Genomic DNA, 55033 nt, shown 5'->3' with positions numbered 1-55033 from the left:
GCCGGCGCCACACCGTCACCCCGGCCATGAACAGCAGGATCACGCCGATCGACGTCCGGACGATCGCGTCGTCGGCCCACACCAGGAACAGGGTGCCCGCGACCACGCCGACCGCCACCGCCGGGAACAGCCGCCACAGCGTGGGCCAGTGCGCGTGGCGCCGGTAGGTGAGGACGGCCAGGATGTCGCCGGCGATGAGGACCGGCAGCAGGATGCCGGTGGAGGCGCGGGCGGGCAGGACCGCCGCGAAGATCGCCAGGCTGACGGTGTTGGCCCCGCTCACGGCGGTCTTGGAGAAGCCGACGAGTAGGGCCGCGAAGGCGAGGGCGGCGAACTGCCAGGGGGTGAGGTGCCACAGGGTCATCGTGTCCATTGCGGACACCGATGCTATGCGCACCCCGCCCGGGGCCGTGAGGACCGTCCCGCCGGATGATCCCTAGCGCCCGGCGTACCGCGCCCGCAGCTCCCGCTTCAGCACCTTCATGCTGGGCCCCAGGGGCAGTTCGTCGGCGAACAGCACACGGCGCGGGTACTTGTACCTGCCGAGGTACTGCTTGGACCACTCGGTGATCCCGGCGGCGTCCGGCGCGGCGCCCGGGGCGGGGACGACGACGGCGCACACCTCCTCGCCGTGCAGGTCGTCCGGGAGGCCGATGACGGCGACCTGGGCGACGCCGGGGTGGCGCGCCAGCACCTCCTCGACCTCGCGCGGATAGACGTTGTAGCCGCCGCGGATGATGACGTCCTTCTTGCGGTCGACGATCCTGAGGAACCCCTCGTCGTCCTTGGTGCCGAGGTCCCCGGTACGGAACCAGCCGTCGACGAGCGCCTCGGCGGTGGCCTCGGGACGGCCGAGGTAGCCGCTGAAGACGTTGTGGCCGCGCACGACGACCTCGCCCAGCTCGCCGGGCGGCAGCAGTTCGACGGCGCTCTCGTTCTCCGCGCGGGCGATCTCCACGTCGACGCCCCACAGGGGGTGGCCGATGGTGCCGGCCCTGGCGCCGAACACGGGCTGGTTGACGGCCGCCGCCGGGGAGGTCTCCGACAGCCCGTACCCCTCGTAGATCCGCGCGCCGAACGCCTCCTCGAACCGCTCCAGCACGGCCACGGGCAGCGAGGCGCCGCCGGAGACGCACACCCGCAGGCCGGGCAGGGCCTCGGCTCCGGCAGCCGCGGCGGCGAGGGCGACGAACATGGTCGGTACCCCGTGGAAGGTGTTGACCTTCTCCTTCACCATCAGCTCGATCGCGCGGGCCGCGTCGAAACGGGGCAGCAGGACGAGGGTGGCTCCGGCGCGCCAGGTGGAGTTCAGGGAGACGGTCTGGCCGAAGGCGTGGAACAGGGGCAGCGCGCCGAGCGCGATGTCGTCGGGCCGGATGTCGTTGGCGTCGAAGGCGTTGACGGTCGCGTTCATCACCAGGTTGAAGTGGCTGAGCACGGCGCCCTTGGGGACGCCGGTGGTGCCGCTGGTGTAGAAGACGACGGCCGGGTCGTCGGCGTTCCGGGTGACGTACGAGGGCAGCGGCTCGGCGTCGGCCGCCAGCTTGTCCAGTTCGTCGCCCAGGGTGATCATCCGTACGCCCGTCTCCCGCGCGGCGGCCGCTCCGGTCTCCGCCTGCGCCGGGTGGCACAGCAGCAGCGTGGCGCCGCTGTCGCGCAGGACGTGCTCGACCTCGCCGGGCGACAGCAGCAGGTGGACCGGGACGACCACGCCGCCGGCCGCGGCGATCGCGTAGTACGCCTGCGGGAAGTCGGCGGTGTTCGGTGCCATCAGCGCGACCCGGTCGCCCGGCCCGACGCCCAGGCCGGTGAGGGCGCCGGCCTGGGCCCGGGCCCGTCGCCACACCTCGGCGAAGGTCAGCCGCAGGTCGCCCTCGACCAGGGCCTCCTTGTCGGGGCGGCGCCGGGCGTTCTCGGCGAGGATGGCGGCGACGGACAGGGTTGCCATGGGTGTTGCTCCGTTCCTTGCTGCGGCTCTGCAGAGGGGTCGGGGGGACGGCGTACGGCCGGCTAGTGCCGCTCGACGAGCACCGCGCTGCCCTGCCCCACGCCGACGCACATCGTGGCGAGCCCGCGGGCCGCTCCCGTGCGGCGCATGCGGTGGAGCAGGGTGGTGAGGAGGCGGGCGCCGGAGCAGCCGAGCGGGTGGCCCAGCGCGATGGCGCCGCCGGATGGGTTGACCAGGCCGGGATCGATGCCCAGCTGGTCGACGCAGGCCAGGGCCTGGGCGGCGAACGCCTCGTTGAACTCGGCCTCGGCGAGGTCGTCGACGCTCCAGCCGGCGCGGGCGAGGACCTTGCGGGTGGCGGGGACCGGGCCGATGCCCATGACATCCGGGTGGACGCCGGCCGATCCGCCGGCCACGTAGCGGCCGAGCGACTCCAGACCGAGGTCGTTCAGGGCCTCCTCGCTGACCAGGAGGAGGCCGGCGGCGCCGTCGTTCATCGGGGAGGCGTTGCCCGCGGTGACCGTGCCGCCGGGGCGGAAGACCGGCTTCAGGCGGCCCAGCTTCTCGGCGGAGGTGTCCTCGCGGACGCACTCGTCGGCGTCGACGACCACGCCGTCGGCGCGGGTGACGGGAAGGAGTTCGTCGTCGAAGTGGCCGTTCTTGCGGGCCTCGGCGGCGAGGCGGTGGCTGCGCAGGGCGAACGCGTCCTGGCGTTCGCGCCCGATGCCGTACCGCTCGGCGACCTCCTCGGCGGTCTCGCCCATGGCCAGCAGGCCGTGCAGGTCCTTCATCGCCGGGTTGACCAGGCGCCAGCCGAGCCGGGTGTCGGCGGTCTCGACGCGGTGCGGCAGGGCCTCGTCGGGGCGGGGCAGGACGAAGGGGGCGCGGCTCATCGACTCCGAACCGCCCGCGAGCACGATGTCGGCCTCGCCCGCGGCGATGGTGCGGGCGGCGGTGGTGACGGCCTCGAGGCCGGAGGCGCACAGCCGGTTCACGGTGGCGCCGGGCACGGTCTCGGGCAGGCCCGCGAGCATGGCGGCCATGCGGGCGACGTTGCGGTTGTCCTCGCCCGCCTGGTTGGCGGCGCCCCAGTACACGTCGTCGACGCGGGCCGGGTCGAGCGCGGGTACGTCGGCGATCAGGCCCCGGATCACGGCGGCGGCGAGGTCGTCGGGCCGCACGGTGGACAGGGCGCCGCGGAGCTTGCCGATCGGGGTGCGGCGGGCGGCCGCGAAGTGGACGGGACGCACGAGGGGACTCCTGACCGTCGACGCTCGGCGGCCGGGCGAGCGGCGCCGGGCCGGGCACTTTAATTAGCACTGCTAGTTTCGGACTATAGACCGCCGGGCGGCTCCCTGGGAAGATCCTCCGGTGACCTTCACCGACGCAGCCGGAGGAGACATGACCGAGGCCCGCGAACACGCCCTGACCGGAACCCGGGGACGGCTCGCCGCCCGCGCGTGGCCCGCCGAGCGGCCGTCGTACGTGGCGCTGCTGGTGCACGGCTACGGCGAGCACGTCGGCCGCTACGAGGAGCTGGCCGGCGTCCTGACGCGGCACGGGGCGGCCGTGTACGGCGCCGACCACACCGGGCACGGCCGGTCGGACGGCGAACGGGTGCTGATCGAGGACTTCGAGGACGTCGTCACCGACGTGCACACCGTGGCCGGGTGGGCCCGCGGCCGGCACCCGGAGCTGCCGGTGGTCATGATCGGGCACTCGATGGGCGGCCTGATCGCCTCCCGCTACGCCCAGCGCCACCCGGGCGTACTGACCGCGCTGGTGCTCTCCGGGCCCGTCATCGGCGACTGGGAGCTGCCCCGCCGGCTGCTCGCCCTGGAGGAGATCCCGGACACCCCGATCAGTCCGGCCGCGCTCTCCCGTGACCCGGCGGTCGGCGCGGCCTACGCGGCGGACCCGCTGGTGTGGCACGGCCCGATGAAGCGCCCGACGGCCCAGGCGTTCGTACGGACCCTGGAGACCGTGGCCGAGGGCGGCGACGTCGGCGGGCTCCCTCTGCTGTGGGTGCACGGCGACGACGACCGGCTGGTGCCGCTGCCCGGCAGCCGCGTCGGCGTGGAGCGGCTCGCCGGCGACGCTCTCACCGAGCGGATCTACCCGGGCGCCCGGCACGAGCTCTTCAACGAGACGAACCGGGCCGAGGTGTTCGCGGACGTCACGGGTTTCCTGGACCGCGTACTGGCCCGCTGACGGGCCGCCGGACCCGCCCTTCGGGTGGCCTCGGCGGGGCGTTTGCCCCGGCGTGCCCCGGGCACCCGCGCCCGCACGGAGTGGTCGCGCCGCGCAGCCCTCGGGACCCCGCGAGGAGGAGCGCGTCGCCCTGCTCCGTACGACCGCAGTACGCACATCCGCACGACGGAACACGACGAGAAGTGGGGCACCTCATGGCCGACGCCCTGGAACTCGACGCGCTGTGGGAGGACTTCCACCGCGTGGTGAACATGACCTCCGCGGAGCTGGCGGACTGGCTCCGGGTCCGCGACGCGGGCCAGTCGACGGAACCCCTGCCGGACGACGCGGGCCCGCCGCTCGGACAGCACGTCCTCGCGATCCTGCAGAAGCGGCGCACCGACCTGACCGGGGACGACCTCCGCGCGATGCGCGAGGTGGTGGACCTCGTGACGTCGCAGGCCGACCTGGAGAACGAACCGCGGGCCGGGGACACCCGGCTGCGGCACCGGCTGATGACGGTCGGTCACGACCCGCTGAAACCCCAGCCGTGAGCCGTGACCAGCGGCGGATCGTCAGCACACTCGTCGACGCGCACGGGCGGACGTACGCCGAGGAAGCGGGTATCCGGCTCGAGGACACCCCGCAGCCGCTGTACCGACTGCTGGTCCTCGCCCATCTGCTCAGCGCCCGTATCCGCGGCTCGGTCGCCGTGGCCACCGCCCGCGCCCTGTACGAGGCGGGGCTGCGCGACCCGCGCCGCATGGCCGGCGCCGACCGGCAGGAGCGGGTGGACGCGCTCGGCCGGGGCGGCTACCGCCGCTACGACGAGCGCACCGCCACCCAGCTCGGTGACGCGGCCCGCCTGCTGACCGAGCGGTGGGGCGCAGACCTGCGCCGGCTGCGCGATGAGGCGGACGGCCGGGTCACGGACGTACGGCGGCTGCTCCAGGAGTTCCCCGGGGTCGGTCCGACCGGCGCGGACATCTTCCTGCGCGAGGCCCAGCGCGTGTGGACCGAGGCGGCTCCCTTCCTGGACCGCAAGGCCCTCCAGGGCGCCGGGCGCCTCGGCCTGCCGGAGGACCCGGACCGGCTCCTGGACCTGGCCGACGGCGCGGAACCGGCCGTCCTGGCGGCGGCGCTGGTGCGCGCGGCGGTGGACGAGGAGGTCGTGCGGGACACCCTCGGCCGCGCGGGGTGAGCGCGGCCGGGGCCCCTCACCCGAACAACCCCGTGCGGCTGGTGGGCCCGCGGGTGCGGTGGTGCGCTGAGGACACCGTTTCCCGTCCCAGGAGGCATCCCGCGATGAGCCGTCGTCCGTCCCACCCCGTCCGTCTCGTGGCCTCCGCCCTGGCGGCGGGCGCGCTGCTGACCACAGCGGCCTGCTCGGACGACGGCGGGCAGAAGGCCGCCTCGGACACCGCCGCCCAGGCCCGGGCCGCGGAGCGGGACGCGGCGAAGAGGCAGCCCACGGGCTCCCCCACGACGGTGCCGACGGACTCCCCCGCCGGGTCGCCCACCGCCTCCCCTTCGGCCCTCACCGAGTCCGGCGCGAAGGCGGCCCTGCTCACCGAGGCCGACCTGGAGGGCGACTGGAACCAGGTCCAGGACGCGGACAAGTGGCGCGACCGGCTCCTGGTCGGCGAGGTCGACGTCTCCGACTTCCTCACCGCCAAGGCCGACGCGGCCGAGTGCCAGGAACTGCTCGACGCCCTCTACCGCGACGACCTGCTGGGCGAGCCGTCCGGCCCGTCGGCGCTCACCGGGTTCGAGCAGGGCGACTCACGCCTGCTGGAGCAGGTCGCCGGCTACGACCGCGCCGGGCTGGACGACCGTTTCGAGTGGCTCGACTCCCTGCCGCAGACGTGCGACCGGTTCACCGCGACCGACGACGCGGGTGAGGAGCGGACGGTCGAGGTGACCGAGGCCTCGGTGCCCGAGGTGGGCGACGCCCGCGAGGGCCTGCACGTGACCGTGCGGGGCACCGCCGCGGACAACCCGGCCACCCTCTCGCTGGACGTCGTCGCCATCCGCGTCGGGACCGCCGCCCTCACCGTCACCGGCGGCGGCCTGGACGGCGACGAGGCGGCCTCCGTCGAGCAGGCGGTCCGCCAGGGCACCGAGCGCCTGAAGACCGTCCTGGACGGCGGGACTCCCTCGCCGCAACCCACCGACCTGGACTGACGCGCACGCGAGGCCACCCGTCGACCGGGCCCCCGCCGCCCTGCCCCGGCCCGCGTTTCACGCGAAACCCGGACAGTGTGATCACCGGTCGGCACAATGGAGCGGCGGACGACGCCGAGCGGCGTGGCACCGGTCACAGTCCCGGAGCGCCGCCCGGGAAGCGGGAACGGCTGAAAGTATGATCAAGCGATGTCTGACATGACCGAGACCACGCCGGGCTGGCTGTCGACCGACGAACTGGAGATGGCACGCGCGCGCATGCCGATCCTGTACGTCGAGGCCGTACCCGTGCGCGTCGACGACAGCGGAGAAGTGACCAGCGTCGGCCTGCTCCTGCGCATCGGACCGGACGGGACGGTCAGCCGGACGCTGGTCTCCGGCCGGGTGCTGCACCACGAGCGGGTCCGGGACGCCCTGCTGCGGCATCTGGAGAAGGACCTCGGCCCGGTGGCGCTGCCGCGGGTGCCGTCCTCGCTGCAGCCGTTCACGGTGGCCGAGTACTTCCCCACCCACGGTGTCACGCCGTACCACGATCCCCGGCAGCACGCGGTCTCCCTCGCCTACGTCGTGCCGGTGGCCGGTGACTGCCGGCCCCGGCAGGACGCGCTGGACCTGGTCTGGTTCGACCCGCGGGAGGCCCTGTCCGAGGCGGTGCAGAGCGAGATGCCGGGCGGGCACGGGGTGCTGCTGAAGCAGGCGCTGGCCCACGTGGGCTGCGTGATCTGACCGTTCCCCGCCCTTGTTCCGCCGGCCGCCCCGGCCCCTACTCCCCCGGCCGCTCCCCGTCGCTCAGCTGCGGGTCCAGGTCGTCCCGGAGCAGGCCCCGGGACCCCGTCTGCCCGGTGCGGTAGGCGGAGCGGGCCACCAGGTGGGAGGCGACCGGTCCGGTGAGGAACTGGAAGAAGACGATGAGCGCGAGCGTGCCCATGTCGATGCCGTGGCGCAGCCGCAGCGCCACGCCGACCAGGACGAGGAGCGTCCCGAGGGTCTGCGGTTTGGTGGCGGCGTGGCTGCGGGAGAGCACGTCGGGGAAGCGGAGCATCCCGATCACGCCGAGCAGGCACTGCAGGCAGCCGAGGAACAGCAGCACCGCCCCGGCCAGGTCGGCGGCCTCGGCCCAGGCGCTCACCGGTGGTCCTCCGTGCCGTCCGCCCGCAGCGAGGGCCGGTCGCGTACGGCGATGAAGCGGGCGATGCCCACCGACCCGGTGAAGCCGAGGAAGGCGAGCACCAGCATCACCGGGAAGTAGAAGGCGTCGCCGTCGTGGGCGGACTTGACGGCGATGCCGGCGATGATGAGGGCCGCGGCCACGTCCAGGGCGACCGCGCGGTCCAGCATCGAGGGCCCGTACCAGACGCGGTACAGCAGCAGCGCCCCGGCGACGAGGATCATCACGAGCGAGGCGACCAGCATGGCCTCCTCGACGGCGTGCAGGGTGGTCACGGCGAGGGGTCCCCTTCCGGTGCGGGGCGGGCGACGTGGGCGACGTCCTCGGCGGTGCCGAAGGCGCGGGCGACGAGTTCCTCCATGCGCCACACCGACCGCTGGGCGCTCTCGATCTCGCCGGGGTCGTCGGCGTCCAGGACGTGCAGGAACAGGGTGGCCGTCGAGCGGCGCACCTCGATCACCGAACCGCCGGGGACGTTGGAGACGGCGACGGCGGTGGCCGTGAGCATCAGGTCGCTGCGCACCCGCAGCGGGACGGCGACGACCGCGGCGTGGTAGGTGCCCTTCGCGAAGATCTGCCGCGTGACCTCGACGCTGGAGGAGAACATGTCGTACAGCAGGTAGGCCGCGAGCCGCAGGATGCCCAGCGGGCGCAGCCTGAGGCCGAGGTCGACGGCCGGCAGCGGGAAGGCGAGGCACAGGCACACCGCGACGACGACGCCGTTGACGAGGTTGGCCCAGGACAGGGTGCCCCACAGCAGGACCCAGATGACGGTGAGCCAGGCGATGAGCGGCAGGTCGAGGATGCGCCTGCCGCGGCCGACGCGGAAGGACCAGCTGTAGGGGGAGCGGTCACGGAAGAGGTCGCTCACCGGCCGAGCACCGCCTCGACGTAGGGGGTACGGGCGAGGAGTTCACCGGCGGCGGCCTCGGTGAAGGTGGTGAGGGGGCCGCCGAGCACGGTGTACGTCAGGCCGAGGGCGACGGCGGCGCCGGTCGCCACCAGCATCGGCCAGGGCAGCCGCTTGGTGGTGATGATGGTCTGGCCCAGAAAGCCCGCCGGGACCACGGCACCCGCCGGTTCCGGCAGGCCGCTCCCGGCGCCGCTCCCGGCCCCCGCCCGGCCGGCCTTGTCGTCCTCGTCGTCGCCCGGCTCGTCCTCGGCGGACTCCAGCACCCTGCCCTCGCCGTCGTACCCGGGTGGCGCGTCGCGCCAGAACGCGAGGTTCCAGACCTTCGCCATGACGTACAGGGTGAGCAGGCTGGTGGCGGCGGACCCGGCGACCAGCGCCCACGCCCAGCCGCCGCCGTTGTCGACGCCCGCCCGCATCAGGCCCAGCTTGCCGATGAACCCGGACAGCGGGGGGATGCCGGCGAGGTTCATGGCGGGCACGAAGAACAGCACGGCGAGCAGCGGCGCGGTCTCCGCCAGGCCCCCGAGGCGGGTGAGTTCCGTGGTGCCGCCGCGCCGCTCGATGAGGCCGGCGACGAGGAAGAGGGTGGTCTGCACGGTGATGTGGTGGGCCACGTACACGATCGCCCCGCTGATCGAGCCGCGTCCGGCGAGCGCGATGCCGAAGACCATGTAGCCGATGTGGCTGATGAGGGTGAAGGACAGCACGCGTTTCAGGTCGGTCTGGGCGACCGCGCCGAGGATGCCGATCACCATGGAGGCGAGCGCGGCGAGCATCAGCAGGTCGCCGAGGCGGTGGCCGGGGAAGAGCAGGGTCTGGGTGCGCAGCATCGAGTAGACGCCGACCTTGGTGAGCAGTCCGGCGAAGACGGCGGTGACCGGTGCGGGCGCGGTCGGGTAGGAGTCGGGCAGCCAGGCGGCGAGCGGGAACACCGCGGCCTTGATGGCGAAGACCGTCAGCAGCATGGCCTCCAGCAGGGTGCGCGCGCCGACCGGGACCTCCTGGAGCCGTCCCGCGAGCTGGGCGAAGTTCACGGTCCCGGCGACCGAGTAGGTCATGGCGATGGCGACGAGGAAGAGCACGGAGGAGAACAGCGAGATGATCACGTACGTCGCTCCGGCCCGGATGCGGGTCGCGGTGCCGCCGATGGTGAGCAGGACGAAGCTCGCGACGAGCATGATCTCGAAGCCGACGTACAGGTTGACGAGGTCTCCGGCCAGGAAGGTGCAGGAGACGCCGGCCACGAGGATGAGGTAGGCGGGGTGGAAGACGCCGACCGGGGTCTGGTCGTCGCGGTCGGCCATGCCCTGGCCCAGCGAGTACAGGTGGACGAGCAGGGTGACGGCGCTGGACACGGTGAGCATCAGGCCCGCGAGCCGGTCGGCGACGAGGGTGATGCCGACCGGCGGCGCGAAGTCGCCGAGGTGCACGACGAGCGGACCGTCGCGGTCGGCGGCCACCATGAGGACCACGGAGAGCACCAGGACCGCGCCGAGCACGGCGAGGCTGATGAAGCGCTGGAACCGCTGGAGGCGGGGGCCGATGGCCAGCTTCAGGCCCGTGACGCACAGGGGCAGCAGGACGGGGAGGGGGACGAGGGCGTTCACCTGGTTCCTTCCGTGCCGGCGCCCTCTGGGTCGTCGGGCTGGTCGGGCGGCGGGTGGCAGGAGTCCTCGCCGGGACGGGAGTCGGGCTCGCGGCCGGTCTCCTCGGGGTCGTTGGAGGGCCCGGCGACGCGTGCCGGTGCCGGGCCGGGCCGGCCCGCCGCGTCGGTGGAGCCCCGCTCCCGCCCCTCGCGGTAGTCCTCGGGGTCGGCGCCGAGGATGTCGTTCCACAGGTTCCCGGAGACGTCGGTGGCGCGGGCCTGGTAGGCACGCTCCTCGCGGACCCGGCGGCGCAGCCGTTTGCGGGCGGCGCGGTAGCGGGCGTCCAGTTCGGGGTCGGTGCCGGGTTCGGCGCGTGCCTCGCGGTAGCGGTCGCGCAGTTCGCCGCGCCGGTGGAGGAACTCGGCGCGCAGGGCGACCAGCCGGTCCTCGGTGTCGTCGCTGATCTCGTCGGAGCCGGTGACCTGGTGGCTGCGGTAGGCCATGGCGAGCAGGAACGCGGTGGTGGCGAGGGTGATGACGATCGCGGTGAGGGCGATGGCCTGCGGCAGCGGATCGGTGACGCGGTTGCGGATGACGTACGGGTAGAGCAGCGGCGCGGCGCCCGCGCTGCCGGTGGAGGCGAGGACGAGCAGGTTGACGCCGTTGCCGAGGACGACCGCGCCGAGCAGGATCCGGGTCAGGGACCGGGTCAGCAGCAGGCTGGTGCCGACGGCGCTGAGGACGGCGGCGGCCACCAGGAGGGCGAGGCTCACGGTCATGCGGTGCCCGCCTCCGGTCCCCGGGCGCGCCGGCCGGCGGCCCGTTCGATCTGGCGGTCGATGCGGGCGCCGAGGGCCCGCACGATGTCGAGGACCACGCCGAGGACGAGGAGGTAGACGCCGCAGTCGAAGAGGACGGCGGTGGACAGGTGGGCGTCGCCCCACACGGGCAGGTGGCCGTGCCAGGTCCAGCCGTGCAGCACGGTGCCCTCGGCGAGGCCGCCCAGCGCGACCCCGGTGGACAGGAACAGGCCGAGGCCGGTGAACAGGCCCGGTTTGAAGGGCACGGCGTCGGCGAGTTCGTGCCGTCCGCCCGCGAGATAGCGGGCGATGAAGGCGACGCCGGCGGTCAGACCGGCGACGAAGCCGCCGCCCGGCAGGTTCTCCGCGCACATCAGCAGGTAGACGGAGAGGACGAGGATGGGGTGGAAGATGAGGCGCGCGACCACTTCGAGTACGAGGGAGCGCCGTTCGGGGGCGAGGGTGGAACTGGCGGCGAGCCAGGTGCGTTCCGGCGCGCCCTCGTCGCCGCTGGGCAGGCCCGCCGACTCGTACGAGCCGGCCCGCCAGGCGGTGCGCAGGCCGGCGTGCGGGTGGTCCCCGGGCAGCGGCAGTACGGGCTGTTCGGCGTCGTCGGTGCGGCGGTGCAGGTAGATGAGGCTGGTCACGCCGATCGCGGCGGCGGCGAGCACCGCGGACTCCCCCATGGTGTCCCAGGCCCGCAGGTCGACGAGGATGGTGGCGACGACGTCCTTGAGCCCGTGGTGGGCGGTCTCCTCGACCATGGCCGCTCCGGCGCTCTCGGCCCGTCGGTGCCCGGCCATGATCCAGACGACGACGGCGACGGCGGCTCCCCCGGCGAGCGCCACCGGCATCCGCAGGACGCGCCGCGAGCGGCTGTAGCTCTCCTCGAAGTGCACCGGCATCCGGCGCAGCACGAGCACGAAGACGATCATCGAGACCGTCTCCACGCAGAACTGGGTCAGCGCGAGGTCGGGCGCGCCCTGGGCGACGAAGAGCAGCGCGGTGCCGTACCCGGTGAGGCCGGCCAGCACGACGGCCTTCATCCGGCGCCGCACCCCCAGGCACAGCAGGGCGGCGGCGCAGGTCAGCAGCGCCACACCGCCCTGGGCCGGGTGGTCCCACAGCCGCGGCGCGGGCACCGAGGTCCAGGGTTCGTCGGCGACCAGGACGGCGATCTGCCCGGCGAGGACCACGCTCATGGTCGTCACCAGGTACACCGACAGCGAGCCGCGCTGCACGAACCCGGTGCACTGCAGGGCGGTCCGCTCCAGGGCGAGCAGCGACCGCCCGAAGATCCGGTCGGCGGAGCGCCAGGCGAGGGCCTGCCCCACCCGCTGTACGGGGCTCGCGGCGAGGAACAGCAGGACGCCGCCCGCCCAGGCCGCGCAGGACAGGCCGAGGGCGAGGCCGGCGCCGTGCCACAGCGCGAGGTGGTACGGGTGGGCGGGTGCGGGGAACTGCCCGGCGTAGGTGCCGAGGAGCCCTTGCAGCCAGGCCGTGCCGGGTCCGAGGACGAGGCAGGCCAGGGCCAGTACGGCGGGCGGTGCGAGGAAGGCCGGGCGGACGGCGTGCGCGTCGGTGTCCGGGAGGCCGGGTTTGCGGGCGAAGGCGCCCCACAGGTAGCGCAGGGTGTAGGCGGTGGTCAGGGCCGAGCCGACGACGGTCGCGGCGAGCGCCCAGCGGTCGGCGGTGGTCCCGTCCAGGAGGGACTGGAAGGCGGCCTCCTTGGCGGCGAAGCCGAGCAGCGGCGGTACGGCGGCCATGGACAGGCCGGCGGTCACGGCGACCGCGCACACGGCGGGCAGCCGCCGTCCGAGTCCGGAGAGTCCGCGCAGGTCACGGGTGCCGGTGGCGTGGTCGATGATCCCCGTGACGAGGAAGAGCGGGGCCTTGAACAGGGCGTGGCCGAGGATCATGGCGGTGGCGGCGAGGCCGGTGTCGTGGCGGCCCGCGCCGGTGAGGACGGTGAGGAAGCCGAGCTGGCTGACGGTGCCGTGGGCGAGGACGAGTTTCAGGTCGTTCAGGCGCAGCGCCCGCCAGCCGCCCAGCAGCATCGTCGCGGAGCCCAGGACCAGCAGGAGCGGTCGCCAGGGTGTGACCTCCGCGAAGGCAGGGGCGAGCCGGGCGATGAGGTAGACACCGGCCTTGACCATCGCGGCGGCGTGCAGGTAGGCGCTGACCGGGGTGGGGGCGGCCATGGCGTTGGGCAGCCACAGGCTGAAGGGCCAGATCGCGGACTTGGACAGGGCGCCGACGAGGATCAGCGTGATCGCCGTGGACAGGGCCGCCGACGCGGGCGGCGGGTCGGCGAGGATCGCGGAGATCCGGTAGGTGCCCGCCTGGTGACCGAGAATCAGGAAGCCGACGAGCATGGTCAGTCCGCCGAGCGTGGTGACCGTGAGGGCTTGCAGGGCGCTGCGCCGGTTGCGCTTGTGGTCGCTGGTCTGGCCGATCAGCAGGTAGGAGAAGACCGTGGTCAGCTCCCAGAAGATGTAGAGCAGGACCAGGTCGTCGGCGAGGACCAGGCCGAGCATCGCGCCGGCGAAGGCGAGGAGACTGCCGGCGAACCGGCCCAGTTGCCGGGAGCGGTCGTCGAAGTACGAGGCGCAGTAGACGAGGACGAGGGTGCCGACGCCCGCGGCGAGCAGCACCATGAGTTCGGCGAGGGCGTCCAGCCGCAGCGCCCAGTCCACGTGGTAGGCCGGCAGCCAGGCCCACACCGTGGTGTCCGCGCCGCCCTCGGCCGTGGTGGTCCACCGGGTGGCCGCCCAGACGGCCGCCGCCGCGGGGGGCAGGGCCAGCACGAGGAAGGCGCGGGTTCCGCACCACTTCACCAGCGGCCCGGCGCACAGCGCGAGCGCGAAGTGGCAGAGGATGAGTGCGGACACCTGACAGTGATATATCGGGCATCTCGCCTGATCGCCCAGGCACGCCGCAGGAAAGACAATCGAGGGGCGGTTTCGGATCTCTCCGAAACCGCCCCTCGATCAGCGACTGTCTCCAGTCGGGACGACAGGATTTGAACCTGCGACCCCTTGACCCCCAGTCAAGTGCGCTACCAAGCTGCGCCACGTCCCGTTGCCCGTCTGACCTGGGGGTTTCCCCGGCCGTACGCGCAGGAAAACCATACCGCACTCGGGCCGGTGGTCGCGCACCGCTTTCCGGCCCGGTCCGCGCCGCGCGGCCCGGAGGGATTTCAGCCGCCGGCGGGCAGTCCCAGCCGGGGGTGGGCCTCCAGCAGGCGGGGCGGGGCCGCCTGGCGCCAGGAGTCGGCGAGGATGTCGCGCAGCTCGTCCTCGCCCTCCAGGGCGGCGAGGCGGGCCCGGACCCAGGCGAACTGCGCCTCGTGGCCGGCGATCCAGAACTTCTCCGGCTCGGCCAGCACGAGTTCGTCGCGCTCCTCCTTGGGGCAGCGCACCGCGAGGGAGGTCTCGTCCTCCGGCAGCGTGGCGAACATCTTGCCCGCGACCCGGAAGGTGGGCATGTTCCAGGCGGTCTTCTCCGTCGTGTCCGGCAGGGACAGGGCGATACGGCGTACGTTTTCTGCGTCCGGCATGTCAGGCACCGTAGCCGCCGCCACTGACAATCACCCGGCGGCGGCCGGGGCGCCGATCCGCTTGTAGTACAGCGTCGTCGACCGCAGCCGCCCGCCCGGGTCCGCCGCGTAGTCGGGGATGGTCCCGGCCCGCGTCCATCCGGCCGAGCGGTAGAGGTGCTCGGCGGGGCTGTCCGTCTCGGTGTCCAGGTGGAGCAGGGTGACGCCGGCCGCCGCGGCCGCCTCCTCGACGGCGGCCAGGAGGCGGCGGCCCAGGCCCCGGCCCCGCGCCCGGCGGGCCACCATGAGCTTGACCAGCTCGGCGCGATGGCGGCTGTTGGGCTTGTCCGGCAGGGCGAGACTCACCGTCCCGGCCACCCGCTCCCCCTCGTACGCCACCCAGACGGCGAGCCGCCCGGCGGCCACGGCGGCCACGCGCCCCCGCCACCAGGCGGCGGCCTCGGCGTGGCCGAGCGGGGCGAGGAAGCCGACGGAGGCGCCGCCCCCGACGGTGTCGGCGAGGAGGCCGGCCAGCTCCTCCACCAGGGCGTTCAGCCGGTGTTCGTCGACGCGGCCCACGATCACGGCACCACCGCCAGCACGTAGCGGACGCCCTCGGGCCCGGCGCACCGGAACCTGGTCGGCCCCCACACCCGCATCCGCAGGCAGTCCCCGGTATCGAGGTGGTGCGCGACGTCCTGGGCCGTCACCTCCAGGGACCCTTCCAGCACCCAGAGGTGCTGTTCCAGGCCCGGCACGGGAGGCCGGTCGTAGGCGATGTCGGCGCCGGCGGCCAGCCGTCCCTCGACGAGTTCGGCGCGCAGCGCGGTGTGCGGCGGGGACACCGAGCGGCGGACGAACCCGGCGGACCGGTCCTCCCACAGCGGCTGTTCCGCGACCCGCACCAGCGGCGCCGGCTCCCCCTCGACCTCGCCGAGCAGGCGCGACATGGTCCGTCCGTAGACCGCGCAGAGGCGGTTGAGGACGGAGGCGGTGGGGCTGGTCTCGGCCCGCTCGGCCCGGGACAGCGTCGACCGGCTCACTGAGCTGCGTTCCGCCAGCTCGTCCAGGGACCAGCCGCGTTCGGCCCGCAGCTCGGCCAGCCGGGCGGCGAGGCGGATGTCCACGGGATCGGGAGCGCCTGCATCCTGTCTCATATTCGGGAGGCTATCCCGAATATGAGACAGGCGGGTTACCGGAACCTCACGCCCGCGCCGCCTCGTCGAGTGCGTCCAGGACCGGGCGGATCAGCGGGTGCTCCTCGGCCCCCCGGCGTACGGCCGCGAAGACGCGGCGGGTGGGCGCGATGCCGTCGACCGGACGGACGACGACGCCCGTGAGGTCCGTACCGTGCAGGGCGGAGCGCGGGACGAGGGCCACGCCCGCGTCGGCCGCGGCAAGAGACACGACGGCCCGGAAGTCGTCCGAGGAGTGCTCCATGCGCGGCTGGAAACCGGCGTTCTCGCAGGCCAGGACCACCACGTCGTGGCAGGGATTGCCCGGGTAGGGGCCGATCCAGGCGTCCTTGGACAGCTCCGCGAGCGGCACCTCGTCCGCGTCGGCGAGGCGGTGGCCGACCGGCACGACCGCGTCGAAGGGCTCGGCGTACAGGGGCACGTGGGTCAGACGCGGGTCGTCGGCGGGCGGCGCCCCGCGGTACTCCACGGCGACGGCCACGTCCACCTGCCGGTCCAGGACCATCGGCAGACTGGCGTCGCCCTCCGCGTCCCGCACGCGGATGCGGATGCCGGGCGCCGTGGCGGCGAGGCGGGTCAGGGCGGGCGCGACGACCAGGGCGATGCCGGTCGCGAAGGAGGCGACCGTGACCGTCCCGGCCTCGCCCGAGCTGTACGCCGCGAGTTCGGCCTCGGCGCGCTCCAGCTGGGCGAGGACGGCGTTGGTGTGGCTGAGCAGGATCTCGCCGGCCGGGGTGAGCCGTACGCCCTTGGCGCCGCGCTCGACCAGGCGGTGGCCGGTCTCCTGCTCCAGGGCGGCGAGCTGCTGGGAGACCGCCGACGGCGTGAGGTACAGCGCGGCGGCAGCCGCCGTCACGGTGCGGTGGTCCGCCACCGCTCGGAGGATGTGCAGCCGCCGCGCTTCGATCACGGGATCGATTCTCTCACCCGGACGCGCAGGTCACGCCCGCCTCAGGCGTCCAGTTCCGCCCGTGCCGCCACGAAGGCGTCCACCGCGCGGTGCACGTTCTCGGTGGAGTGGGCGGCGGACAGCTGGACGCGGATGCGGGCCTGGCCCTGCGGCACGACCGGGTAGGAGAAGCCGATCACGTAGACGCCGCGCTCCAGGAGCAGCTCCGCCATGCGGCCCGCCTGCGACGCGTCGCCGATCATCACCGGCGCGATGGCGTGGTCGCCGGGCAGGATGTCGAAGCCCTCCTCCGTCATCCGGCGGCGGAACAGGGCGGTGTTCTCGGCCAGCCGCACCCGCAGGTCGTCGGCCGACTCCAGCAGGTCGAGGACCTTGAGGGAGGCGGCGGCGATCACCGGGGCCAGGGTGTTGGAGAAGAGGTACGGCCGCGAACGCTGGCGCAGCAGGGCGACGATCTCGGCGCGGGCCGCGACGTAGCCGCCGGAGGCGCCGCCGAGGGCCTTGCCGAGGGTGCCGGTGATGATGTCGACGCGGTCCATGACGCCGTGCAGTTCGGGGGTGCCGCGTCCGCCGGGGCCGACGAAGCCGACGGCGTGCGAGTCGTCGACCATGACCATCGCGTCGTAGCGGTCGGCCAGGTCGCAGATCTCGGCGAGCGGGGCGACGTAGCCGTCCATGGAGAAGACGCCGTCGGTGACGATCAGCTTGCGGCGGGCGTCGCCGGCGGCCTTCAGCTGCGCCTCCAGGTCGGCCATGTCGCGGTTGGCGTAGCGCAGGCGCTTGGCCTTGGACAGGCGGATGCCGTCGATGATCGAGGCGTGGTTGAGGGCGTCGGAGATCACCGCGTCCTCGGGGCCGAGGAGGGTCTCGAAGACGCCGCCGTTGGCGTCGAAGCAGGAGGAGTAGAGGATCGTGTCCTCCTGGCCGAGGAACGCGGAGAGCCGGGCCTCCAGTTCCTTGTGGACCTCCTGGGTGCCGCAGATGAAGCGCACGGAGGCCATGCCGTAGCCCCAGCGGTCCAGCGCCTCGTGGGCGGCGGCGACGACCTCGGGGTGGTCGGCGAGGCCGAGGTAGTTGTTGGCGCAGAAGTTGAGGACCTCGCCGGGGCGGCCGCCGGCGGTGACGTCGACGGTCGCGGACTGCGGGGTGCCGATCACGCGCTCGGGCTTGTGCAGGCCGGCGGCGCGGATCTCGTCGAGGGTGGCGCGCAGGTCGTCGCGCACGGAGTCGAACATCGTGAAGCTCCTAGGAGTACGTACGTCTTACGCAGACGTCTTACGCGGTCGTCTTACGCGGTGGTCCTACACGGTGGTCCTACGCGGTGGTCCTACGCGGTCCAGTCGAGGATGACCTTGCCGCCCTTGCCCGCGGCGGCGTCGGCGAACGCGGCCTCGTGGTCGAGGTGGCTGTAGCGGCCGGTGATGACGGGGGCGAGGTCCAGGCCGCCTTCGAGCAGCACCGACATGGCGTACCAGGTCTCGAACATCTCGCGGCCGTAGATGCCCTTGATCGTGATCATGGAGGTGACGATCCGGGCCCAGTCGACGGGGAACTCCTCGGAGGGCAGGCCGAGCATCGCGATCCGGCCGCCGTGCGTCATGTTGGCGATCATGTCGCGCATGGCCTCGGGACGGCCGGACATCTCCAGGCCGATGTCGAAGCCCTCGCGCAGGTCCAGTTCGCGCTGTCCGTCGGCGATGGTCGCGTTCGAGACGTTCAGGGCGAGGCTGACGCCGACCTTGAGGGCGAGTTCCAGCCGCTCCTCGCTCACGTCGGTGATCACGACGTTGCGGGCGCCCGCGTGCCGGGCGACGGCGGCGGCCATCAGGCCGATCGGTCCGGCGCCGGTGATGAGGACGTCCTCGCCGACCAGCGGAAAGGACAGAGCGGTGTGCACGGCGTTGCCGAACGGGTCGAAGATCGCGGCCACGTCGAGGTCGACGGGGACGCGGTGCACCCAGACGTTGCCGGCGGGCAGCGCGACGTACTCGGCGAACGCGCCGTCCCGGCCGACGCCGAGGCCGACCGTGGCCCGGCACAGGTGGCGCCGTCCGGCCAGGCAGTTGCGGCACTTGCCGCAGACCAGGTGGCCCTCGCCGCTGACCCGGTCGCCGACCTTGATCTCGGTGACGTCCCGCCCGGTGTCGACGACCTCGCCGACGAACTCGTGCCCGGCGACGAGCGGGGTGCGGATGGCCTGCCGCGCCCAGCCGTCCCACGCCCGGATGTGCAGGTCGGTGCCGCAGATGCCGGTGCGCAGCACCTTGATGAGGACGTCACCGGGTCCGATGACGGGCTCGGGGACGTCCGCGAGCCACAGCCCGGGCTCCGCCTTCTCCTTGACCAGCGCCTTCAACGCTACGGCTCCTGACGGTGAGGTCCCGGCGCCGGGCATGCCGAAGCAGCCCGCGTCCGGGGAAGGGAGGGGAATCGCACAGCAATCTGCCGTACGACACCGCCCCCGGTCCATCGAGCCTTTCTTAAGCCCGGCCGCAGCTTTCCTTCACGCCGCCGGGGCCGGTCCGGCGGTTCACAGCGGCAGCCCGTCCTCCGCGCTGCGCTCGATGCGCCGTACGAGGTCGGCCGCCGCCGACTTGATCGTCGCCAGGCCCGTCTTCCCCCAGGCCCGGGGCCGCACGTCGGACGCCGACACCGTGCCCAGCACCGTCCCCGTGCTGTCGATGAGGGGGGCGCCGAGGTAGGAGCGGATGCCGAAGCCGTCCACGACCGGGTTGCCCGCGAAGCGCGGGTAGTCGCGCACGTCCTCCAGGACCAGGGCCTTGCGCCGGACCACCACGTGCGGACAGAAGCCGTGGTCGCGGGGCTGGAGCCGGGCGAACTCCGGGACGGTGCCGTCCCCGCGGGTCACCGGCGGGATGTCGGGCACCCTGAGGCCCGCGAAGAACTGCCCGCCCTCGACCAGGAAGTTGACCATCGCGTACGGCGCCTGGGCGAGATGGGCGAGATGGGCCGCGAAGACGTCCAGGACCGGGTCAGGGCGTTCCGCCAGACCGAGCCGGCGCAGCCGTCGCACCCGGGCGGGGGCCTCCCGGTCCTCGGGGGTGAGCAGCAGGCGTCCGACCGGGCGCGGCGGGTCGTAGCTCATGGGCGGGCTCCGTCGCTGTGGACGTGCGTCATCTGCGGCTCCGTGGCGGTGGGTGCGGGGGTCACCTGGGCATCACCTGTGGGCACCGAATCCGCTCGTGGCGGCCGGTGTGTGGGCGATGAGGTGGCGTACGAGGGTGAGCAGGGTCTGCACGCCCGAACTGGAGATCCGGGCGTCGCAGCGCACGATGGGGATCTCGGGGTGGAGGTCCATGGCGGTGCGCACCTCCTCGGGGTCGTAGCGGTACGCGCCGTCGAACTCGTTGACGGCGACGATGAAGCCGAGTCCGCGCTCCTCGAAGAAGTCGACGGCCGCGAAGGACTCCTCGAGCCGCCGGGTGTCGGCGATGATCACGGCACCGAGCGCGCCCTCGCACAGCTCGTCCCACATGAACCAGAACCGTTCCTGGCCCGGCGTGCCGAACAGGTAGAGCACGTGTTCGGGATCGAGGGTGATGCGGCCGAAGTCCATGGCCACGGTCGTCTCTAGTTTGTTCTCGATTCCGTCGAGGTCGTCGGTCGCGGCGCTGACCGTGGTGAGCAGTTCCTCCGTGCTCAGCGGCGCGATCTCGCTGACCGCGCCGACGAAGGTCGTCTTGCCCACTCCGAATCCGCCCGCCACCAGGATCTTCAGCGCGGTGGGGAAGGGGTCGGCGCTGTCGCCGTGGCCGTGGCCGTAGTCAGAGCTGTCGTCGTAGTCCATCGAGCACTGCCTCCAGAAGGGCCCGGTCCGTGGGGTCGTGGTGGAACGAGGCGGGGGGTTTGGTGGTCAGCGCGCCGCAGTCGACGAGGTCCGACAGCAGCACCTTGGTGACCGCCACCGGAAGCCTCAGATGAGCGGCGAGCTCGGCGACCGGGAGGGGCGCCCGGCACAGTTCGAGTGCCTGTGCGTGCTCGGGTCCGAGGTAACCGAGGGGGGTCGCCCCCGTGGCCATCACCTGGGACATCAGGTCGAGCGCGACGGTGGGCCGGGTACGGCCGTTGCTCACGGTGAAGGGGCGCACCAGCCGGCCGGCCGCGTCGTCGAGCCAGGGCCCGTCGCCGGCCGCGGCCACCCTCAAGGCCTCATCGCCGGGGGTTCGACGGCGTACTGCCGGGGGGCGGTGACGAGGTAGGGGCGGACGCTCTTGACCAGCATCGCCATCTCGTAGCCGAGGACGGCCGCGTCGGCCTCGCGGCCGGCCAGCACGGCGAGGCAGGTGCCGGAGCCGGCGGTGGTGACGAACAGCAGGGTCGAGTCGAGTTCGACGACGACCTGCCGGACGTCACCGCCGTCGCCGAAGCGGACGCCGGCGCTGCGGCCGAGGGAGTACAGGCCGGAGGCCAGGGCCGCCATGTGGTCGGCGCTGTCCGGGTCGAGGCCGTGGACGGACTTGACCAGGCCGTCGCAGGACAGGAGCACCGCGCTGGTGGTGTGCGGCACGCGCTGCACGAGGCCGCTCATCAGCCAGTCGAGGTCGGATACGTGGCCGGTGGGGGCTTCGCTGGCCATGGTGGATCGACTCCTTGGGGTACGAAGGTCTGGGGGAGCGCTGGTCGTGGTGGTGGGGGTGCGCGGGGAGCGGGGGGTGGTCGCGGGGCGGATCATCCGGCCGGGTCCCCGTGGGTCGGTTCCCTGGGCGGTGACGTCGGCTCCGCGGGGGCCGGCTCCCGGTGCTGCTGGGCCTCGGCGAGACCGATGCCGCGCTGGAAGGCCGCCATGAGACCGGGGTCGTGACCGGCGTACTGCTCGGGATCCTGGCGCGGTGCGGGGCCGCCCCGGAGCTGGGGGGCGATGTGTTCCTGGGCGCGGCGGCGGGGCAGCCCGGGCCTGCCCATCGTGCCGCGTACGGCACTGTGGCGCGGTACCGGCGGGGTGGCCGCGTGTTCGGCGAGCACGCCCCGGTCCTCGGCCCGGACACCGGGCACGGCGTCGGCCGGCGTGGGCCGCTCCCCGCGGGCGCCGCGCACGGGCAGCGGTACGGGCGCGCCGCGGTCGGCGCTTCGGGCCGGGACCGACGTGGGGGCGTCGGGGGCGGCCTGGGCGGTCGCGGCGGCCGCGGGTGCGGTGGTTGCCGGCGGGGTCGCGGTGGCCGCGGGCCGGGGCGGCGGTACGGGGGCCGCCGGTACGGGGGCCGCCGGTACGGGGGCCATCGGTACAGGGGCCATCGGTACAGGGGCCATCGGTACGGAGGCCGTCGGTGCGGAGGCCGGTACGGGCACCGGCTCGGCGCCTCCGGTGGGTTCCGCCGGGCGGCCCTCGGCGCCGGGGAGGGCGCCCGGCTCGGCGCCCAGCAGGGCCTGCGGCACGACCAGTACGGCCTGGACACCGCCGTAGATGTTGGTCTGCAGGCGGACGGTGATGCCGTGCCGCTTGGCGAGCTGGGAGACGACGTACAGTCCGATGCGGCCGTCCGCGAGCAGGCGGGCCACGTTGACCTGGTCGGGGTCGGCGAGCAGGGCGTTCATGCGGCTCTGCTCGGCGACGGGCATGCCGAGTCCGCGGTCCTCGACCTCGACGGCGAGGCCCGAGGTGACGAGGTTGGCCCGCATCAGCACCTGGGTCTGCGGGGCGGAGAACAGGGTGGCGTTCTCGACGAGTTCGGCCAGCAGGTGGATGACGTCGGCGACGGCGTGGCCGCGCAGGGTGCCGTCGATCGGGGGGACCAGCCGGACCCGGGAGTACTGCTCGACCTCGGCGATGGCGGAGCGGAGCACCTCGGTCATGTCGACCGGGTGGCTCCACTGCCGGCGGGAGACGGCGCCGCCGAGGACGGCGAGGTTCTCGGCGTGGCGCCGGATGCGGGTGGCGAGGTGGTCGACGTGGAAGAGGCCCTTGAGGAGGTCGGGGTCCTCGATCTCGTTCTCCAGCTCGTCCAGGATGGAGATCTCGCGGTGCACCAGGGACTGCAGGCGCCGGGCGAGGTTGACGAAGACCTCCAGCTTCTGTTCGCTGCCGGCCTGGCTGGAGAGCTGGGCGGCCCGGACGACGGCGGTGACGGCACCGTCGTGGGCGCGGGAGAGGTCGGCGGCGAGCAGTTCGAAGTCGTCCGCGTCGTCCGGGGGTCCGCCGCGCGGCTTGCGCGGGGGCGGCGTCTCTCCGCGTCGCAACGCCTCGACCACGGCGCGCAGATCGCCCTCCTGACGCGCGGTGGCGCGGCGCAGGGCGCCGACGCGCTCGTGCACGGACCGCGCGGCGCGGTCGGCCGCGACGGCGGCGATGGCCACGGCCGCGAGGGTCACCGAGACCGCTCCGGCGAGCATGCCCCACAGGACGAGGCCGGGCCGGACGCCGGTGGACCGGACGGTGAACAGGACGACCGCCGAGGCGCTGAGGGCGACCGCGACGGGCGGCAGCACGGCCAGACGCAGGAGGTGGGGCCGTATGTGGGTCTCGGGCAGCGCGGGGGCGGTGGGTGAGGACGGCCGGCCGTGCCGCCCGCCCTCACGGCGGTCTGCTCGCGCGGCCGGGGCGCGGAGGTGAGACATCGGGGTCCTCGTACTGGTCCGTTGGTCCGTCGGGCCCGGATCGGGCCCTGGTTCGCGCGTGGTGGCGGATGCCACGCGGACACGCGACGCCACGCGGGCACGCGTCGTCGCGGTGTCGACCGAGCGGACCGGGGATCCGGTCTACGTCGCCCGACGGACACTGACAGTAGTCGTCCGCGCATCATGTGCGGTGGGCAGTTGCCAAAGTCCCTCGGACAACGTCCCGCTCTGGTATGAGGCTTCGTACGACAGCCCGATAAGCCGGTGAAGCTTTCGTTCCACAAGCGCCGGAGACCGGTCCGACCCGATCAAGTTCGGTCACCGCGAGTGACGGTGGCGGCCCAACCGTGGGCGGCACCCCCTACGGCGCCGAACGAAGTCTTGACGCGGCAGTCCGCCGCATCCCGGGCGCGGTCACCGCTCCCCCGCCAGGTCGAGATCACCCCTGCCCGTCCCCGCCACGCCCTCAGCACTCCGAAGACGGCGCCAAGGACGCGCGATCGGACCCGATACCGCCCGCCACCACGGGTCCACCGGCAGCTTCCCCGTCGGCTCGAACGGCTCGCCCGGCCGCGGGAACGCCACCGCCTGGCCGGCCTCCTCGGCCGCGTCCTTCGTCCACTCCGCCGGCTCCGCCCACGGGTGCGGCGCCAGGTTGAAGCTCCCCCAGTGGATCGGCAGCATCACGCCGCCCGGAGTGCCGCCGCGCAGGTCGAGGTGGGCGCGTACGCCCTCCTCGGGGGTCATGTGGATGTCGGGCCAGAACTCCGCGTACGCCCCCAGCTGGATCATCGTGGCGTCGAACGGGCCGTGTGCGGCGCCGATGTCCCGGAAGCCGTCGAAGTAGCCGGTGTCCCCGCTGTGGTAGACGCGGTGCTCCTCCCCGGCGACGACCCAGGAGGCCCAGAGGGTGTGCTGGGTGTTGCGCAGCCCGCGTCCGCAGAAGTGCCGGGCCGGGGTGGCGGTCAGGGTGAGGCCGCCGACGCGCGTCGACTCGTGCCAGTCCAGCTCGCGCAGCCGGTCGGCGGACACGCCCCAGCGTTCGAGGTGGGCGCCGACGCCGAGCGGCACGGCGAACAGGGTGTCGGTGCCGGCCAGCGCCTTGATCGTGGGCATGTCCAGGTGGTCGTAGTGGTCGTGGGAGATCACGACGACGTCGACCGGGCCGAGGGCCGCCAGGGGCACCGGGACCGGGTGCAGCCGCTTGGGGCCGGCGAAGGGGACCGGGGAGCAGCGCTCGCCCCACACGGGGTCGAAGAGCACCCGCTGCCCGTCGATCTCGGCGAGCACGCTGGAGTGGCCCATCCAGGTCAGCCGCAGCCCGCCGGCGGGCGGCCGGGCGAGGTCGGCGAGCGTGGTGGCGTGCACCGGGACGGGCCCTCGCGGGGCCCGGCGCGACCGCGCCTCACGGTCGAAGTAGATCTTGGCGAATTCCGTCGCCGACCCGGAGGGCCGGGTCCGGGCGGTGCCGCCGGGATTCTGGAAGACGCCGTCACGGAAGTGCGGCGATCTGCGGATGCGCGCCATGCGCTCGCCGCTCGGGTCCGCGCCGAAGGCCGCGGGCCGCGGCACACGGAGCCCCGGGTTCGGGGAACGGAAACCGGCCACGGTACCTCCAGGTGGAGTAGGTCAGGCTCACATTGTCGTCTCGTCCCGACGTCAGCTCGAACGACCGATGTCACATCAGTGTTCCCTCCGTCCGTCGTACCGGTGAGGGCGCCCGCACCAGCGCCCCGGACGCACACGAACACGACGACACGACCGACGGACAGGAAGGTGGCCCCCATGGCCCGCGTATCCCTCACCCCGCCCCGGACACTCCTCGTCCGCGCCATGGAGTGGTACTCCCGGCGCGCCTACGGCAAGGTCCTCGACCCCGGCAAGGCGCTCGCCCACAACCCGCGCGTGCTCTGGGGCGACCTGCGCTTCGAGCAGTCCGTGGCCAAGTGGAACAGGCTCGACTCCGATCTCAAGGCGCTCGCCGTGATGGCCTCGGCGGCCTCCATCGGCTGCTCCTGGTGCATGGACTTCGGCTACTGGGAGAACGCCGAGCGCGGCATGGACCGGCGCAAGCTCCACGACGTCCCGGTGTGGCGGGAGAGCGACGTCTACACGCCGCTGGAGCGGGACGTCATGGAGTACGCCGAGGCGGTGACGGCGACGCCGCCCACCGTCGGCGACGACCTCGCCGAGCGGCTGCGGGCCCGGCTGGGCGAGCCCGCGTTCGTGGAGCTGACGGCCATGGTCGCCGTCGAGAACCTGCGGTCCCGCATCAACGCGGCGCTCGACCTGACCAGTCAGGGTTTCAAGGACTCCTGCGACCTGCCCGCCGCCGGACCGACGGGAGCGGTGCCGGCCACGACGGACTGAGGACGGCGCCTGTATAGGGTGACGGGCGTGGTGAGAGTCCGGTTGAGCGTCGCCGAGCGGCGCGAGGAGCTGCTGCGCGCGGCGATCGAGCAGATATCGGCGCGGGGCGTGGCGGCGTTGCGGATCGCCGACGTGGCCGCCGCGCTCGGTGTCAGCAACGCGCTGGTGCTCTACCACTTCTCCACGAAGGAGAAGCTGGTCGCCGCGGCGTTCACGTACGCCGCCGAGGAGGATCTCGCCCACCTGCGCAAGCTGCTCGGCCGCCGTACGTCGGCGCTGCGCCGGCTGCGCGCGGCCGTGCGCTGGTACGCGCCGACCGGGCAGGCCAAGGGCTGGCGGCTGTGGATCGAGGGGTGGGCGGTCGCCCTGCGCGAACCGGCGCTGCGGGACGTCACGCGGGAACTGGACCGCCAGTGGAAGGCGGCCCTCGCGGAGGTCATCGCCGAGGGCGTGGCCGCCGGGGAGTTCACGTGCCCCGAGCCCCACGGCACCGCCCTGCGGCTGACCGCCCTGCTCGACGGGCTGGCCGTGCAGCTGACGTCGTACCCGGGCGCGGTGTCCCGGGCGCGGGCCCAGGAGTGGACGGACGAGGCACTCGCCCGGGAACTGGGCCTGGAACGCGAGGCGTTGACGACACGGCCCGGCTGACGGACGACCGCCCGCGCCCTCCCTCCCCCCTCCCGGCCGTCACGCCACCGTCGAGATCCACGTCTTGATGTCGTTGGGCGACAGCGCCCCCTTGGCGGTCACGTGGTCGCCCGACGACTCCCCGCGCAGCCGCCGCCCGATCCACGGGACCAGGTACTCGCGGGCCCACTGCACGTCGTCCCGCCGGACACCGAGGGTGCCGCGCGGCGGCAGCGGGGGCCAGGGCTGGTCCGGATCGGCCGGGACGGGGAGACCGAGTACCTGGCCCGCGCGCAGCGCGACCCGCGTGTGGCCCTCCGGGGACAGGTGCAGCCGGTCGGCGTCCCACGCCCTGCGGTCCTGGACGGTCCGCAGCGACCAGAGGTCGAGCACGGGGCAGCCGTAGCGGTCGGCGACGGCCCGGACGTGCCCGTTGTACGTGGCGATCTTGCCGCGCAGGCGCCGGAGGACGGGCACCGAGCGGGTGTCGAAGCCGGTCGTCACCAGGACGGTGCCGGCCGCTGCGGTCAGCGCCGCCACCGCCCGCTCGAACCGCTCGGCCACCTCGTCGGGGTCGGTGCCGGGCCGGATGATGTCGTTGCCGCCCGCGCAGAACGAGACGAGGTCCGGCGCGAGTTCGACGGCCCTCGGCACCTGCTCCGCCACGATCTGGTCGAGCAGCCTGCCGCGCACGGCGAGGTTCGTGTACGTGAAGTCGCCCTCGGGGCGCCGGTCCGCGAGCAGTACGGCGAACCGGTCGGCCCAGCCGACGAACGCCCCGTCGGGGCCGGGGTCGCCGACGCCCTCGGTGAAGCTGTCCCCCAGCGCCACGTACGACCCGATCACTGCTCTGCTGTCATTCTTCGAATCGTCTGCCACATCGGCCCATGATTCACCTCGGAATGTGACCTACGCGACCGTAGGAATGGGTTGACGGGCGGTGAGAAAAACCACGCCTAAAGTATTCACCAATTCAGGAATACGCCGAAGGCCGGACCCGGGGATCGGGGTCCGGCCTTCGGCGGCACTGGGCCTCAGACGTCAGACGTCAGACGTCAGGCACAAGGCGTCGGACGTCAGAGGGAGACGCCGTGCGAGCGCAGGTACGCGATCGGGTCCACGTCCGAGCCGTAGTCCGGGGTGGTGCGGATCTCGAAGTGCAGGTGCGGGCCGGTCACGTTGCCCGTGGCACCCGAGAGGCCGACCTGCTGACCCGCCGTCACGGACTGGCCGGCGGAGACGGAGAGCGAGGACAGGTGGGCGTACTGGGCGTAGTGGCCGTCGGCGAGCTGGATGACGACCTGGTTGCCGTACGCGCCGCCCCAGCCGGCCGAGACGACCGTGCCGGCGCCGACGGCCTTCAGCGAGGTGCCGGTCGGGACGACGAAGTCCGTGCCGGTGTGGTAGCCGCTGGACCACATGCTGCCGGTCTGGTGGTACGGGGTGCCGACGCTGCCGCCGGGCACGGGCGAGGTGAAGCCGCTGCCGGTGCCGGCGGACTGGGTGCTCGCGTTGGAGGCGTTGTCCGAGGAGGAGGCCTTCGAGGCGTCCGAGGACTTCTCGGCCGGCGCGGCCTTCTCGGCGGCCGGCTTCTCGGCCGGCTTCTCGGCGGCCGGCATCTCCGCCTCGGCGGAGGACGGGGCCGAGGGCTTGGCGGCCTGTCCGCCGAGCACGAGCTTCAGGCCGGGGTGGATCAGCGACGGGTCGGAGCCGACGACCTCGCGGTTGTCCGCGTACAGCTTCTTCCAGCCGCCGTCGACGTCCTGGTCGTCGGCGATCTTCGAGAGGTAGTCACCGCTCTTCACGGTGTACGTCCGCGAGTCCGCGTTCTTCTGGGCGGCGCTCTTCTTCGCCGACGCCGGAACGGACTGCACGGCCTGCTCGGAGACGGACTGCGCGGGAGCGGCGTGGGCGCCGGCGGCACCCATCAGCGGGAGCGCGAGCGCGGCGCCGCCGGTTCCGGCGACGGCTATGGTGCGGGTCAGGCGCATGGCCCTGGTACGGCGGTGCTTACCCTTCGCGGGCATGTCGTTTTCCTTCTCCGGCGCCTGCGAGGTGAGCTGTCGGGTGCGGGCTGGAGATGCCCGGCCGCGCCGAGACGCGGCTTTACCCCAAGCCGTTCCGGGAACCGGAACAGGCAGTCGTACCTGTGGGTCCCCCGCTCCTGCCGTGTACGGGTGGTGAGTGAGTGCGGGCTCCGGTCGGCGGCAGGATTAGGCGTCCGTCCGGATCGGTGGTGAACGTAAGGGACCAGGACGCGCAGCGACAAGCGAGAGGTTCCACGGGCGGGTGTTCCGATTGATCCTTTACGGGAAAGGCCGGTCACCCTCCGTCGATTTACGCAGTGCCGTTTCCGGCAAACGGCCTTGAGAACCGGTCGAATTACGTGAGCATGACCAACAACGCACCGTCACGGGTATGACGCTGCTCACGCGCCACCCCGCCAGCCACTCTTATTCCAGGGCCAGTTGGACGGAAGGTGGCAAGTCGGACAGAAGGCCCAGATGTGGTGCAGTCGGATGTCTCCGACGCCTTGGCCGGAGGTCCGTGCCGTATCGTCGACTCGTGCCCGTCGGCGAGCGGCGTCGGCGGGGCGGAGTGGGAGGAGCCCCCGTGACGCAGCAGGTGCCGTCGACCGAACCCGACCTGGCCGGGGTGCGCAACTTCCGTGACGTGGGCGGGCTGCCGACCGTGGACGGCCGGCGGGTGCGGCAGGGGGTGCTGTTCCGCAGCGGGCACCTGGCTCACGCCACCGGGGAGGACGCCGCGTTCCTGGCCTCGCTGGGCCTGCACACGATCTTCGACTTCCGCAACGCGGCCGACCAGAAGCTCGAGGGTCCGGACGTCGAGCTGCCGGGCGTGCGCAACGTGAACCTGCCGCTGAGCGACCCGGCCGACGGCGCCGAGTTCTGGAAGATGGTCCGCGACGGCGACCTCGACCAGCTGCGCGAGATCCTGGCGGACGACAAGGGCGCCAACCGCATGATCGACTCCTACCGCGCGATCATCAAGGAGCGCACCGCCGAGCACTCCCGGGTGGTGCACGCGCTGGCCGACGACAGCGTGCCCGCCCTGATGCACTGCGCGGCCGGCAAGGACCGCGCGGGCCTGTCGATCGCGATCACCCTGCTCGCCCTCGGTGTGGAGCGCGACGCCATCGTCGAGGACTACCTGAAGTCGAACGCCACGCACCGCCGCTACAAGGTGCGGCGCAGCAGCTCCGCCGCCTCCGCGTACTCGCCCGAGGTCATGGAGCTGCTCAGCCCCCTGTTCGACGCGCGCGCCGAGTACCTGGCGGCGGCGTTCGAGACCGTCGAGGAGACCTGGGGCGGTGTCGACGACTACCTGGAGAAGGGGCTGCGGATCACCCCGCAGACCCGGGAGCGGCTGCGCGAGCGCATGCTGGACTGAGCCCTCCCCCGCTCACGGGCGGGCTACTTGGCCCCCACCTCGAACAGCAGATAGAGGAAGCCGCCGAAGACGTGCCCCAGGGCGATGTAGATGAGCAGTCGCACCCACAGGGCGCGCGGGAACTTGTCCTGGACGGCGCTCATGGCATCTCTCCGGCGGTGAGGTGGTCCGGCGTGGTGGCGGGCCCCAGGCACAGGGCCGCCGACGGGCTCTGCAACAGGGTGTGCACGAAGAGGAGGTCGACCCCGTCGGCGTCCTGGGCGGCGATCCGGTGCGGGGTCAGGGAGTCGAAGTGCGCGCTGTCGCCCGGCCCCAGCCGGTGCACGGTGTCCCCGAGCCGCAGCCGGAGCCGGCCCCGCAGCACGTGGAGCCACTCCTCACCGGGGTGCACGCGCACGATGTCCCCTTGGGAGCCGTGCGGCACATGGACGCGCAGGGCCTGCATGCCGCGGCCGGCCCCGCCCGCCTGCCAGTACGTCCAGCCGCCCGCGAAGGTCGGCTCCATGGCGTCGGCCCGCACCACCGCGTCCCGGTCCGCGGCCGTCTCGCCGAGCAGTTCCGAGACGGTCGTACCGTAGACACGGGCGAGGGAGAGCAGCATCGGCAGCGAGGGCTGGCGCTGCCCGGTCTCCAGCCGGGAGAGGTGGGCCGGCGAGAGCCCCGCGGCACGGGCGGCCGTCTCCAGGGTGAGGGCGGCCCTGCGCCGCAGGGCACGCAGCTGCGGTGCCACGACGGACACCGCGTCCGCCGCCGCGTCCGGCGAGGGCGGACCGGTCTCGGGGGAGGTCATGCCTTCCATTCAGCCCCAGGATTGCCTGCGTGGCAATTTTTTTGCCACAGAGGCAAACCGGCGGAGGCGGGGGCCCGGCGCGTGCCCTCCCCGGCCGCTCCCTAGCGGTTGGCCACCGCCTGCCTCACCAGCGTCTTGCCGAAGTCCCACATCAGCCCGCCCCCTTCGTGCGCGTCGTCCATGACCTCGGTGAAGGCGTCGACGAACCGGTCCGCGTCGTCGCTGTCGATGATCAGCGGCGGGATCAGTTTGATCACCTCGAGGTGATCGCCGGAGACCTGGGTCAGGATCCGGTGGCGTTGCAGCAGCGGCACCACCACCATCTGCGCGAACAGTCCCTTCCGCGCGGCCTGGAGCATCGTCCAGCGGCTGCGCAGCTTGAGGGACCGGGGCCGGCCGAACTCGATCCCGATCATCAGGCCCCGGCCGCGGACGTCGGCGAGCAGCTCGTAGCGGTCGACCAGCTGAGCGAGCCGGGACTTCAGCCGCTCCCCCACCGCGGCGGCGTTGGCCACGATCTCCTCGTTCTCCATCACCGACAGCACCGCGAGCCCGGCCGCCATGGCCTGCGCGTTGGACCCGAAGCTCGCCGAGTGGACCTGTACGCGGTCCATCGAGGAGTACACCTTCTGGAAGATCCAGTCCTTGCCCAGCGTCGCCCCCACCGGCACGTAGCCGCCGGACAGCGCCTTGGCCACGCACACCAGGTCGGGTTCGACGCCGTCCTCGTGCTGGAAGGCGTAGAACTTCCCGGTCCGGCCGAGGCCCGTCTGCACCTCGTCGGCGATCAGCAGCGCCTTGTGCCGGTGCAGCAGGTCCTGGGCGGCGCGCAGATAGCCGGGCGGGGCCTCGTGCACGCCCTTGCCCTGGATGGGCTCCACGATCAGCGCGGCCACGTCGCCCCTGCCCAGTTCCCGTGCCAGGGCGTCCAGGTCGCCGAGGGGGACGGCGGTGTCCGGCAGCAGCGGCGCGAAGCCCTCGCGGAAACCGTCCTCGCCGTTGACGGACAGCGAGCCCGTGGTCAGCCCGTGGAAGGCGTGCGTGCAGTACAGGATCCTCGGCCTGCCGGTCGCGTACCGGGCGAACTTGAGCGCGGTCTCGACCGCCTCCGTGCCGCTGTTGCCGAAGAAGACCCGGTCCAGGTGCGGACTGTAGGAGAGCAGCCTCTCGGCGAGCAGTCCGGGCAGCGGCGGGCAGTCGAAGCGGGTCAGGTCGGCCAGCGAGGCGTCGAGGACGTCGTGCAGCGCCTTGCGGACGACGGGGTGGTGGCGGCCCAGGCCCATCACCGCGAACCCGGCGAGCATGTCCAGGTAGTCGTTGCCGTCCGCGTCCCAGAAGTGCGCGCCCTCGGCCCGCTCGTAGACCTTGTCGAAGCCGATGGTGCGCAGCATGCGCGGCAACTGGTGGTTGAGGTGCCTGGCGTGCAGCTCGTACCGCTCGGCTCCGCGCTCGGCCAGGAGCGCGGTGAGGTCGAACTCCTTGGTCATTCAGTTCTCTCCTTGCGCTGGCATGACGATCCGCCCGTCCCTTGCCTGTTCCCCGTCCCTTGCCTGTTCCCCGGCCCCCGCCTGTTCCGTGGCGGCCAGGCTCGCGCTGATCCGGCCGGCGATCTCGACCGGGGTGAGGCCGATGTCGGCGAGCACCTCGGCGCGCTTGGCATGGGCGAGGAACCGCTCGGGGATGCCGAACCGGCGCACGGGCACGTCGACGTCGGCGTCCTCCAGCGCCAGCGCCACCGCCGAACCGACCCCGGCCGCACGGCTGTTGTCCTCGACGACGGCCACCAGGCGGTGCCGGGCGGCCAGGGGCGCGAGCGCCGGATCGACGGGTTTGACCCAGCGCGGGTCGACGACGGTGCAGCCGGTGCCGCGGGCTTCGAGCAGCTCGGCGGCCCGCAGGCAGACGGGTGCCATCACACCGACGGCCACGAGCAGCACCTCGGGCCGGCCCGCGGCGTGCAGGACGTCCAGGCCGCCGACCCGCTCCACGGCCGGTACGGCCGGTCCGGCGGACTCCTTCGGGAAGCGCACCAGCGTCGGCGCGTCGTCGACGGCGACCGCCTCCCGCAGCTGGGCGCGCAGCTGGTCGGCGTCGCGCCGCGCGGCGATGCGCAGTCCCGGGACGACCTGGAGGACGGACATGTCCCACATGCCGTTGTGCGAGGGTCCGTCGGTGCCGGTGACCCCGGCCCGGTCCAGGACGAAGGTGACGCCGCAGCGGTGCAGGGCCACGTCCATGAGGAGCTGGTCGAAGGCGCGGTTGAGGAAGGTGGCGTAGACGGCGACGACCGGGTGGAGGCCGCCGGTGGCGAGGCCGGCCGCGGACACGGCGGCGTGCTGCTCGGCGATGCCGACGTCCCAGACCCGGTCGGGGAACCGCTCGGCGAAGGCGGCGAGGCCGACCGGGTGCAGCATGGCCGCGGTGAGCGCCACGACGTCGTCGCGTTCCTCGCCGATGCGGACGATCTCCTCGCCGAACACGGAGGTCCAGGACGGCGCGTCGGCGGGAGTGAGCGGCGCGCAGGTGAGCGGGTCCATGGCGCCGACGGTGTGGAAGTGGTCCTCCTGGTCGCGCAGGGCGGGTTCGTAGCCGCGGCCCTTCTCCGTGAGGCAGTGCACCAGCACGGGCCCGTGGAAGCGCTTCGCGCGCCGCAGCGCCGACTCGACGGCCCCGAGGTCGTGCCCGTCGATCGGGCCGACGTACTTCAGTCCCAGGTCCTCGAAGAGGCACTGGGGCGCGAAGGCGTCCTCGAAGCCCTTCTTCGCGCCGTGCAGGGCCTCGTGGACGGTGGTGCCGGCCACGGGGGTGCGCTGGAGGACGTCCTTGCCCCAGGCCGGCATCCGCTCGTAGCCGTCGGTGGTCCGCAGCGTCGCGAGGTGGTTGGAGAGGCCGCCGATGGTCGGGGCGTAGGAGCGCTCGTTGTCGTTGACGACGATGATCAGCGGCCGCTCCCCGGCGGCCGCGATGTTGTTCAGCGCCTCCCAGGCCATCCCGCCGGTGAGCGCGCCGTCGCCGATGACGGCGACGACGTGACCGTCCTCCCCCCGCACCTGGCGGGCCTTGGCGAGGCCGTCGGCCCATCCGAGCACGGTGGAGGCGTGGCTGTTCTCGATGACGTCGTGCTCGGACTCCTCGCGCGACGGGTACCCGGACAGCCCGCCCTTGCGGCGCAGCTTGGAGAAGTCCTGGCGTCCCGTCAGCAGTTTGTGCACGTAGGTCTGGTGGCCGGTGTCCCACAGGATGCGGTCGGCCGGTGACTCGAAGACCCGGTGCAGGGCGACGGTGAGTTCCACCACCCCCAGGTTGGGTCCGAGGTGTCCGCCGGTGCGGGCGACCGCGTGCACCAGGAAGTCACGTATCTCGTCGGACAGTTCGCCGAGCTCCGCCTCGGTCAGCGTCTTCAGGTCGCGTGGTCCCCGGATGCTCTCCAGAATCGTCACGCTCGGGGCCCCCTCACTCCCGGTTCGAGGAGACGGTCTCGCGCATGGCGCGCAGGGACTCCTTGAGGGAGCCCATGGTGGCCAGGACGGCGGTGGGCTCGTAGCCGCAGTGCGCCATGCAGTTGGCGCACCGCGGGTCCTTGCCGCGGCCGTACTTGTCCCAGTCGGTGTCCTCGATCAGCTCCCGGTACGTCGGGACGTACCCGTCGCTCATCAGGTAGCAGGGGCGCTGCCAGCCGAAGAGGGAGTAGTTCGGGATCGCCCACGCGGTGCACGGGAAGTCGACCTTGCCCTCGAGGAAGTCGAGGAACAGCGGGGAGTGGTTGAGCCGCCAGCGGGCCCGGTTGCCGCCCGAGAACGCCTTCTTGAACAGCTCGCGGGTCTGCTCCACCCCCAGGAAGTGCTCCTGGTCGGGCGCCTTCTCGTAGGCGTACGCGGGCGAGATCATCATCTCGTCGACCTTGAGGTCGTCGTTGAGGAAATTGAGGACCTCGACGATGGTCTGCGGGGTGTCGGTGTTGAAGAAGGTCGAGTTGGTGGTCACCCGGAAGCCGCGCCGCTTGGCCTCCTTGATGGCCTCCACGGCCTCGTCGAACACGCCCTCCTTCGCCACGGACTCGTCGTGCCGCTCGCGCAGTCCGTCGATGTGCACCGCGAAGGCGAAGTACGGCGACGGCTTGAACTTGTCCATCTTCTTGCGCATGAGCAGGGCGTTGGTGCAGAGGAAGACGTACTTCCTCTTGGCCACCAACTGGCGGACGATCTCGTCGATCTGAGGGTGCATCAGCGGCTCGCCGCCGGCGATGGAGACCATCGGCGCACCCGATTCGAGCACCGCCCCCACGGCCTGCGCGACCGGCATGCGCTGCTTGAGCACGCCGGCCGGGTGCTGGATCTTGCCGCATCCCTCGCACTTGAGGTTGCAGGCGAAGAGCGGCTCCAGCTCCACGATGAGCGGGAACTTGTCCCGTCGGCGGATCTTCTGTTCGGCCAGGTATGTAGCGACCTTGATGGACTGGCGCAGCGGCATGGCCATCTGGGCTCACCTCCGGGGGAGCGGCAAAGAACGGTGCCATTCGAAGAATGCGGGAAGAACGGATCGAAGGACGCGGAAAGCCGATATTCCACCGCGCACCGTGCCGATCCGGACGAGTTCGTGTTCTGGAGCGTCCACGACCACCCGGACGGCCGCAACCGGGCGCTCGCCCGTCCGGACGGCGCTCAGGAGCGTGGCCGCGGACTCCATGTCGACGGCGATCGCGCCGGTCGCGAGCAGGGCGGCGCGCTCGGGACCGCGCACGACGTGGTCCGAGCCGGTCAGCGGCCCGGTGTGGACGGTACGGCCGGGCACGGCCCGCGTGATCTCCTTGACCAGCCGGTCCGTGCCGGCGCAGGCGACGGTGGAGCGCGGGTCCCGGGTCTCCTCGGCGACGACCAGGTCACCGGGGTGCATGCCGGGGGCCAGTCCCGCGCAGAAGCCGGTGGCCAGCACCGCGGCGCCGTCGAGCGCCGGACCGGCCAGGGCCCGGGTGACCGCGCGCTCGGCGGCCCTGGGTCCCATGCCCGTACGCAGGACGGTGACCGGCCCGCCGGCGCCGCCGCGGTCGCCGGTGCGCAGGGCGAGGTGCTCGATGCCGAGCGCGCAGGCGATCAGCAGCGGGGACGGGCCGGTCTGCGGGTTCATCAGCTGCCCTTCACCTCGGCGGCGGACGTCTCGGTGGCGGGCCGCGCGGCGGTGGCCCCGTCCGCGCGGGGCTTGTGGGCGAAGGGATCCCCGTGGACGTACCGGCCGAGCGCGGTGAGCGGGAAGACCTGCCGGTAGAGGTGGTAGTTGATGGAGAAGTCCCAGGGGAAGCCGGTGCCCGTGAAGTAGGGCTCGTCCCAGGAGCCGTCCTCGCGCTGGGTGGCGGCGAGCCACGCGATGCCGCGTTCGACGGCCTTGGACTCCCGCTCCCCCGCCGCCAGCAGCGCCATCAACGCCCAGGCGGTCTGCGAGGCGGTCGAGGCGCCCCGGCCGCTCCACTCCCGGACGTACCGGTAGGAGCGCAGGTCCTCGCCCCAGCCGCCGTCGTCGTTCTGGACGGACTCCAGCCAGCCGACCGCGCGGCGGATCGCGGGGTGCGAGGTGGGGAGCCCGGCGGCGGTCAGGGCGGGGACGACGGAGCCGGTGCCGTAGACGTAGTTGACGCCCCAGCGGCCGAACCACGAGCCGTCCGCCTCCTGTTCGGCGAGGAGCCACCGGATGCCGCGCCGGGTGCGCGGGTCGTGGGCGAGGCCCTCCACGGCGAGCATCTCGACGACGTGCGCGGTGACGTCCGACGACGGCGGGTCAATAACCTCCCCGAAGTCGCAGAACGGCAGCCGGTTGGGGAAGGAGCTGGTGTTGTCGACGTCGAACGCGCCCCAGGCGCCGTTCTTCGACTGCATGCCGAGGTTCCAGCGCACCCCGCGGCCGATCGCCTTCTCCACCCGCTCCGGGTCGTGGTGCCGGACGCGGCGCAGGGCGAGGACCACCTCGGCGGTGTCGTCGATGTCGGGGTAGTTGTCGTTGTGGAACTCGAACGCCCAGCCGCCCGGCGGCAGTCCGGGCCGCTTCACCGACCAGTCACCGGGGCGGACGATCTGCTCGCCGAGCATCCAGTCCGCCGCCTTCACCAGCTGCGGGTGGTCGGCGGGCACCCCGGCGTCGGCGAGCGCGATGACGGCCAGGCAGGTGTCCCACACCGGGGACTGGCAGGCCTCGATCATCCGGGCGCCGTCCTCGCGCCACACGGCGAAGCGGTCCAGCGACTCCAGGCCCGCGCGCATCACCGGGTGTTCGAGGTCGTAGCCGAGGAGGTAGAGCGCGATGACCGAATAGACGGCCGGGGGCTGGATGCCGCCCCAGCAGCCGTCGTTCTCCTGCCGTTCGATGATCCAGCGGGCGGCGGTGTTCATCGCGGCCCGCCGCAGCCGGCGCGGGGCGACCCTGCGGTAGGCGTGCAGGGCCTTGTCGAGGCGCTGGAAGGCGCCGTCCCAGCTCGCCGCCGGCGCCAGGGGCCGGGGTGGGTTGGGGAGGTCCGGGTCGGTGTGCAGCTCGTCCAGCGGGAAGGGCGCCGGGCGCACCGGGCGCTTCGCGGAGACGATGGTGAGCGGCACGATGGTCTGCCGGGCCCAGCAGCCGAAGTCGTAGATGTTGAGCGGTACCCAGGTGGGGAAGTAGATCAGCTCGGGCGGGAGTTCGGGCAGGTCGTCCCACTTCCACCAGCCGAACAGGGCGAGCCAGATCCGGGTGAAGACGCGGGCGGCGGCGATCCCGCCCCGGGCCCGGACCCACTCCGAGGCCCGCGCCATGTGCGGCGCGTCGGGCGCGTCGCCGGCCAGGCGGAGGGCGACGTAGGCCTCGATGGTGGCGGACAGGTCGCCGGGGCCGCCGTAGAAGGTGGCCCAGGTGCCGTCCTCGCGCTGCTCGCCGCGGATGAACAGGGCGGCGGCGCGCGTGGTCTCCTCGTCGAGGATCCCCAGGAACTGGCGCAGTAGGAGGTCCTCGGCGTCCATCGTGACGTTCGTCTCGAGGTCGCCCTTCCACCAGCCCTGGGCGTCCTGCCGGGAGAGCAGGAAGTCGGTGGCGCGCCGGGTGGCGCGGGCGGCGGCTTCTGGTACCCCGGCCGCCGCGTCGGGGATCGTGATGTCGTTTTCGCTGGCCGCGGCTGCGAGGGGCTTCAGGGGTGCCCCGGTGCTTCCGTCGGTCGTCGCTGTCATGGCTTCCCCTTCGTGCAGTGTGCATACGGTGCTTCTGCTGTGGGTCCGCCGTCGGCCGGTGCTCGTCCTTCCCGCGACACCGGCCGGCGACTACGCGAGGGCTATTCGACCGATAGTGATCATCTCTTTCGTACGACGACGAAGTCCGCGAGCGCGACGAACATGTCCCGCACCCGGTCGGGCATGTCGACGGCGTCGAGGGCTTCGATGGCGATGGTGTGCTGGCGGCGCGCCTCGTCGGCGGTCCACTCCCGCCCGCCCGCTTCCTCGATGAGGGCGGCGCGGGCCGCGAACTCCTCCTCGGAGAAGTTCGCGAAGTCGCTGGTCTTGGCGTCGGCGGCGAGGATCTCGCCGAGCCGTTCGGAGGCGGGGCCGCCCGCCGCGAGGGCGGCGACGACCGGGAGGGACTTCTTGCGCTGGCGCAGGTCGCTCCAGGTCTGCTTGCCGGTGGCGTCCGGGTCGCCCCAGATGCCGAGCAGGTCGTCGACGGCCTGGAAGGCGAGGCCGAGGTGGTAGCCGTACTTCTCCAGGGTGTCGGCGGTGTGCTCGTCGGCGCCGCCGAGCACCGCGCCGATGGAGCTGGCGGAGGCGAGCAGCGCGCCGGTCTTGTTGCCCTCCATCTCCAGGCACTCCTCGACGCTGACGCGGTCGCGGTGCTCGTAGGAGATGTCCTGTGCCTGGCCGTCGATCAGGGCGCGGGAAGCCTTGGTCAGGCGGCGGGTGGCACGGCCGGCCTCCACGGTCCCGAGTTCCAGCAGCACCTCGTTGGCCAGTGCGAACAGCGCGTCGCCGACCAGGATGGCCTGGGCGGGGCCGTGCACCTTCCAGACCGTGTCGCGGTGGCGGCGCTGCTCGTCACCGTCCATCAGGTCGTCGTGCAGGAGGGAGAAGTTGTGCACCAGTTCCACGGCGACCGCGCCGGGGACGCCGACCTCGGGCGCCGCGCCGGTGACCTCGGCGGAGAGCACCGCGAGCGCGGGGCGGACGGCCTTGCCGCCGTCGCCGTCCGCGGGGTTGCCCTGGGCGTCGATCCAGCCGAAGTGGTAGGCGGCGACGGTGTCCATGGGGGGTGCCAGACGGTCGACGGCCGCCCGCAGGACCGGCGTGGCCAGGGTCCGGCCGCGCTCCAGGAGCGCGGTCACGTCCACCGTGGTCCTCGGAGCGGCCTTCGGGGCCGGGGGCACAGTGGGCACAGTCTTTCCTCCAGTTGCGGTACCGGGAGTGCGGGTGTCCGTCCCCCGCGGATCGGCCTTCACGCCGCCTCCTCGAAGAAGTCGGGCAGGAGGCCGCGGGACCGGCCCAGGGCGCCGAGCGCGGCGCCCGCCGCCCCGACACCGCTGCGAACCGCACTCTCCATGGTCGCGGGCCACCCGGTGGCGGTCCACGCTCCGGCCAGGTAGAGGCCGGGTGCCTTGGTACGGGCGCCGGGCCTCAGACGGCCGACGCCGGGGGCGGGAGCGAAGGTCGCGGTGCGCTCCCTGGTCACGAAGAAGTCCTTCACCCCGGCGCCCCGGGTGCGGGGCAGCAGCCGCTCCAGCTCGGGCAGGTACCGCTCGCGCAGGGCGGCCACGGGCTCGTCGATCTCGTCCTGCGCGGTCGACTGCGACAGCGCCAGGTACTGACCCTCCTTCAGCCCGGAGGCCTCGGTACGGTCGAACACCCACTGCACCGGGGTGCCGAGAGCCGTGAGGAACGGTGTGGCGAGCACCTTCCGGTCGTAGATCACGTGGATGTTGAGGATCGGCGCGGTGCCGATCTCCAGGAGGTCGTCCGGGGCGTCGAGGGCCCCGGCGGGCAGCAGGTCGTACGCCTCGCGCTGCGGTACGGCGAGGACGACGGCGTCCGCGTCGATCCGCTCGCCGGGCACCTGAACGCTCCAGCCGCCGTCGTCGTGCGCGTGGACGGAGGTGACGCGGGTGCGGACCTCGGTGCGCACGCCCGCGGCGTCGAGCTCCTCGCGGGCCAGCCGGTCGTGCAGGTCGCCCAGCGGGACGTGGGCCCAGCCGATGTCGGCGGCGCCCGGGTCGGACAGCAGGCCGGTCTTGAACACCATCGCGGCGAGACCGAGCGAGGCGTCGCCCGCGACCGCGTTGAGGGTGGCGACGCCGACCAGGTCCCACAGGGCCTCGACGGCGCGCGGCGACTGGCCGTGCCGGGCCAGCCAGCTGCCGAAGTCCTGGGTGTCCAGGGCCGGGTCGGCGAGGTCGAGCCCCTTGAGCGCGAGCGCGGCCCGTCCGACGGCCGCCCGTTCGGCGAGCGAGAGGTGCGGGTACGTGGCGAGGCTGCGTCCCAGGTGCAGCGGTACGGGCAGCGCGTCGCGCCGCAGCCTGCCGAGCCGTCGTCCTTCAGGCTTGGTGACGTCGACGACGGGCACGTCGAGGCGGTCCTGCAACGGGGCGAGCGCCGCCGCGCCGATGCGGTCGAGGAACCAGCGGTAGGCGGTGCAGCAGCGCAGGTACACGTGCTGGCCGTTGTCGACGGTCAGGTCGCCGCGCCGGAAGGAGAAGGCGAGCCCGCCCAGGCGCGGCCGGCCTTCGAGCAGGGTGACGCGCACCCCGGCGTCGGCGAGCGTGAGGGCGGCGGTGACACCGGCGAGTCCCCCGCCGACCACGACGGCGTGCGAGCCGGGGCGGAGCGCGGAGACGTTCGCGAGCTGCCCGCCGTCACGCGTGCCGTTGCCGTGGGTCATGGTGCGCCCTTCCCTGTCCGGTCGCCGTGGTGCTTGAACGGCGTACGGCCGACCGTCTCAGTCAGGGACGCCGACCGCCACCGGAGGGTTGCCCGCCGCTCACCGCCAGGGGTGTCGTACGGGCCCGGTGTGTCGAGTGTGCCGGAGGTGTCCATCAGGCGCGCCTCCTGACGCTCCGCCGGGTGACGTGGCGGGCGTCCAGCCCGGACAGACCACGCACGGCGACGTACGCCTTCTCGCGTCCGGGGAGCGAGACCCGGCCGCGCAGCACGGCCTCGGGGTCGCGCTCGATGCGGTCCAGGAGGCGGCGGTAGATGCCGGCCATGGCGGCCACGCAGGCGCCGCTGCGCCGGTCGAGCAGGGGCAGCAGCCGGTAGCCCTCCGCGAAAAGGGCGCGGGCCCGACGCACTTCGAAGTGCACGAGGCCCGCGAAGTCGGAGCCCTCGGGTGGCGTCGGCCCGCTGAAACCGGCCGAGCAGCCGAACTTGGCGAGGTCGTCGGCGGGCAGGTAGGTCCGCCCGTCCTCGGCGTCCTCGCGGACGTCCCGCAGGATGTTGGTGAGCTGGAGCGCGAGACCGAGCGTGTCGGCGTACTCGGGCGCGCGCTCGGCGCCGCGCGCCCCCGGTTCGGTGCCGAACACGCCGAGCGAGAGCCGGCCGATGGCGCCGGCCACGCACCGGCAGTAGACCTTCAGGTCGTCCCAGGTCTCGTATCTCTCGCCGCGCAGGTCCATCTGGACGCCGTCGATCAGTTCGTCGAGACCGCCGAGCGGGATCGGGAAGACGGTGGCCGCGTGGGCGAGGGCGACGGCTACGGGGTCCGTGTCGTCCTCGTCGACCCGGCCCTCGTGCACCCGGGCCAGCAGCGCCCGGGTCTCCTCCAGACGGGCGACCTTGACGTCGTCCGCCAGGTCGCCGTCGCCGATGTCGTCGACCCGGCGCGAGAAGGCGTACAGCGCCGACATCGCCCGGCGCTTGGGCGTCGGCAGCAGCCGGATGCCGTAGGCGAAGTTGCGGGCCTGCTGCCCGGTGACGGCCTCGCAGTAGCTGTAGGCGGCGAGTACCGGTGACGACGCGTGCGCTGACGACTCCACGGCCCCGATCACCCCTTTCCTCGCAGGGTCAGGCCCACCTCGCGCAGCAACCGGGCCTTGCCGGACTTGGGCGGGCCGGGAAGTACGTCGTGATCGGCGGCGGCGATCGCCCCCAGGGCCGCCCTGCCGCCCGCCACGAACCCCGCGAGCAGCAGGCGCAGCCTGCCGTGGACGCTGCCCACCAGGGGGGTGCCCTCGTCCAGGAGGTCGCGGGCGCGTCGCGCTTCGAAGGCGATCAGCGCGCGCACCGACGCCCCGGCGCTCGCGGCGGCGAGGTCGGCCTCCTCGACGTGGAAGCGCTTCATGTCCTCGGCCGGCAGGTAGACGCGGTCGCGGCCGAGGTCCTCGGCGACGTCCTGGAGGTGCTCGACGATCTGCAGGGCGGTGCAGATCGCGTCGGAGCGGCGGATCCGCTCGGGCGTCGCGGTGCCGGTGACCGCGAGGACGAGCCGGCCGACCGGGTTGGCGGAAAGCTCGCAGTAGGCGAGCAGGTCGTCCCAGGTCTCGTAGCGCGCGACCAGCTGGTCCTGGCGGTTGGCGGCGATCAGGCCGAGGAAGGGCTCGGGGGTCAGCGAGCGACGGCGCACGGTCGGCCTCAGGCGGCGCAGCAGCGGGTGGCGGGGGGTGCCGTCGAAGACCCTGCGCAAGTCGTCCTCGAAGGCGTCGAGCAGCAGCAGCCGGTCGTCGGCCCGGTCCGCGGGGACGCCGAGGAGGCGGGCGTCGGCCCCGCCGGGGGCCAGGTCGCCGTCGCCGATGTCGTCGACGAGGCGGGCGAAGCCGTACACGGCCATGAGGTCGGTGCGCCAGTCGCGGGGCAGGAAGAAGGGAGCGACGGGGAAGTTCTCGTCGGCGGCCTTGGCGAGGGTGCCGCGCTCGGGGTCGCCGGCGTACGCCGTGCCGGGGACCGTCATCGCGGGCTGCCCGGGGCGGGGACGGCGCACGCCTCGCGGAGCTGGGGAGTTTCCGTAGCCATTGCCGTCACATCTCCCGTTCTACACTGCGGACCCAATACACACTATTTCGGACACGCCGCCCGGCCGCCCGTGCGGCAGGCCCGCTCGAGGGTGACGGGCATTATCGCCCCATGTGCCGCGATTCGGGACCGTTCCAGCTTACGTTGTACGACTCAGGGAAGTTTGCCGGGGTCCTCCGTGGACCACAACAACACACCGGTGGACGTCAAGATTCCTGTGCATACGAGGAGTTGACGCTTCCTTTGCAGACGCGTGGCCCCGCCGGAGCAGTTCCGGCGGGGCTCGGCGTGTCGGGCTACTTGCCCGTGAACTTCTCGTACTCCTTGAGCACCTCGTCGGTCGGGCCGTCCATGCGCAGCTCGCCGCGTTCCAGCCACAGGACCCGGTTGCAGGTGTCGCGGATGGACTTGTTGTTGTGGCTGACCAGGAAGACCGTGCCGGCCTCCTTCTTCAGTTCCCGGATGCGCTCCTCGGAGCGGGTCTGGAACTTGCGGTCGCCGGTGGCCAGGGCCTCGTCGATCATCAGGACGTCGTGGTCCTTGGCGGCGGCGATGGAGAACCGCAGGCGGGCGGCCATGCCGGAGGAGTAGGTGCGCATCGGCAGGGTGATGAAGTCGCCCTTCTCGTTGATCCCGGAGAAGTCGACGATGTCCTGGTAGCGCTCCTTGATCTCCTCGCGGGACATGCCCATGGCCAGGCCGCCGAGGATGACGTTGCGCTCGCCGGTCAGGTCGTTCATCAGGGCCGCGTTGACGCCTAGCAGGGAGGGCTGGCCGTCGGTGTAGACCTTGCCTCGCTCGGCGGGCAGCAGGCCGGCGATGGCCCGCAGGAGGGTGGACTTGCCGGACCCGTTGGAGCCGATGAGGCCGATGGCCTCGCCCCGGTAGGCCACGAAGGACACGCCCCGCACGGCGTGCACCTTGCGCACGCCCCGCTCCTCGCCCCTCTTGATCATGCGGCTCAGTGCGGCGGTCGCGCTGCCCTTGCCGGTCCTGGCGCCGTTGACGCGGTAGACGATGTGCAGGTCGTCCGCGATGACCGTCGGCACCCGCTCGCCCTGCTGCTGCTCAGCCACGGCCGTACCTCTCCTCCGCCTTCCAGAAGTACACGAAGCCGCCCACGGCGAGGACCACGGCCCAGCCGAGCGCCACCGCCCACACGTGCGGCGGCAGGTTCTCGGAGCCGTACCCGTCGATGAGCGCGAACCGGATCAGGTCCATGTAGACGGCGGCCGGGTTCCACTGGAGCACGTCGGCCAGCCAGGCCGGCTTGCCCTCCAGCATGATCGGGATGGAGAACATGACACCGGACGCGTACATCCAGGTGCGCATGATGAACGGCATGAGCTGGGCCAGGTCCGGCGTCTTCGCCCCCATCCGGGCCACGATCAGCGCCAGGCCCATGTTGAAGAGGAACTGCAGGAGCAGGGCCGGCACGACCAGCAGCCAGGACGGGGAGGGGTAGCTGCCGAAGCCGATGACCACCGCGAACATCACGATCATCGAGGCCAGCAGCTGCTGGAGCTGCTGGAGGGCGAACGAGATGGGGAGCGAGGCACGGGGGAAGTGCAGCGCCCGCACCAGGCCGAGGTTGCCGGAGATCGCGCGCACGCCCGCCATCGCCGAGGACTGGGTGAAGGTGAAGACGAACACCCCCGTCACCAGGAACGGGATGTAGACGTCCTTCGGCATGCCCTTGCCCGCGTTCAGGATCAGGCCGAAGATCAGGAAGTAGACGAGCGCGTTCAGCAGCGGCGTCGCCACCTGCCACAGCTGGCCGAGCTTGGCCTGGCTGTACTGCGCGGTCAGCTTCGCCTGGGAGAAGGCGAGGATGAAGTGCCGCCGGCTCCAGAGCTGACGGACGTACTCCGCGAGGGACGGCCGGGCACCGCTCACGGACAGCCCGTACTTGGCGGCGAGCCGGGCCGGTGTGAGGCCCTCGTCGGGCGACACGGGCTTGGTCATGGCGACCGTGCCGTCGTGCGTTGTCTCACTCACTGGGGGAAACTTTCGTCTTCGAGAATGCTCGGCCGCGCGGGCCTGGCAGGGACCTGTTGGCCCGCGAGGGGCCGGGACGCTCTCGGGTACGAGCTTGTCAGATCACCGGAGGGCGGCCCAGCCGGGTCAGCCGCCACACCGTACGCCACCTCATGGGCCGGCGGGGGCCGCAGGGGGTGGCCCAGCCCTCGCGGAAGCCGCCGAACCAGGCCTTCAGCGCAGGTCGCGAGGGGCGGCGCAGCAGGGTGAGGAGCAGCCACACCCCGAGGTAGACCGGGACGAGGAGCGCGGGGAGGTTGCGGCGGGCGAGCCAGACGCGGTTGCGGGCGACCATGCGGTGGTAGACCGCGTGCCGCGAGGGCGCGGTCGTGGGGTGGTTCAGCACCATGTCCGACCGGTAGTCGATCATCCAGCCGGCGTCCAGGGCCCGCCAGGCCAGGTCGGTCTCCTCGTGGGCGTAGAAGAACGCGTCCGGCAGACCGCCGACCTGGGCGAGGACGCGGGTGCGGACGGCGTTGGCGCCGCCCAGGAACGTGGTCACCCGGGAGGAGCGCATCGGGTCGGAGGCGCGCAGCCGCGGGACGTGCCGTCGCTGGGTCTCGCCGGTGTCGGGGTCGGCGATGCGGAAGCTGATGATGCCGAGCCGGTCGTCGGCCGCGAAGGCCTGCCGGCACAGCTCGGCGGTGTCGGTGCGGGCGAGCAGGCCGTCGTCGTCGAGGAAGAGCAGGATGTCGACGTCCTGGCCACCCGGGCCGAAGGCCTCGATGCCGACGTTGCGGCCGCCGGGGATGCCCAGGTTCTCGGGCAGTTCGACGGTGCGCACGCCGTCCGGCACCTCCGGGACGGGCGAGCCGTTGCCGACCACGACGACCTCGACCGGGTCGCCGTCCTGCTTGGCGACCGAGTCGAGCAGGGCGCGCAGCTCGTCGGGGCGGTTGCCCATCGTGATGACGACGGCGCCGACCTTCATGGCGCCGCTCACTTCAGCCTGCTGGAGGCGAGGACGGACACCAGGTGCAGCAGCGTCTGGAGCAGGGCGATGCCGGCGAGGACCGCGGTGCCGAGCCGGGTGAAGAACAGGTCGCCGCGGCTCGCGTCGACTATGGCGAGGACCAGGATCAGCAGCGACGCCTCGATGCCGAGGATCAGCCGGTGGAACTTGAGCGCCCCGGCGGCCCGGCGGGCCAGCGCCATGCCGGAGGAGCGGATCTCGGAGGCGGACTCCATGACCGGGGCCATCCCGGCCTGGTGCCGGGCGACACCCACCAGGTCGGTCTCGGCCTTGATCAGGATGGCTCCGAGGGCGGCGAGGGTGCCGAGGAAGGCCCACAGCCAGTCGATCCGCCCGGTGCCCCAGAGGTCGGCGGCGCGCAGGCCGAGGCCGACCAGGACGGCGGCGTCGGTCAGGTAGGCGCCGACCCGGTCCAGGTAGACGCCGCCGAGGGAGTACTGCTTCTTCCAGCGCGCGACCTCGCCGTCGACGCAGTCCAGCAGCAGGTAGAGCTGGACCGCCACGACGCCGAGCACGGCGCCCGTGATGCCCGGCACCAGCAGCGCCGGGGCCGCGAGCACGCCGCAGACGGTCATCAGGTACGTGAGCTGGTTGGGCGTGATCCTGGTGTTCACCAGGTAGCGGTCGATCCGCAGCGAGACCTCGCGCATGTAGAGGCGTCCCGCCCAGTGCTCACCGCTGCGCCGGTCCTTGACCCCGGCGGGGTGGACGACCGGACGTAGTTCAGCTACCGATGGCCTTGACATAGTCGGCGTAGAGGTCCTTGATCTGGTCGGTTTTCAGGTCGAGGTGCTCGAGGATCGTGTAGCGGCCGGGACGCGTCTGCGGCGCGTACTCCACGGCCCGGAAGAACTCCTGGGGCGTGAAGCCGATCTCCTCCGGCAGCACCGGCAGCCCGTGCCGGCGCAGCACCTCGGCCATGTGGGCGGACTCCTCGTGGGCTCCGCGCAGGTACATCGCGAAGGCCGCGCCCAGGCCGCACTGCTCGCCGTGGGCGGCGGCGCGGGTGGGGTAGAGCAGGTCGAACGCGTGGTTGATCTCGTGGCAGGCGCCGGAGGCGGGCCGCGAGTCGCCGGAGACCGACATGGCGATGCCGGTGAGGACCAGGCCCTCGGCGAGCACCTGGAGGAAGTCGTTGTCACCGATGCCGCCCGGGTGCCGGAGCACGGCCTCGCCGGCCTGGCGGGCCATCGCGGCGGCCAGGCCGTCGATCCGCTCGCCCTTGACGCGGTTGGCCAGCTCCCAGTCCGCGATCGCGGACACGTTGGACACGGCGTCGCCGATGCCGGCGCGCACGAAACGCGCCGGCGCCGCGCGGATGACGTCCAGGTCGATCACGACGGCGATCGGGTTGGGGACGCCGTAGGAGCCGCGGCCCGCGTCGTTGTCGAGGGTGGCGACCGGCGAGCACAGCCCGTCGTGCGCGAGGTTCGTGGGCACGGCGACCAGCGGCAGGCCGACGCGCGCCGCGGCGAACTTGGCGCAGTCGATGATCTTGCCGCCGCCGAGGCCGACGACCGCGTCGTAGTGGCCGCCCTTCATGGCGCCGGCCAGCTTGATCGCGTCGTCCAGGGTGCCGCCGCCGACCTCGAACCAGTCGGCGCCGGGCAGGGACGGGGCGACACGCTCGCGCAGCCGGGCGCCCGAGCCGCCGCTGACGGCGACGGCGAGCTTGCCCGAGTGGGAGATGCGCTCGTCGGCGAGCACACATCCCAGGTCGTCGAGGGCACCCGCGCGGATGTCGACGACGACCGGCGACGGGATGAGCCTCGTCAGTACTGGCACGCGATCTCCCTGCCCTTGGCGAGGTCGTCGTGGTTGTCGATCTCGACCCACTTGACGTCGCCGATCGGCTCCACGTCGACCTTGAAGCCGCGGTCGACCAGCTCCTGGTAGCCGTCCTCGTAGTACAGCTGCGGGTCGCGCTCGAAGGTCGTCTTCAGCGCGTCGGCCAGCTCCACTGCCGCCTCGCCCTCGATGAGGGTGACGCCGATGTACTCGCCGGTCGCCTCGGCCGGGTCCATCAGCTTGGTGATGCGCTGGACGCCCTTGTCGGGGTCGACGACGACCTTCATCTCCTCCTCGGCGAGGTTCTTCACCGTGTCGAGGGCGAGGATGATCTTCTTGCCGTCGCCGCGGGCGGCGAGCAGGGTCTTCTCGACGGAGACCGGGTGCACGGTGTCGCCGTTGGCGAGGATCACGCCGTCCTTGAGGGCGTCACGGCCGCACCACAGGGAGTAGGCGTTGTTCCACTCCTCGGCCTTGTCGTTGTCGATGAGGGTGAGCTTGACGCCGTACTTCCGCTCCAGCGCCTCCTTGCGGTCGTACACGGCCTCCTTGCGGTAGCCGACGATGATCCCGACCTCGGTCAGGCCGACCTCGGCGAAGTTCGCCAGGGTCAGGTCAAGGACCGTGATGCTGTCCTCCGCCCCCTCGGGGCCGACCGGCACCAGTGCCTTGGGCAGGGTGTCGGTGTAGGGGCGCAGACGCCGGCCGGCGCCGGCGGCCAGCACGAGGCCGATCATGCGGGTTCTCCTTCGTCGTGTACGGCGGGTGCGCCGCCCTGGTGGGCGGCGACCCAGAAGCGGATGCTCTCGACGAGCACCACGAGTGCCACGGCCACGGCGAGGACCGTGAGCGCGAGCTTGAACTGTGCGGCGGTGAGCAGCACGGCCAGCACGGTGATCACCAGCGTGCGGCCCTCGTGCCCCCCGACCGTCCGGACCAGCCACCGCGGCGGCGCGCCCGCGCCGCCGCGAATGCGGTAGACCGTGTCGTAGTGATGGTAGGCGACCGCGGCCACCAGCCCGAAAGCCGCCGGTAGCGCCCCGTTCACGTCCGCGTGGGCCGCCAGTGCCAGGACGGTGCCGTACTCGGCGGCGCGGAAGAAGGGCGGGACCAGCCAGTCGAGGGCGCCCTTGAGGGGGCGGGCGACGGCCAGGGCGGAGGTCAGGACGTGGGCGAGCGCGGCGACGAGCGGCCAGGGGCCGCCGAAGCCGGTGAGGGCGGCCGTCGCGACGACGGCCGCACCGCCGAGGAGGGCGACGGCGGGGGCGGTGAAGCCGGGCAGCCCGCGCGCGGGCCCGCGCAGGCCCGCCGAGACGGCCTCGGCGAGCGGGCCGGAGTCGGCGAGGTCCGCGAGCGCCTTCGCCGCCCGGTCGGTGCGCGTCGCCTTCCGGGTCAGCGAGCGCAGCACCCGGCCGGCCGTGGTGTACGTCGCGGCGAACGCGCAGCCGATCAGCAGGACGTAGAAGGTGATCCGGGGGGTGGCGACCGCGGTCAGGACGGCGATCATGGCCCAGCGTTCGCCGATGGGCAGGACGATCATGCGCCGCACCCAGACCGTCCAGCCGACGCTGTCGAGCTTGTCGGAGAGGGCGGCGGTGGGGCTGGTGTTGGCGGCGGCGTCGTGGTTGGCCTCGTTGAAGGAGAAGTCGACGACGTGCCGGCAGGTCTGGAGGACCATCGCGCCGAGGGCGAGGGCCCATACGTCGTCGCCGCCGCGGGCGGCCCCGAGGGCGAGGCCCGCGTAGTAGGCGTACTCCTTGGCGCGGTCGAAGGTGGCGTCCAGCCAGGCCCCGAGCGTGGAGTACTGGAGCGAGTAGCGGGCGAGCTGTCCGTCGGTGCAGTCGAGGACGAAGGAGGCGATGAGCAGGACACCGGCGGCGACGAAGCCCCCGCGGGTGCCGGTGGCCGCGCAGCCCGCCGCTATCAGCGCGGTGATCAGCGAGGCGGTGGTGACCTGGTTGGGGGTCAGGCCGCGGCGCGCGCACCAGCGGGCGAGGTAGCGGGAGTACGGGCTGACGAGGAACGTGGTGACGAAGCCGTCGCGGGCCTTGACGGCCGACTTCAGGCGTACGGCCTCGTCGTCGACGGCGGCGACGGCCTGCCGTGCCTCGTTGCGGGCCTGCGGGTCGGCGGGGACGGTGGCGACGAGGCTGCCCAGCTCGGGCCGGTGCACGTCGGCGCCGTCGGCGTCCAGGGCGGCGGTGATCCGGTCGGCGAGGCTGTCGACGGCGGCGACGCTCGGGGCGCCGCCGTGTGCCGGGCCGCAGTCGCCGCTGTTCTCGCGGGCCATGGCGCGGGTCAGGGCCTGGCGGGCGTCCGGCCGGGCGGTGACGGCGCCCGGGACCGCGGCGAGCGGGAAGCGGGGGTCGGTGAGGCCGAGGCGCAGGGCGTGCGGGTGGCCGACGAAGCGGGCGTCGACCACGGCGACGCGCTCACCGGCCGGCACCCGGGCCAGCAGGGTCTCGGCGTCGGTGGCGTCGGAAGCGAGGTGGACGTCGAAGCCCAGGGACCGCAGCTCGCTCTCGATCGACGAACCGGGAACCGGCTGACCGGTGAGGATGGCGGTCGACAACCGAACTCACTCCCTGGTGCCGGCGCCTGGGCGCCGGGCCTGTGCATGGTGGGCGCCCGCGCCTGCGGCACCCGGGCGGCATGTCGGCAGAGGTTATCGGATGCCCGGAACGCCGTGTTCACCGCCCGTTTCACGGTCGGTCGACGCCGCTTGCACCCGGCTTTGCCGCGATCATCATCGTGGATCCGGGGCCCGCCCCACAAACCGCGCTCCCAGACCGGGCATCGCGGACATCGCGGAGTGTCGGCGCGTGTTCGCGCAGGGTCAGGAGCGCCCCGTCGGCGCCGTCCGCCGGGGTCACCCGGACAGTCGCTTCCCGGGGGTCGCGACGCCCTGACCTGCACAACGTTTCCGCAGGTCAGGGCACATGACAACGGTGTTCAGTGCCGCGTTGCCCCATACCCCCCGCCCGTAGTTGACTGTGAGCCGGACGCCGGACGCCGGACGCGAGGACACAGGAGGGCGGCTTCTCATGGGGGCTGGGCACGATCACGGGCATGCGCACGGGGCGCACGCCGCAGGGACGGCGACCGCCGCGTACCGCGGCAGGCTCCGGGTGGCGCTGGCGATCACGCTCACCGTCATGGTCGTCGAGATCGTCGGCGGTGTGCTGGCCGACTCGCTCGCACTGATCGCCGACGCCGCGCACATGGCGACGGACGCCCTGGGGCTCGGCATGGCGCTGCTCGCCGTGCACTTCGCGAGCCGGCCGCCGAGCGACCGCCGCACGTTCGGCTTCGCCCGCGCCGAGATCCTCGCCGCCCTGGCCAACTGCCTGCTGCTGCTCGGGGTCGGCGGTTACGTGCTGTACGAGGCGGTCGAGCGGTTCCTCACCCCCGCCGGCACCGCGGGCGGCCTGACCGTCGTCTTCGGCGCGATCGGTCTGGTGGCGAACATGGTGTCGCTGTCGCTGCTGATGCGGGGACAGAAGGAGAGCCTGAACGTGCGGGGCGCCTTCCTCGAGGTGGCGGCGGACGCGCTGGGCTCCCTCGCGGTGATCGTCTCGGCGCTCGTGATCCTGGCCACCGGCTGGCAGGCGGCCGACCCGATCGCGTCGCTGGTGATCGGTCTGATGATCGTGCCGCGTACCTGGCGGCTGCTGCGCGAGACCCTGGACGTGCTGCTGGAGGCCGCGCCCAAGGGCGTGGACATCGCCGAGGTGCGCGCCCACATACTGGCGCTGGACGGGGTCGAGGACGTCCACGACCTGCACGCCTGGACCATCACCTCGGGCCTGCCGGTGCTGTCGGCGCACGTGGTGGTGAGCGGCGAGGCCCTCAGCACGATCGGTCACGAGAAGATGCTCCACGAGTTGCAGGGCTGCCTCGGCGACCACTTCGACGTGGAGCACTGCACCTTCCAGCTGGAGCCCGGCGGCCACGCGGAGCACGAGGCGCGGCTGTGCCACTGAGGTTCTGCCTCTCCGCCTCAGGTCCGGCTCTCCGCCTGAGGGCCTGCCTCTCCGCCTGAGGTCCGGCCGCTCCGCCGGGCCGGGCGCCGGGGGGCGCGCGGGTGAGGCGGCGCGCCGGGGAGCGCGGCCGTCCGCCCCCGGTCCGCCTCCCGACCCCCGCGACACCCCTCCCGGTCACCCGCCGGACGGTTCCCGGCCGGTGACGCCGGGAACGATCAGCCTTCGGGCCCCTCCTCGGCGCCCGACCGGTGACGACCGCCGCCCGTGCCACCGCCCGGGACATGCGGAGCGCCGGGAAGTGCCGAGAGTGCCGGATTCGTACGGCACACTTGGGGCGCGAGGACCGATGTGAAGGATGGGTATGCCGATCACTCCTGCCACCGCGACGCACAGTTCGTCGAACGGCACCGCAGACGCGATTTTGCTGGAACTGGTCGACGAGAACGGCGTGACGATCGGCACCGCGGAGAAGCTCTCCGCGCACCAGCCCCCCGGGCAGCTGCACCGCGCCTTCTCCGTGTTCCTCTTCGACGAGCGGGGGCGGCTGCTGCTCCAGCAGCGGGCGCTGGGCAAGTACCACTCCCCCGGCGTGTGGTCCAACACGTGCTGCGGTCACCCCTACCCCGGTGAGGCGCCCTTCGCGGCGGCGGCCCGGCGGACGTACGAGGAGCTGGGTGTCTCCCCGTCGCTGATGGCCGAGGCGGGCACGGTGCGCTACAACCACCCGGACCCGGCCTCCGGGCTGGTCGAGCAGGAGTACAACCACCTGTTCGTCGGCCTGGTGCAGGCGGCGCCGAGGCCCGACCCGGAGGAAGTGGCACAGACGGCCTTCGTGTCGCAGGCCGAACTGACCGAGCGGCACGCGCAGGACACGTTCTCGGCGTGGTTCATGACGGTGCTGGACGCGGCGCGGCCCGCCGTCCGCGAGCTGACGGGCCCGTCCGCGGGCTGGTGAGCCGGGTCATCCCGGAGCGGGCTTGAGCGGCAGGGCGGCCCAGATCACCTTGCCGCCGCTCGCCGTGTGGGCGACGTCGCACGCCCCGCCCGCCTCCCTGGTGATCTCCCGGACCAGGAGCAGGCCGCGGCCGCCCGTACGGCCGTAGTCGTTCTCCAGGGCGGTCGGACGGTAGGGGTGGCTGTCCTCCACGGACACCCGCACCCACTCGGGGCCGACGGCGACCTCCACGGCGAGCACCGGCGACAGCACGGCCGCGTGCCGGACGGCGTTCGTCACCAGCTCCGAGACGATCAGGAGCAGGCCCTCGGTCACGTCCTCGCAGACCGGTACGCCCTGGCGCACCAGCAGGTCCCGCACCGCGTGCCGCGCCTGCGGGACCGACGCGTCCTCGGCGGGAGCGGTGAACCGCCAGACGCCTTCGTACGGCAGCGGCTGCGCGGGCCCGGTCTCGTCCATCGTCCGGTCGCCACCCTCGGGCTCGATTGTCACCACACCCCTGAGTGTTGGTAACGCGTGCCTCCACTCCGGAGAACTGAGAACAAGTCGGCGGGTATCGAGCACTTCTGATCGTTGGCGTATGACACGGTCAGGTGTGGGACCGTTCCTGTCCCGCCGATACCACCCGCGTGAACCGAAGAGGCCGGCGGATAGCATCCCGCCCATGGAGCCCCAGCTGCTGCACCGGGTCACCGACTCGGTCGCCACCGTCGTCGTCCACCATCCGGCCAAGCGGAACGCCATGACGACGGCGATGTGGCGGGCGCTGCCCGAACTGCTCGCGACCCTGGCGGGAGATCCGGCGGTGGGAGCGCTGGTGCTCACCGGCGAGGGGGCCACGTTCTGCGCCGGGGCGGACATCTCGACCCTGCGGGAGTCCGCCGAGGAGGCGCAAGGGCTCGCGGTGCGCGCCGAGGAGGCCCTCGCGGCCTTTCCCAAGCCGACGCTGGCCGCGGTCCGCGGGCACTGCGTGGGCGGCGGGGCGCAGTTGGCGGCCGCCTGCGACCTGCGGTTCGCCGAGGAATCGGCGCTGTTCGGGGTGACCCCGGCCAAGCTGGGGGTGGTGTATCCGGCCTCCTCGACCCGGCGGCTGGTGGCGCTGACCGGACCGGCCACCGCGAAGTTCCTGCTGTTCTCCGGGGAGTTGATCGACGCCGGGCGGGCACTGCGCACCGGTCTGGTCGACGAGGTGCTCCCCGAGGGCGAACTGGACAAGAGGGTCGCCGAGTTCACCCGGGTCCTGGTGTCGCGCTCGCGGCTGACGCAGGCCGCGGCGAAGGAGTTCGCGAACGGGCGCACGGACCGGGACGCGTACTGGGCCGCCGAGGCGCGCGGCAGCGGCGACACCGCGGAGGGGGTCGCCGCCTTCCTGGAGCGCCGGCAGCCGCGGTTCGGCTGGAGCCCGCCGCCGGGCGCCCCCGCGTCTACGTCAGGCTGAACCGGCTGCCGGCGCGGAACTCCTCGACGAGGTGCGCGGGCGCCTTCGCCGGGGATCCCGCGTCGTAGGGCGGCTGCGGGTCGTACTCGGTCAGGAGCTGGACCGCCCGGGCGTGGTCGTCGCCGGCGATCCGGCCGAGCAGGGTGAGGCCCATGTCGATGCCCGAGGAGACGCCGGCCGCGGTGACGTACTTGCCGTCGGTGACCACGCGCTCGCCGGTGGGTTCGGCGCCGAAGCGCCCGAGGAAGTCGAGGGCCAGCCAGTGCGAGGTGGCACGACGGCCCTTCAGCAGTCCCGCCGCGGCGAGCAGCAGGGAGCCGGTGCACACGGACGTGGTCCAGGTGCTGGTGGCGTCGGCGGTGCGCAGCCAGTCCAGCAGGGCGCCGTTCTCCATCTGCGGGGTCTGCCCCGGACCGCCGGGGACGACGACGATGTCCGGGGCCGGCACGTCCTCCAGGGTCCGGTCGGCGGTGAGCGCGAGGGCGCCGGTGTCGGTGCGTACGGGGCCCGTCCGCTCGGCGACGAAGACGGTCTCCGCGTCCGGGAGGCGGCCGAGGGTCTCGTAGGGGCCCACGGCGTCCAGGGCGGTGAAGCGGTCGAACAGGACGATGGCGATCTGCACGGGGTTCCTTCCGGTGGTGTGGCGGGCGGGGTGAGGTGAGGTGGCGTGGGCCCGGTGGGCCCGGTGAGCCCGGTGGCCCCGGTGGAGTCAGCGGGCGGGTGCGGGGCGGAAGCGGCGGCGGTACTCGGCCGGTGAGGTTCCGAGGGACTTGACGAAGGCGCGGCGCATGGCCTCCGGCGTGCCGTAGCCGCTGGCGCGGGAGACCTCCTCGACGCCGTCACCGGTGTCCTCCAGCAGCCGGCGGGCGTGTTCCAGGCGGACCCGGTCGACGTACCGGCCGGGTGTCGTGCCGGTCTCCGCGCGGAAGGCGCGGGCGAAGTGGCGGGGCGAGAGACCGGCCCGGCCGGCGAGGGCCTCGACGCCCAGCTCGGCGCCGGGGTGCTCGGTGATCCACCGCTGGACCTCGCGCAGGGGCTCGCGCCGCGCGGTCTGGGCGGCGAGCTGCGCGCTGAACTGCGCCTGGTTCCCCGGCCGGCGCAGGAACACCACCAGGTGCCGGGCGACCGACAGGGCGGTGTCCCGGTCCAGGTCCTCCTCGACCAGGGCGAGGGCGAGATCGATGCCGGAGGTGACGCCGGCGGAGGTGGCGACGTGTCCGTCGCGGATGAAGATCGGGTCGGGGTCGACGTCCACGGCCGGGTGGTCACGGGCGAGCCGGTCGCAGTAGGCCCAGTGGGTGGTGGCGCGGCGGCCGTCCAGCAGGCCCGCGCGGGCGAGCAGGACCGCCCCGGTGCAGACGGAGACCAGCCGCCGGGCGCGCGGTCCGTGTCCGCGCAGCCACTCGACCAGGGCCGGATCGGGATGCCGGGTGCCCTGGCCGCCGGGGACGATCAGGGTGTCCGGGGCGGGCGCCGCGGCGAGGGCCAGGTCCGGTACGACGGTCAGGCCGCTGGAGGTGCGCACGGGGGCGCCGTCCGGTGACGCCGTGCGGATGCGGTACGTCCCCGGCACGTGCTTCTCCGCGCCCGCGAAGACCTCCACGGGGCCGGTGACGTCGAGACTCTGGACGTCGTCGAACAGGACGACGAGGACGGTTCGCTGCGCCATGTACCGATTCTTCGCCCCGGCGCGTGCGGCCGCAATGACGAGTACCCCAC

56 protein-coding genes, 1 tRNA gene and 1 riboswitch (1 of these 58 running past the window's edge) are annotated in these 55033 nt (G+C 73.0%); of the genes, 11 read left to right on the top strand and 46 right to left on the bottom strand.

Annotated elements, in window-relative coordinates; genetic code table 11:
* The 3 genes from ACFIF2_RS27805 to ACFIF2_RS27795 form a co-directional block, all read right to left on the bottom strand.
* Positions 1-373, bottom strand: partial view of a sulfite exporter TauE/SafE family protein gene (locus ACFIF2_RS27805; protein ID WP_395575977.1) — the 5' end (the start) only. The gene continues 401 nt to the left of window position 1, outside the view; the window shows 373 of its 774 coding nt (coding positions 1-373); the start codon lies at positions 371-373; its stop codon lies beyond the left edge, outside the window.
* 63 nt (positions 374-436) lie between these two features.
* Complete coding sequence (locus ACFIF2_RS27800; protein WP_395575976.1) at positions 437-1948, bottom strand: long-chain fatty acid--CoA ligase; 1512 nt, start codon at positions 1946-1948, stop codon at positions 437-439.
* Positions 1949-2010: 62 nt separating this feature from the next.
* Positions 2011-3198, bottom strand: coding sequence for a thiolase family protein (locus ACFIF2_RS27795; RefSeq protein WP_395575975.1), 1188 nt, complete (start codon positions 3196-3198; stop codon positions 2011-2013).
* A 151-nt stretch (positions 3199-3349) separates the two neighbouring features.
* On the opposite strand from ACFIF2_RS27795, the gene ACFIF2_RS27790 reads away from it, so the two are divergent.
* The 5 genes from ACFIF2_RS27790 (at position 3350) to ACFIF2_RS27770 (ending at position 7048) form a co-directional block, all read left to right on the top strand.
* Positions 3350-4159, top strand: coding sequence for a lysophospholipase (locus ACFIF2_RS27790; protein WP_395575974.1), 810 nt, complete (start codon positions 3350-3352; stop codon positions 4157-4159).
* 194 nt (positions 4160-4353) lie between these two features.
* The gene (locus ACFIF2_RS27785; protein WP_395575973.1) at positions 4354-4692 is read left to right on the top strand and encodes a DUF3140 domain-containing protein; all 339 of its coding nucleotides are present in this window, start codon (positions 4354-4356) and stop codon (positions 4690-4692) included.
* Entirely contained in the window at positions 4689-5339 is a 651-nt protein-coding gene (locus tag ACFIF2_RS27780; protein ID WP_395575972.1) for an endonuclease, read from the top strand. Before ACFIF2_RS27785 ends, ACFIF2_RS27780 begins: the two co-directional genes overlap by 4 nt.
* A 104-nt stretch (positions 5340-5443) precedes the next feature.
* Positions 5444-6322 carry a hypothetical protein gene (locus ACFIF2_RS27775; protein ID WP_395575971.1) on the top strand — a complete coding sequence of 293 codons (879 nt, stop codon included), beginning with the start codon at positions 5444-5446 and terminating at the stop codon, positions 6320-6322.
* 198 nt (positions 6323-6520) lie between these two features.
* Positions 6521-7048: an NUDIX hydrolase family protein gene (locus ACFIF2_RS27770; protein WP_395576032.1), complete on the top strand. Its 528-nt coding sequence runs from the start codon at positions 6521-6523 to the stop codon at positions 7046-7048.
* Positions 7049-7085: 37 nt separating this feature from the next.
* Here ACFIF2_RS27770 and mnhG read toward each other — a convergent pair whose 3' ends face one another.
* The 19 genes from mnhG to ACFIF2_RS27675 all read right to left on the bottom strand — a co-directional run bounded on the left by mnhG (position 7086) and on the right by ACFIF2_RS27675 (position 24614).
* Positions 7086-7451 (bottom strand): monovalent cation/H(+) antiporter subunit G, encoded by a 366-nt coding sequence (mnhG, locus tag ACFIF2_RS27765; RefSeq protein WP_395575970.1) that lies wholly within the window; start codon positions 7449-7451, stop codon positions 7086-7088.
* Positions 7448-7735, bottom strand: a complete 288-nt coding sequence (locus ACFIF2_RS27760; RefSeq protein WP_395576031.1) for a monovalent cation/H+ antiporter complex subunit F — start codon at positions 7733-7735, stop codon at positions 7448-7450. The genes mnhG and ACFIF2_RS27760 overlap by 4 nt, the downstream gene beginning before the upstream one ends.
* Before the next feature lie 26 nt (positions 7736-7761).
* Positions 7762-8361 carry a Na+/H+ antiporter subunit E gene (locus ACFIF2_RS27755; RefSeq protein WP_395575969.1) on the bottom strand — a complete coding sequence of 200 codons (600 nt, stop codon included), beginning with the start codon at positions 8359-8361 and terminating at the stop codon, positions 7762-7764.
* The gene (locus ACFIF2_RS27750; RefSeq protein ID WP_395575968.1) at positions 8358-10010 is read right to left on the bottom strand and encodes a Na+/H+ antiporter subunit D; all 1653 of its coding nucleotides are present in this window, start codon (positions 10008-10010) and stop codon (positions 8358-8360) included. The genes ACFIF2_RS27755 and ACFIF2_RS27750 overlap by 4 nt, the downstream gene beginning before the upstream one ends.
* Positions 10007-10768, bottom strand: coding sequence for a Na(+)/H(+) antiporter subunit C (locus ACFIF2_RS27745; RefSeq protein WP_395575967.1), 762 nt, complete (start codon positions 10766-10768; stop codon positions 10007-10009). Before ACFIF2_RS27745 ends, ACFIF2_RS27750 begins: the two co-directional genes overlap by 4 nt.
* Positions 10765-13680, bottom strand: a complete 2916-nt coding sequence (locus ACFIF2_RS27740) for a Na+/H+ antiporter subunit A (protein ID WP_395575966.1) — start codon at positions 13678-13680, stop codon at positions 10765-10767. The genes ACFIF2_RS27745 and ACFIF2_RS27740 overlap by 4 nt, the downstream gene beginning before the upstream one ends.
* A gap of 116 nt (positions 13681-13796) precedes the next feature.
* Positions 13797-13870: transfer RNA gene (locus tag ACFIF2_RS27735), tRNA-Pro, on the bottom strand.
* A gap of 118 nt (positions 13871-13988) precedes the next feature.
* Positions 13989-14348: an MmcQ/YjbR family DNA-binding protein gene (locus tag ACFIF2_RS27730; protein WP_395575965.1), complete on the bottom strand. Its 360-nt coding sequence runs from the start codon at positions 14346-14348 to the stop codon at positions 13989-13991.
* 30 nt (positions 14349-14378) lie between these two features.
* Positions 14379-14912: a GNAT family N-acetyltransferase gene (locus tag ACFIF2_RS27725; RefSeq protein WP_395575964.1), complete on the bottom strand. Its 534-nt coding sequence runs from the start codon at positions 14910-14912 to the stop codon at positions 14379-14381.
* Positions 14909-15484 (bottom strand): helix-turn-helix domain-containing protein, encoded by a 576-nt coding sequence (locus tag ACFIF2_RS27720; protein WP_395575963.1) that lies wholly within the window; start codon positions 15482-15484, stop codon positions 14909-14911. Before ACFIF2_RS27720 ends, ACFIF2_RS27725 begins: the two co-directional genes overlap by 4 nt.
* A 46-nt stretch (positions 15485-15530) precedes the next feature.
* The gene (locus ACFIF2_RS27715; RefSeq protein WP_395575962.1) at positions 15531-16433 is read right to left on the bottom strand and encodes a LysR family transcriptional regulator; all 903 of its coding nucleotides are present in this window, start codon (positions 16431-16433) and stop codon (positions 15531-15533) included.
* A 41-nt stretch (positions 16434-16474) separates the two neighbouring features.
* Positions 16475-17668: a glycine C-acetyltransferase gene (locus ACFIF2_RS27710; RefSeq protein WP_395575961.1), complete on the bottom strand. Its 1194-nt coding sequence runs from the start codon at positions 17666-17668 to the stop codon at positions 16475-16477.
* 92 nt (positions 17669-17760) lie between these two features.
* Complete coding sequence (tdh, locus tag ACFIF2_RS27705; RefSeq protein WP_395575960.1) at positions 17761-18789, bottom strand: L-threonine 3-dehydrogenase; 1029 nt, start codon at positions 18787-18789, stop codon at positions 17761-17763.
* Between the two features lie 174 nt (positions 18790-18963).
* Positions 18964-19539, bottom strand: coding sequence for a GAF domain-containing protein (locus ACFIF2_RS27700; protein ID WP_395575959.1), 576 nt, complete (start codon positions 19537-19539; stop codon positions 18964-18966).
* Between the two features lie 72 nt (positions 19540-19611).
* Entirely contained in the window at positions 19612-20241 is a 630-nt protein-coding gene (locus ACFIF2_RS27695) for a GTP-binding protein (protein ID WP_395575958.1), read from the bottom strand.
* Positions 20219-20593, bottom strand: coding sequence for a DUF742 domain-containing protein (locus ACFIF2_RS27690; RefSeq protein ID WP_395575957.1), 375 nt, complete (start codon positions 20591-20593; stop codon positions 20219-20221). The genes ACFIF2_RS27695 and ACFIF2_RS27690 overlap by 23 nt, the downstream gene beginning before the upstream one ends.
* A gap of 2 nt (positions 20594-20595) precedes the next feature.
* Positions 20596-21030 (bottom strand): roadblock/LC7 domain-containing protein, encoded by a 435-nt coding sequence (locus tag ACFIF2_RS27685; protein WP_395575956.1) that lies wholly within the window; start codon positions 21028-21030, stop codon positions 20596-20598.
* A 92-nt stretch (positions 21031-21122) separates the two neighbouring features.
* The gene (locus tag ACFIF2_RS27680; RefSeq protein ID WP_395575955.1) at positions 21123-23006 is read right to left on the bottom strand and encodes an ATP-binding protein; all 1884 of its coding nucleotides are present in this window, start codon (positions 23004-23006) and stop codon (positions 21123-21125) included.
* Positions 23007-23420: 414 nt separating this feature from the next.
* Positions 23421-24614 (bottom strand): MBL fold metallo-hydrolase, encoded by a 1194-nt coding sequence (locus ACFIF2_RS27675; RefSeq protein ID WP_395575954.1) that lies wholly within the window; start codon positions 24612-24614, stop codon positions 23421-23423.
* 177 nt (positions 24615-24791) lie between these two features.
* Here ACFIF2_RS27675 and ACFIF2_RS27670 point away from each other — a divergent pair, with 177 nt between their 5' ends.
* Positions 24792-25376, top strand: coding sequence for a carboxymuconolactone decarboxylase family protein (locus ACFIF2_RS27670; RefSeq protein ID WP_395575953.1), 585 nt, complete (start codon positions 24792-24794; stop codon positions 25374-25376).
* A 27-nt stretch (positions 25377-25403) separates the two neighbouring features.
* Positions 25404-26024, top strand: a complete 621-nt coding sequence (locus ACFIF2_RS27665) for a TetR/AcrR family transcriptional regulator (protein ID WP_395575952.1) — start codon at positions 25404-25406, stop codon at positions 26022-26024.
* A 39-nt stretch (positions 26025-26063) separates the two neighbouring features.
* On the opposite strand, the gene ACFIF2_RS27660 is transcribed toward ACFIF2_RS27665, so the two are convergent.
* Together ACFIF2_RS27660 and ACFIF2_RS27655 are read right to left on the bottom strand one after the other, a co-directional pair.
* Positions 26064-26849: an SGNH/GDSL hydrolase family protein gene (locus ACFIF2_RS27660; RefSeq protein WP_395576030.1), complete on the bottom strand. Its 786-nt coding sequence runs from the start codon at positions 26847-26849 to the stop codon at positions 26064-26066.
* Between the two features lie 230 nt (positions 26850-27079).
* Entirely contained in the window at positions 27080-28030 is a 951-nt protein-coding gene (locus ACFIF2_RS27655; protein ID WP_395575951.1) for a peptidoglycan DD-metalloendopeptidase family protein, read from the bottom strand.
* Positions 28031-28033: 3 nt separating this feature from the next.
* Positions 28034-28193: riboswitch (cyclic di-AMP (ydaO/yuaA leader) on the bottom strand.
* A 423-nt stretch (positions 28194-28616) separates the two neighbouring features.
* On the opposite strand from ACFIF2_RS27655, the gene ACFIF2_RS27650 reads away from it, so the two are divergent.
* Positions 28617-29414 (top strand): tyrosine-protein phosphatase, encoded by a 798-nt coding sequence (locus ACFIF2_RS27650; protein ID WP_395575950.1) that lies wholly within the window; start codon positions 28617-28619, stop codon positions 29412-29414.
* A 23-nt stretch (positions 29415-29437) separates the two neighbouring features.
* Here ACFIF2_RS27650 and ACFIF2_RS27645 read toward each other — a convergent pair whose 3' ends face one another.
* The 19 genes from ACFIF2_RS27645 to ACFIF2_RS27555 form a co-directional block, all read right to left on the bottom strand.
* Complete coding sequence (locus tag ACFIF2_RS27645) at positions 29438-29557, bottom strand: DUF6126 family protein (protein WP_395575949.1); 120 nt, start codon at positions 29555-29557, stop codon at positions 29438-29440.
* Entirely contained in the window at positions 29554-30204 is a 651-nt protein-coding gene (locus ACFIF2_RS27640) for a helix-turn-helix domain-containing protein (protein ID WP_395575948.1), read from the bottom strand. The genes ACFIF2_RS27645 and ACFIF2_RS27640 overlap by 4 nt, the downstream gene beginning before the upstream one ends.
* 101 nt (positions 30205-30305) lie before the next feature.
* Positions 30306-31691 (bottom strand): aspartate aminotransferase family protein, encoded by a 1386-nt coding sequence (locus ACFIF2_RS27635; protein WP_395575947.1) that lies wholly within the window; start codon positions 31689-31691, stop codon positions 30306-30308.
* A complete protein-coding gene (gene dxs / locus ACFIF2_RS27630; RefSeq protein ID WP_395575946.1) occupies positions 31692-33644 on the bottom strand; it encodes a 1-deoxy-D-xylulose-5-phosphate synthase in 1953 nt (650 codons plus the stop codon).
* 13 nt (positions 33645-33657) lie between these two features.
* Positions 33658-34680: an adenosyl-hopene transferase HpnH gene (gene hpnH / locus ACFIF2_RS27625; protein WP_376671421.1), complete on the bottom strand. Its 1023-nt coding sequence runs from the start codon at positions 34678-34680 to the stop codon at positions 33658-33660.
* Positions 34681-34686: 6 nt separating this feature from the next.
* Positions 34687-35328: a 1-hydroxy-2-methyl-2-butenyl 4-diphosphate reductase gene (locus ACFIF2_RS27620; RefSeq protein ID WP_395575945.1), complete on the bottom strand. Its 642-nt coding sequence runs from the start codon at positions 35326-35328 to the stop codon at positions 34687-34689.
* Positions 35328-37385, bottom strand: coding sequence for a squalene--hopene cyclase (gene shc / locus ACFIF2_RS27615; RefSeq protein ID WP_395575944.1), 2058 nt, complete (start codon positions 37383-37385; stop codon positions 35328-35330). Before shc ends, ACFIF2_RS27620 begins: the two co-directional genes overlap by 1 nt.
* A gap of 119 nt (positions 37386-37504) precedes the next feature.
* Positions 37505-38569, bottom strand: a complete 1065-nt coding sequence (locus ACFIF2_RS27610) for a polyprenyl synthetase family protein (RefSeq protein WP_395576029.1) — start codon at positions 38567-38569, stop codon at positions 37505-37507.
* Positions 38570-38637: 68 nt separating this feature from the next.
* Entirely contained in the window at positions 38638-40074 is a 1437-nt protein-coding gene (hpnE, locus tag ACFIF2_RS27605) for a hydroxysqualene dehydroxylase HpnE (RefSeq protein ID WP_395575943.1), read from the bottom strand.
* On the bottom strand, positions 40071-40229 hold the full coding sequence (locus ACFIF2_RS27600; protein WP_395575942.1) for a DUF6380 family protein: 159 nt from the start codon (positions 40227-40229) through the stop codon (positions 40071-40073). The genes hpnE and ACFIF2_RS27600 overlap by 4 nt, the downstream gene beginning before the upstream one ends.
* Positions 40229-41179 (bottom strand): presqualene diphosphate synthase HpnD, encoded by a 951-nt coding sequence (gene hpnD / locus ACFIF2_RS27595; protein ID WP_395575941.1) that lies wholly within the window; start codon positions 41177-41179, stop codon positions 40229-40231. Before hpnD ends, ACFIF2_RS27600 begins: the two co-directional genes overlap by 1 nt.
* Positions 41176-42078, bottom strand: coding sequence for a squalene synthase HpnC (gene hpnC, locus ACFIF2_RS27590; RefSeq protein ID WP_395575940.1), 903 nt, complete (start codon positions 42076-42078; stop codon positions 41176-41178). The genes hpnD and hpnC overlap by 4 nt, the downstream gene beginning before the upstream one ends.
* A 358-nt stretch (positions 42079-42436) precedes the next feature.
* Positions 42437-43216 carry an ABC transporter ATP-binding protein gene (locus ACFIF2_RS27585; RefSeq protein ID WP_395575939.1) on the bottom strand — a complete coding sequence of 260 codons (780 nt, stop codon included), beginning with the start codon at positions 43214-43216 and terminating at the stop codon, positions 42437-42439.
* Positions 43209-44138 (bottom strand): ABC transporter permease, encoded by a 930-nt coding sequence (locus tag ACFIF2_RS27580; RefSeq protein WP_395575938.1) that lies wholly within the window; start codon positions 44136-44138, stop codon positions 43209-43211. The genes ACFIF2_RS27585 and ACFIF2_RS27580 overlap by 8 nt, the downstream gene beginning before the upstream one ends.
* A 97-nt stretch (positions 44139-44235) precedes the next feature.
* Positions 44236-45108: a glycosyltransferase family 2 protein gene (locus tag ACFIF2_RS27575; RefSeq protein ID WP_395575937.1), complete on the bottom strand. Its 873-nt coding sequence runs from the start codon at positions 45106-45108 to the stop codon at positions 44236-44238.
* Between the two features lie 8 nt (positions 45109-45116).
* Complete coding sequence (locus ACFIF2_RS27570) at positions 45117-45896, bottom strand: CDP-alcohol phosphatidyltransferase family protein (RefSeq protein WP_395575936.1); 780 nt, start codon at positions 45894-45896, stop codon at positions 45117-45119.
* Positions 45874-46935, bottom strand: a complete 1062-nt coding sequence (locus ACFIF2_RS27565; protein WP_395575935.1) for an iron-containing alcohol dehydrogenase family protein — start codon at positions 46933-46935, stop codon at positions 45874-45876. The genes ACFIF2_RS27570 and ACFIF2_RS27565 overlap by 23 nt, the downstream gene beginning before the upstream one ends.
* Entirely contained in the window at positions 46923-47675 is a 753-nt protein-coding gene (locus ACFIF2_RS27560; RefSeq protein WP_395575934.1) for a sugar phosphate nucleotidyltransferase, read from the bottom strand. Before ACFIF2_RS27560 ends, ACFIF2_RS27565 begins: the two co-directional genes overlap by 13 nt.
* Entirely contained in the window at positions 47672-49510 is a 1839-nt protein-coding gene (locus ACFIF2_RS27555; protein WP_395575933.1) for a DUF5941 domain-containing protein, read from the bottom strand. Before ACFIF2_RS27555 ends, ACFIF2_RS27560 begins: the two co-directional genes overlap by 4 nt.
* 472 nt (positions 49511-49982) lie before the next feature.
* On the opposite strand from ACFIF2_RS27555, the gene ACFIF2_RS27550 reads away from it, so the two are divergent.
* Positions 49983-50921, top strand: a complete 939-nt coding sequence (locus ACFIF2_RS27550; protein WP_395575932.1) for a cation diffusion facilitator family transporter — start codon at positions 49983-49985, stop codon at positions 50919-50921.
* 361 nt (positions 50922-51282) lie between these two features.
* Positions 51283-51876: an isopentenyl-diphosphate Delta-isomerase gene (idi, locus tag ACFIF2_RS27545; RefSeq protein ID WP_395575931.1), complete on the top strand. Its 594-nt coding sequence runs from the start codon at positions 51283-51285 to the stop codon at positions 51874-51876.
* 6 nt (positions 51877-51882) lie between these two features.
* On the opposite strand, the gene ACFIF2_RS27540 is transcribed toward idi, so the two are convergent.
* A complete protein-coding gene (locus ACFIF2_RS27540; protein WP_395576028.1) occupies positions 51883-52335 on the bottom strand; it encodes an ATP-binding protein in 453 nt (150 codons plus the stop codon).
* A gap of 205 nt (positions 52336-52540) precedes the next feature.
* Between ACFIF2_RS27540 and ACFIF2_RS27535 the strand changes: the two genes are divergently transcribed.
* A complete protein-coding gene (locus ACFIF2_RS27535; RefSeq protein ID WP_395575930.1) occupies positions 52541-53314 on the top strand; it encodes an enoyl-CoA hydratase/isomerase family protein in 774 nt (257 codons plus the stop codon).
* Here ACFIF2_RS27535 and ACFIF2_RS27530 read toward each other — a convergent pair.
* Together ACFIF2_RS27530 and ACFIF2_RS27525 are read right to left on the bottom strand one after the other, a co-directional pair.
* On the bottom strand, positions 53301-53936 hold the full coding sequence (locus ACFIF2_RS27530) for a DJ-1/PfpI family protein (protein WP_395575929.1): 636 nt from the start codon (positions 53934-53936) through the stop codon (positions 53301-53303). The genes ACFIF2_RS27535 and ACFIF2_RS27530 overlap by 14 nt on opposite strands.
* Positions 53937-54023: 87 nt before the next feature.
* A complete protein-coding gene (locus ACFIF2_RS27525; RefSeq protein WP_395575928.1) occupies positions 54024-54983 on the bottom strand; it encodes a GlxA family transcriptional regulator in 960 nt (319 codons plus the stop codon).
* Positions 54984-55033: the final 50 nt, after the last annotated feature.

This window comes from Streptomyces sp. BK79 (assembly GCF_044142145.1).
Lineage (GTDB): Bacteria > Actinomycetota > Actinomycetes > Streptomycetales > Streptomycetaceae > Streptomyces.
Note: the sequence above shows the minus strand (reverse complement) of the source record. Positions and strands in the feature narration are given on the sequence as shown.

Excerpts from the sequence above, each read along its gene's own strand:
- ACFIF2_RS27800 (WP_395575976.1), bottom strand. The coding sequence starts at position 1,948 with ATGGCAACCCTGTCCGTCGCCGCCATCCTCGCCGAGAACGCCCGGCGC.
- ACFIF2_RS27790 (WP_395575974.1), top strand. The coding sequence starts at position 3,350 with ATGACCGAGGCCCGCGAACACGCCCTGACCGGAACCCGGGGACGGCTC.
- ACFIF2_RS27785 (WP_395575973.1), top strand. The coding sequence starts at position 4,354 with ATGGCCGACGCCCTGGAACTCGACGCGCTGTGGGAGGACTTCCACCGC.
- ACFIF2_RS27775 (WP_395575971.1), top strand. The coding sequence starts at position 5,444 with ATGAGCCGTCGTCCGTCCCACCCCGTCCGTCTCGTGGCCTCCGCCCTG.
- ACFIF2_RS27770 (WP_395576032.1), top strand. The coding sequence starts at position 6,521 with ATGACCGAGACCACGCCGGGCTGGCTGTCGACCGACGAACTGGAGATG.
- ACFIF2_RS27760 (WP_395576031.1), bottom strand. The coding sequence starts at position 7,735 with ATGCTGGTCGCCTCGCTCGTGATGATCCTCGTCGCCGGGGCGCTGCTG.
- ACFIF2_RS27745 (WP_395575967.1), bottom strand. The coding sequence starts at position 10,768 with ATGACCGTGAGCCTCGCCCTCCTGGTGGCCGCCGCCGTCCTCAGCGCC.
- ACFIF2_RS27730 (WP_395575965.1), bottom strand. The coding sequence starts at position 14,348 with ATGCCGGACGCAGAAAACGTACGCCGTATCGCCCTGTCCCTGCCGGAC.
- ACFIF2_RS27720 (WP_395575963.1), bottom strand. The coding sequence starts at position 15,484 with ATGAGACAGGATGCAGGCGCTCCCGATCCCGTGGACATCCGCCTCGCC.
- ACFIF2_RS27710 (WP_395575961.1), bottom strand. The coding sequence starts at position 17,668 with ATGTTCGACTCCGTGCGCGACGACCTGCGCGCCACCCTCGACGAGATC.
- ACFIF2_RS27700 (WP_395575959.1), bottom strand. The coding sequence starts at position 19,539 with ATGAGCTACGACCCGCCGCGCCCGGTCGGACGCCTGCTGCTCACCCCC.
- ACFIF2_RS27695 (WP_395575958.1), bottom strand. The coding sequence starts at position 20,241 with ATGGACTACGACGACAGCTCTGACTACGGCCACGGCCACGGCGACAGC.
- ACFIF2_RS27685 (WP_395575956.1), bottom strand. The coding sequence starts at position 21,030 with ATGGCCAGCGAAGCCCCCACCGGCCACGTATCCGACCTCGACTGGCTG.
- ACFIF2_RS27680 (WP_395575955.1), bottom strand. The coding sequence starts at position 23,006 with ATGTCTCACCTCCGCGCCCCGGCCGCGCGAGCAGACCGCCGTGAGGGC.
- ACFIF2_RS27670 (WP_395575953.1), top strand. The coding sequence starts at position 24,792 with ATGGCCCGCGTATCCCTCACCCCGCCCCGGACACTCCTCGTCCGCGCC.
- ACFIF2_RS27655 (WP_395575951.1), bottom strand. The coding sequence starts at position 28,030 with ATGCCCGCGAAGGGTAAGCACCGCCGTACCAGGGCCATGCGCCTGACC.
- ACFIF2_RS27645 (WP_395575949.1), bottom strand. The coding sequence starts at position 29,557 with ATGAGCGCCGTCCAGGACAAGTTCCCGCGCGCCCTGTGGGTGCGACTG.
- ACFIF2_RS27640 (WP_395575948.1), bottom strand. The coding sequence starts at position 30,204 with ATGACCTCCCCCGAGACCGGTCCGCCCTCGCCGGACGCGGCGGCGGAC.
- ACFIF2_RS27635 (WP_395575947.1), bottom strand. The coding sequence starts at position 31,691 with ATGACCAAGGAGTTCGACCTCACCGCGCTCCTGGCCGAGCGCGGAGCC.
- hpnH (WP_376671421.1), bottom strand. The coding sequence starts at position 34,680 with ATGGCCATGCCGCTGCGCCAGTCCATCAAGGTCGCTACATACCTGGCC.
- ACFIF2_RS27620 (WP_395575945.1), bottom strand. The coding sequence starts at position 35,328 with ATGAACCCGCAGACCGGCCCGTCCCCGCTGCTGATCGCCTGCGCGCTC.
- shc (WP_395575944.1), bottom strand. The coding sequence starts at position 37,385 with ATGACAGCGACGACCGACGGAAGCACCGGGGCACCCCTGAAGCCCCTC.
- hpnE (WP_395575943.1), bottom strand. The coding sequence starts at position 40,074 with ATGACCCACGGCAACGGCACGCGTGACGGCGGGCAGCTCGCGAACGTC.
- ACFIF2_RS27600 (WP_395575942.1), bottom strand. The coding sequence starts at position 40,229 with ATGGACACCTCCGGCACACTCGACACACCGGGCCCGTACGACACCCCT.
- hpnC (WP_395575940.1), bottom strand. The coding sequence starts at position 42,078 with ATGACGGTCCCCGGCACGGCGTACGCCGGCGACCCCGAGCGCGGCACC.
- ACFIF2_RS27575 (WP_395575937.1), bottom strand. The coding sequence starts at position 45,108 with ATGAAGGTCGGCGCCGTCGTCATCACGATGGGCAACCGCCCCGACGAG.
- ACFIF2_RS27570 (WP_395575936.1), bottom strand. The coding sequence starts at position 45,896 with ATGTCAAGGCCATCGGTAGCTGAACTACGTCCGGTCGTCCACCCCGCC.
- ACFIF2_RS27560 (WP_395575934.1), bottom strand. The coding sequence starts at position 47,675 with ATGATCGGCCTCGTGCTGGCCGCCGGCGCCGGCCGGCGTCTGCGCCCC.
- ACFIF2_RS27550 (WP_395575932.1), top strand. The coding sequence starts at position 49,983 with ATGGGGGCTGGGCACGATCACGGGCATGCGCACGGGGCGCACGCCGCA.
- idi (WP_395575931.1), top strand. The coding sequence starts at position 51,283 with ATGCCGATCACTCCTGCCACCGCGACGCACAGTTCGTCGAACGGCACC.
- ACFIF2_RS27540 (WP_395576028.1), bottom strand. The coding sequence starts at position 52,335 with ATGGACGAGACCGGGCCCGCGCAGCCGCTGCCGTACGAAGGCGTCTGG.
- ACFIF2_RS27535 (WP_395575930.1), top strand. The coding sequence starts at position 52,541 with ATGGAGCCCCAGCTGCTGCACCGGGTCACCGACTCGGTCGCCACCGTC.
- ACFIF2_RS27525 (WP_395575928.1), bottom strand. The coding sequence starts at position 54,983 with ATGGCGCAGCGAACCGTCCTCGTCGTCCTGTTCGACGACGTCCAGAGT.